Source organism: Pseudomonas sp. NMI542_15 (genome assembly GCF_021283425.1).
Lineage (GTDB): Bacteria > Pseudomonadota > Gammaproteobacteria > Pseudomonadales > Pseudomonadaceae > Aquipseudomonas > Aquipseudomonas fortuita.
The window spans coordinates 57553-115223 of record NZ_JAJSRO010000018.1; the positions used below are offsets into that span (position 1 = coordinate 57553).

Annotated in this window: 50 protein-coding genes and 2 pseudogenes (2 of these 52 only partly in view); 31 read left to right on the plus strand and 21 right to left on the minus strand. The window is 61.7% G+C overall.

From position 1 onward, the window contains the following. From LU684_RS22295 to LU684_RS22310, 4 genes are all read right to left on the minus strand, one after another. A protein-coding gene (locus LU684_RS22295) for a sigma-54-dependent transcriptional regulator (protein ID WP_023049198.1) crosses the window boundary here: on the minus strand, window positions 1–1330 show its 5' portion. The gene continues 98 nt to the left of window position 1, outside the view; only the first 1330 of its 1428 coding nucleotides appear in the window; its start codon is at window positions 1328–1330; the stop codon falls past the left edge of the window. Beyond that, the gene (locus tag LU684_RS22300) at window positions 1299–2792 is read right to left on the minus strand and encodes a sensor histidine kinase (RefSeq protein WP_016486716.1); all 1494 of its coding nucleotides are present in this window, start codon (window positions 2790–2792) and stop codon (window positions 1299–1301) included. Before LU684_RS22300 ends, LU684_RS22295 begins: the two co-directional genes overlap by 32 nt. A gap of 301 nt (window positions 2793–3093) precedes the next feature. Then, window positions 3094–4551 (minus strand): sensor histidine kinase, encoded by a 1458-nt coding sequence (locus tag LU684_RS22305; RefSeq protein WP_232895041.1) that lies wholly within the window; start codon window positions 4549–4551, stop codon window positions 3094–3096. Window positions 4552–4641: 90 nt separating this feature from the next. Beyond that, a complete protein-coding gene (locus LU684_RS22310; RefSeq protein WP_232895044.1) occupies window positions 4642–5220 on the minus strand; it encodes a lytic transglycosylase domain-containing protein in 579 nt (192 codons plus the stop codon). A 184-nt stretch (window positions 5221–5404) separates the two neighbouring features. On the opposite strand from LU684_RS22310, the gene gspG reads away from it, so the two are divergent. Both gspG and LU684_RS22320 read left to right on the plus strand, forming a co-directional pair. Next, window positions 5405–5830, plus strand: a complete 426-nt coding sequence (gene gspG, locus LU684_RS22315; protein ID WP_024717645.1) for a type II secretion system major pseudopilin GspG — start codon at window positions 5405–5407, stop codon at window positions 5828–5830. 11 nt (window positions 5831–5841) lie between these two features. After that, window positions 5842–7032 (plus strand): type II secretion system F family protein, encoded by a 1191-nt coding sequence (locus LU684_RS22320; RefSeq protein ID WP_102689079.1) that lies wholly within the window; start codon window positions 5842–5844, stop codon window positions 7030–7032. On the opposite strand, the gene LU684_RS22325 is transcribed toward LU684_RS22320, so the two are convergent. Both LU684_RS22325 and LU684_RS22330 read right to left on the minus strand, forming a co-directional pair. Next, window positions 7026–8333, minus strand: coding sequence for an LLM class flavin-dependent oxidoreductase (locus LU684_RS22325; RefSeq protein ID WP_016486711.1), 1308 nt, complete (start codon window positions 8331–8333; stop codon window positions 7026–7028). The two genes, LU684_RS22320 and LU684_RS22325, sit on opposite strands and share 7 nt — an antisense overlap. Before the next feature lie 139 nt (window positions 8334–8472). Then, window positions 8473–9408, minus strand: coding sequence for an ABC transporter substrate-binding protein (locus tag LU684_RS22330; protein WP_232895045.1), 936 nt, complete (start codon window positions 9406–9408; stop codon window positions 8473–8475). A 303-nt stretch (window positions 9409–9711) separates the two neighbouring features. Between LU684_RS22330 and LU684_RS22335 the strand changes: the two genes are divergently transcribed. From LU684_RS22335 to LU684_RS22380, 10 genes are all read left to right on the plus strand, one after another. Then, window positions 9712–10320 carry a cysteine dioxygenase gene (locus tag LU684_RS22335; protein WP_016486709.1) on the plus strand — a complete coding sequence of 203 codons (609 nt, stop codon included), beginning with the start codon at window positions 9712–9714 and terminating at the stop codon, window positions 10318–10320. Further along, window positions 10317–11903, plus strand: coding sequence for a rhodanese-related sulfurtransferase (locus LU684_RS22340; RefSeq protein ID WP_232895047.1), 1587 nt, complete (start codon window positions 10317–10319; stop codon window positions 11901–11903). Before LU684_RS22335 ends, LU684_RS22340 begins: the two co-directional genes overlap by 4 nt. A 158-nt stretch (window positions 11904–12061) precedes the next feature. Then, window positions 12062–12592, plus strand: coding sequence for a sigma-70 family RNA polymerase sigma factor (locus LU684_RS22345; protein WP_023048544.1), 531 nt, complete (start codon window positions 12062–12064; stop codon window positions 12590–12592). Further along, the gene (locus LU684_RS22350; RefSeq protein ID WP_232895048.1) at window positions 12589–13551 is read left to right on the plus strand and encodes a FecR domain-containing protein; all 963 of its coding nucleotides are present in this window, start codon (window positions 12589–12591) and stop codon (window positions 13549–13551) included. The genes LU684_RS22345 and LU684_RS22350 overlap by 4 nt, the downstream gene beginning before the upstream one ends. A gap of 86 nt (window positions 13552–13637) precedes the next feature. Further along, window positions 13638–16064 carry a TonB-dependent siderophore receptor gene (locus LU684_RS22355; RefSeq protein ID WP_191087679.1) on the plus strand — a complete coding sequence of 809 codons (2427 nt, stop codon included), beginning with the start codon at window positions 13638–13640 and terminating at the stop codon, window positions 16062–16064. Between the two features lie 167 nt (window positions 16065–16231). Continuing rightward, complete coding sequence (gene mexE / locus LU684_RS22360) at window positions 16232–17473, plus strand: multidrug efflux RND transporter periplasmic adaptor subunit MexE (protein WP_016486704.1); 1242 nt, start codon at window positions 16232–16234, stop codon at window positions 17471–17473. Between the two features lie 12 nt (window positions 17474–17485). Beyond that, window positions 17486–20665, plus strand: coding sequence for an efflux RND transporter permease subunit (locus LU684_RS22365; protein WP_232895049.1), 3180 nt, complete (start codon window positions 17486–17488; stop codon window positions 20663–20665). Beyond that, on the plus strand, window positions 20662–22077 hold the full coding sequence (locus tag LU684_RS22370) for an efflux transporter outer membrane subunit (protein ID WP_016486702.1): 1416 nt from the start codon (window positions 20662–20664) through the stop codon (window positions 22075–22077). The genes LU684_RS22365 and LU684_RS22370 overlap by 4 nt, the downstream gene beginning before the upstream one ends. A gap of 275 nt (window positions 22078–22352) precedes the next feature. After that, entirely contained in the window at window positions 22353–23408 is a 1056-nt protein-coding gene (locus tag LU684_RS22375) for a HEAT repeat domain-containing protein (protein ID WP_016486701.1), read from the plus strand. A gap of 80 nt (window positions 23409–23488) precedes the next feature. Continuing rightward, a complete protein-coding gene (locus LU684_RS22380) occupies window positions 23489–25102 on the plus strand; it encodes a response regulator (protein WP_232895050.1) in 1614 nt (537 codons plus the stop codon). Between the two features lie 6 nt (window positions 25103–25108). Here the strand turns inward: LU684_RS22380 and LU684_RS22385 are convergent, their stop codons facing one another. Beyond that, a complete protein-coding gene (locus tag LU684_RS22385) occupies window positions 25109–27172 on the minus strand; it encodes an ATP-binding protein (RefSeq protein WP_191087676.1) in 2064 nt (687 codons plus the stop codon). Between the two features lie 182 nt (window positions 27173–27354). Between LU684_RS22385 and LU684_RS22390 the strand changes: the two genes are divergently transcribed. Together LU684_RS22390 and LU684_RS22395 are read left to right on the plus strand one after the other, a co-directional pair. Continuing rightward, window positions 27355–28041 (plus strand): type 1 glutamine amidotransferase domain-containing protein, encoded by a 687-nt coding sequence (locus tag LU684_RS22390; protein WP_016486698.1) that lies wholly within the window; start codon window positions 27355–27357, stop codon window positions 28039–28041. 132 nt (window positions 28042–28173) lie between these two features. Beyond that, window positions 28174–28980, plus strand: coding sequence for a CSS-motif domain-containing protein (locus LU684_RS22395; protein WP_016486697.1), 807 nt, complete (start codon window positions 28174–28176; stop codon window positions 28978–28980). 22 nt (window positions 28981–29002) lie between these two features. Here the strand turns inward: LU684_RS22395 and hppD are convergent, their stop codons facing one another. Continuing rightward, entirely contained in the window at window positions 29003–30079 is a 1077-nt protein-coding gene (gene hppD, locus LU684_RS22400; RefSeq protein WP_016486696.1) for a 4-hydroxyphenylpyruvate dioxygenase, read from the minus strand. Window positions 30080–30378: 299 nt separating this feature from the next. Here hppD and LU684_RS22405 point away from each other — a divergent pair, with 299 nt between their 5' ends. Then, the gene (locus LU684_RS22405) at window positions 30379–31965 is read left to right on the plus strand and encodes an EAL domain-containing protein (RefSeq protein ID WP_016486695.1); all 1587 of its coding nucleotides are present in this window, start codon (window positions 30379–30381) and stop codon (window positions 31963–31965) included. 33 nt (window positions 31966–31998) lie between these two features. After that, the gene (rarD, locus tag LU684_RS22410) at window positions 31999–32886 is read left to right on the plus strand and encodes an EamA family transporter RarD (protein WP_024717647.1); all 888 of its coding nucleotides are present in this window, start codon (window positions 31999–32001) and stop codon (window positions 32884–32886) included. Here rarD and LU684_RS22415 read toward each other — a convergent pair. Then, the gene (locus tag LU684_RS22415; protein WP_023048161.1) at window positions 32849–34420 is read right to left on the minus strand and encodes a TerC family protein; all 1572 of its coding nucleotides are present in this window, start codon (window positions 34418–34420) and stop codon (window positions 32849–32851) included. The two genes, rarD and LU684_RS22415, sit on opposite strands and share 38 nt — an antisense overlap. A gap of 271 nt (window positions 34421–34691) precedes the next feature. On the opposite strand from LU684_RS22415, the gene LU684_RS22420 reads away from it, so the two are divergent. Continuing rightward, the gene (locus LU684_RS22420) at window positions 34692–35273 is read left to right on the plus strand and encodes a LysE family translocator (RefSeq protein WP_016486692.1); all 582 of its coding nucleotides are present in this window, start codon (window positions 34692–34694) and stop codon (window positions 35271–35273) included. Here LU684_RS22420 and LU684_RS22425 read toward each other — a convergent pair. The 3 genes from LU684_RS22425 to LU684_RS22435 form a co-directional block, all read right to left on the minus strand. Further along, window positions 35266–36054: an AraC family transcriptional regulator gene (locus LU684_RS22425; protein ID WP_095117148.1), complete on the minus strand. Its 789-nt coding sequence runs from the start codon at window positions 36052–36054 to the stop codon at window positions 35266–35268. The genes LU684_RS22420 and LU684_RS22425 overlap by 8 nt on opposite strands. Before the next feature lie 42 nt (window positions 36055–36096). After that, complete coding sequence (locus LU684_RS22430) at window positions 36097–37215, minus strand: glycosyltransferase 61 family protein (protein ID WP_016486690.1); 1119 nt, start codon at window positions 37213–37215, stop codon at window positions 36097–36099. A 73-nt stretch (window positions 37216–37288) separates the two neighbouring features. Then, entirely contained in the window at window positions 37289–38443 is a 1155-nt protein-coding gene (locus tag LU684_RS22435; protein WP_016486689.1) for a hypothetical protein, read from the minus strand. A gap of 479 nt (window positions 38444–38922) precedes the next feature. Here LU684_RS22435 and LU684_RS22440 point away from each other — a divergent pair, with 479 nt between their 5' ends. From LU684_RS22440 to LU684_RS22450, 3 genes are all read left to right on the plus strand, one after another. Further along, window positions 38923–40542: an NADP-dependent glyceraldehyde-3-phosphate dehydrogenase gene (locus LU684_RS22440; protein WP_095117152.1), complete on the plus strand. Its 1620-nt coding sequence runs from the start codon at window positions 38923–38925 to the stop codon at window positions 40540–40542. A gap of 110 nt (window positions 40543–40652) precedes the next feature. After that, complete coding sequence (locus LU684_RS22445) at window positions 40653–41132, plus strand: VOC family protein (protein WP_016486687.1); 480 nt, start codon at window positions 40653–40655, stop codon at window positions 41130–41132. A 51-nt stretch (window positions 41133–41183) separates the two neighbouring features. Next, window positions 41184–42365, plus strand: a complete 1182-nt coding sequence (locus LU684_RS22450; protein WP_095117154.1) for a hypothetical protein — start codon at window positions 41184–41186, stop codon at window positions 42363–42365. Window positions 42366–42450: 85 nt separating this feature from the next. On the opposite strand, the gene LU684_RS22455 is transcribed toward LU684_RS22450, so the two are convergent. Beyond that, window positions 42451–42810: a hypothetical protein gene (locus LU684_RS22455; RefSeq protein ID WP_016486685.1), complete on the minus strand. Its 360-nt coding sequence runs from the start codon at window positions 42808–42810 to the stop codon at window positions 42451–42453. A gap of 231 nt (window positions 42811–43041) precedes the next feature. Between LU684_RS22455 and LU684_RS22460 the strand changes: the two genes are divergently transcribed. The 3 genes from LU684_RS22460 to LU684_RS22470 all read left to right on the plus strand — a co-directional run bounded on the left by LU684_RS22460 (window position 43042) and on the right by LU684_RS22470 (window position 44059). Then, complete coding sequence (locus tag LU684_RS22460) at window positions 43042–43356, plus strand: hypothetical protein (protein WP_016486684.1); 315 nt, start codon at window positions 43042–43044, stop codon at window positions 43354–43356. Between the two features lie 114 nt (window positions 43357–43470). Then, entirely contained in the window at window positions 43471–43671 is a 201-nt protein-coding gene (locus LU684_RS22465) for a hypothetical protein (protein WP_095117156.1), read from the plus strand. A gap of 157 nt (window positions 43672–43828) precedes the next feature. Continuing rightward, window positions 43829–44059, plus strand: coding sequence for a hypothetical protein (locus tag LU684_RS22470; RefSeq protein ID WP_232895065.1), 231 nt, complete (start codon window positions 43829–43831; stop codon window positions 44057–44059). On the opposite strand, the gene LU684_RS22475 is transcribed toward LU684_RS22470, so the two are convergent. The 3 genes from LU684_RS22475 to LU684_RS22485 all read right to left on the minus strand — a co-directional run bounded on the left by LU684_RS22475 (window position 44046) and on the right by LU684_RS22485 (window position 45727). Beyond that, window positions 44046–44354, minus strand: a complete 309-nt coding sequence (locus LU684_RS22475; protein WP_096426013.1) for a hypothetical protein — start codon at window positions 44352–44354, stop codon at window positions 44046–44048. The two genes, LU684_RS22470 and LU684_RS22475, sit on opposite strands and share 14 nt — an antisense overlap. Window positions 44355–44548: 194 nt before the next feature. Then, window positions 44549–44917 (minus strand): hypothetical protein, encoded by a 369-nt coding sequence (locus tag LU684_RS22480; protein ID WP_024717649.1) that lies wholly within the window; start codon window positions 44915–44917, stop codon window positions 44549–44551. Between the two features lie 519 nt (window positions 44918–45436). Beyond that, the gene (locus tag LU684_RS22485; RefSeq protein WP_016486678.1) at window positions 45437–45727 is read right to left on the minus strand and encodes a hypothetical protein; all 291 of its coding nucleotides are present in this window, start codon (window positions 45725–45727) and stop codon (window positions 45437–45439) included. A 122-nt stretch (window positions 45728–45849) separates the two neighbouring features. Here LU684_RS22485 and LU684_RS22490 point away from each other — a divergent pair, with 122 nt between their 5' ends. Continuing rightward, window positions 45850–46416 (plus strand): DUF1003 domain-containing protein, encoded by a 567-nt coding sequence (locus LU684_RS22490; protein ID WP_232895052.1) that lies wholly within the window; start codon window positions 45850–45852, stop codon window positions 46414–46416. 40 nt (window positions 46417–46456) lie between these two features. Here the strand turns inward: LU684_RS22490 and LU684_RS30800 are convergent, their stop codons facing one another. The 4 genes and pseudogenes from LU684_RS30800 to trbK form a co-directional block, all read right to left on the minus strand. Beyond that, window positions 46457–47011, minus strand: a complete 555-nt coding sequence (locus LU684_RS30800) for a methyl-accepting chemotaxis protein (RefSeq protein ID WP_371262263.1) — start codon at window positions 47009–47011, stop codon at window positions 46457–46459. Beyond that, window positions 46994–47770, minus strand: a pseudogene (locus tag LU684_RS30805) (PAS domain-containing protein); the annotation flags it as partial. The gene LU684_RS30800 and the pseudogene LU684_RS30805, both read right to left, overlap by 18 nt. A gap of 612 nt (window positions 47771–48382) precedes the next feature. Further along, window positions 48383–48580: a hypothetical protein gene (locus LU684_RS22500; protein WP_232895055.1), complete on the minus strand. Its 198-nt coding sequence runs from the start codon at window positions 48578–48580 to the stop codon at window positions 48383–48385. A 131-nt stretch (window positions 48581–48711) separates the two neighbouring features. After that, window positions 48712–48936, minus strand: a complete 225-nt coding sequence (trbK, locus tag LU684_RS22505; RefSeq protein WP_016486673.1) for an entry exclusion lipoprotein TrbK — start codon at window positions 48934–48936, stop codon at window positions 48712–48714. Window positions 48937–49037: 101 nt separating this feature from the next. Here trbK and LU684_RS22510 point away from each other — a divergent pair. The 3 genes and pseudogenes from LU684_RS22510 (at window position 49038) to LU684_RS22520 (ending at window position 52473) form a co-directional block, all read left to right on the plus strand. Next, window positions 49038–49387: pseudogene (locus tag LU684_RS22510) on the plus strand (integrase). A gap of 32 nt (window positions 49388–49419) precedes the next feature. Then, window positions 49420–51006, plus strand: a complete 1587-nt coding sequence (locus LU684_RS22515; protein WP_016486587.1) for an ABC-F family ATPase — start codon at window positions 49420–49422, stop codon at window positions 51004–51006. 273 nt (window positions 51007–51279) lie between these two features. Further along, the gene (locus tag LU684_RS22520) at window positions 51280–52473 is read left to right on the plus strand and encodes an MFS transporter (protein ID WP_191087667.1); all 1194 of its coding nucleotides are present in this window, start codon (window positions 51280–51282) and stop codon (window positions 52471–52473) included. Here LU684_RS22520 and LU684_RS22525 read toward each other — a convergent pair. Further along, the gene (locus LU684_RS22525) at window positions 52447–53481 is read right to left on the minus strand and encodes an alpha/beta hydrolase family protein (RefSeq protein ID WP_232895056.1); all 1035 of its coding nucleotides are present in this window, start codon (window positions 53479–53481) and stop codon (window positions 52447–52449) included. The genes LU684_RS22520 and LU684_RS22525 overlap by 27 nt on opposite strands. Before the next feature lie 200 nt (window positions 53482–53681). Here LU684_RS22525 and yghU point away from each other — a divergent pair, with 200 nt between their 5' ends. From yghU to LU684_RS22545, 4 genes are all read left to right on the plus strand, one after another. Continuing rightward, window positions 53682–54521, plus strand: coding sequence for a glutathione-dependent disulfide-bond oxidoreductase (gene yghU, locus LU684_RS22530; RefSeq protein WP_023048169.1), 840 nt, complete (start codon window positions 53682–53684; stop codon window positions 54519–54521). A 140-nt stretch (window positions 54522–54661) separates the two neighbouring features. After that, complete coding sequence (locus LU684_RS22535; protein WP_016486583.1) at window positions 54662–56365, plus strand: amidase; 1704 nt, start codon at window positions 54662–54664, stop codon at window positions 56363–56365. Between the two features lie 186 nt (window positions 56366–56551). After that, window positions 56552–57226 (plus strand): helix-turn-helix transcriptional regulator, encoded by a 675-nt coding sequence (locus tag LU684_RS22540; protein WP_232895058.1) that lies wholly within the window; start codon window positions 56552–56554, stop codon window positions 57224–57226. Further along, window positions 57223–57671, plus strand: partial view of a pyridoxal-phosphate dependent enzyme gene (locus LU684_RS22545; RefSeq protein ID WP_060516581.1) — the 5' portion only. It continues 469 nt past the right edge of the window; only the first 449 of its 918 coding nucleotides appear in the window; the start codon lies at window positions 57223–57225; its stop codon lies off the right edge, out of view. The genes LU684_RS22540 and LU684_RS22545 overlap by 4 nt, the downstream gene beginning before the upstream one ends.

Here is a 57671-nt window from a genome sequence, read left to right on the forward strand (position 1 = left end):
CGTTCCAGTCCGTACGGTCCAGCGTCTTGCACACGAGGTCGCGCTCCATGTCCGGCAGGCTGGTGCCTGGCTCCGGCTCGTGCCGCGGCATTTCGAACATCGCAGGTGCCGGCTGCGGCACCAATGGCTCGTCAATCAAGGTCATGCACAGGTTCAACTGGTGCGCCTGTATCACCTCATTCGGCGCCAGCAACACGGTCTGCTCAAGCATATTGCGCAGCTCGCGGACGTTGCCGGGCCAGCTATAGCCCAGCATCAGGCTCTCGGCTTCGGCGGAAAAGCGCAGGTTCGGCTTGCCATAACGCCGGCCATGGTGGGCCAGGAAATGCCTTGCCAGCAACAGGATGTCCTGACCACGGGCATACAGGCGCGGCACCTTAAGGGCGATGATGCGCAGGCGGAAAAACAGGTCGCGGCGGAACTTGCCCTGCTGCACCATCTGCTCCAGGTTGCAGTTGGTGGCGCTGATGACCCGCAGGTCAACCTTGCGCTCCTTCACCGCACCAATCCGGCGGATACTGCGATCTTCCAGCAGCTTGAGCAACTTGGCCTGCAACACCAGGTCCATCTCGCCAATCTCGTCGAGGAACAACGTGCCACCGTCTGCAGCCTCCACCAGGCCCAGCCGCCGCTCCTTGGCATCAGTGAACGCGCCCTTCTCGTGACCGAACAGCTCGGCCTCCAGCAAGTTGGCAGGGATCGAGGCGCAGTTGAATTCGATGAACGGCCCCTTGCTGCGAGAGCCGTCAAAATGCAGGGCCCGCGCCACCAGCTCCTTGCCGGTCCCGGTCTCGCCTTCGACCAGCACCGGTGGCAGGTCGTCGCAGGCCATGCGCCGCTCGGCATCCAGCACCTGTTGCAACGTGTGCTTGAGGGTGAGCATTACCGGCGAATCGCCGATCAACGCCTGCAACCCGGATTTCTGCGCCTCGCGTTCCTGGTAAAACGACAGCGTGCGCTCCATGCGTTCGGCCGCCAATGCCTTGTCCAGGGTCAATTTGAGCTCGGCGAGCACCACGGGCTTGGTCAGGTAATGGAAGGCCCCCTCCTTCATCGCCTGCACGGCGTCTTCGACATTGCCGTAGCCGGTCATCATGATCACTTTCAGGCCAGGTACCTGCGCCACCAAACTGCGCAGCAAGTCGTGGCCGCTCATGCCCGGCAGCGAGTTGTCAGTTAGCACCGCGTCGGGCTGAGCCCGCTTGATCTGCTCCAGCGCAAGCTCGGCGCTGTGGCACACGGTGACTTCAAAGCCCTTGAGGCTGAGGTAGGTGCGAATGTTGTCAGCGAGGATTTCATCATCCTCGACGACCAGGATGCTGTGCTCCATGTTCCCCTCCCGCTGCGATATTGAATGTAAGGCTGACGCGGGTTCCTTCCTCTTGGCGGCTGCTCAGGCTGACCGAACCGCCAAACCGTTCCATGATGCGCTTGACCAGGGCCAGCCCTACACCGAGGCCACCCTGCTTGGTCGTGAAGAACGGCTTGAACACCATCCGCTCCTGCTGTTGGCTCATGCCCTTGCCAGTGTCGGTAAGCACGAACTCGGCACGCTGGCCATCCTGTACATTGACCTGGGCAGTCAGCATGCCGCCCGCCGGCATGGCCTCCAGGGCATTGGAGAACAGGCTGTTGAGAATCTGCGTGAGCTGCAGCGGCTGGCTGGCCACCCACTGCTGATCAGGCCCTTCGAAATGGAAGCGCACACCATTGCGCTCGATCTGCTGGACGAACGCCAGGTGGGTGTCCTCGATGGCGGCCACCAGGTCCACAGCCTCTGCCTCGTCACTGACCGGGCGCAACGACACCAGCAAGTCGCGCACCCAGCGCGACATGCGGTCGACCTGGCTGATGATATCGGTGATGTTTTTCTGCGCCGCTGGGTTGGCGATTTCCTGCGCCAGTTCGGCGCTGGAGCGGATGTTGGCCAACGGGTTGCGCAGGCTGTGCGCCACAGCAGACGACATTTCGCCCAGCGCCACGTAGGTTTCGCTGGCCACCAGCCGGTCCTGTTGCAGATGCAGCATCTGCGCCGCCCGGCGTACGATCCAGAACAGCCCGAAGTAGATCAGCGCTCCACCCACCAGGGTCGAAGCCCAGATCAGTACATAGCCGCGCTGGATGCGCCGTATCAGGTCCTGTGGCTCCTTGTAGATCTCCACCATGGCCAGCACCTGTTCACCTTGGCTGTCGAACAGGGGGATGTAGTTCTCGATGAACAGGTAGCGCGGTTCACGCAGGAACTTCTGCTCCTCGCGGTCATCTTCAGCCTTGTGATAGCTGGCCGACACCGCCCTGCGCGAATGGAAAGCACGGTCCAGATCGCCATCAGCCTCTATCCGCTTGCCGATAAGCTCGACGTTGGTGGACCAGACGATGGTGCGGTCGCGGGCATAGACATTGGCCAGCAAAATATCAGGCAGGTGCTCGACATGGTCAAGAAATTCGACCCGGGTCGATTCGGCCAGCGCCGGGGCAAACTGCAGGTGCTGCTGGTCCAGGCGCGGGTCGAGCAGTTCGCCCATGGTGGTGCCCGGCGGCAACTGCGAATGGCGGACCTCGGCCTGGGCCATGGCCTGGATGAACTGCGCGGTCAGCATCGCATCACGCTGCACGCTATCGCGGACCACGAAGCGCGTGGACACATAACCCAGCCCGCCCGCCACCGCAGTGATGATCAACAGGCTGATGACTGAAAACCAGCGCAGCAGGTTGAACTCACGCAAGGGTACGGCCAGACCGCTGGCACTCGCACTGGCCTTGTCGCGAACATCGTTTTCCAGCATCTGCATGGCGTGGTTCCCGCACAGTGCGTCCGTTCAGAAATGCATCAAGGCCAACAGCAGCAGCCAGTTGATAGCACCCCACCTGGGCAGCCCTGGCTGCCATTTGTCGTGTGTAGCGCTCCGCACATCACCAAGCAAGAAGTTGGCCAGCCCAATCCAGAGGACCGTAAAGCTATAATTTTCAATGCTTTAAGATGCATAGTTAAATGCGACTTCAAGAAAAGACCCCACAGTTGGGTAATAAGTACCCAGGAACCACTGATTTCATGTATATCAACGTGTTAGAAACTATTCTTAGCGCAAAACATTAATTTCTGACCAATCGGAAATTCAACGACACCCGGGTGCCATGGCCCTCACTGCTGCTGAGCCTGACGGTGCCGCCGAAGCGCTCCATGATACGTTTCACCAGCACCAGGCCCACCCCCAGCCCACCTTGCTTGGTGGTAAAAAATGGCCGGAAGGCCATGCGCTGCTGCACTTCGCTCATGCCCCTGCCATTGTCAGACAGGCGCAAGGTCAGGCCACGCCGGTCATGGCGTACCACCTCGATACGCAACCGTCCGCCCTGATCCATCGATTCGAGGGCATTGGCGATCAAACTGCTGAATATCTGCCGCAGTAAAGCCGGATGCCCCAATACCTGTACCGCCGGTAACGGCTGCAGGTCCAGGCTTACCCCGCCACGCGCCAGCGGCACGGCGTAGGTTTGAAGGCTGTCCTGCAAGGCCAGCGCCAAGTCCACCGCAACCGCCTCATCGTTCAGCGGACGCAGCGACTGCAGCATCTGGCGGATCCACTGCGACATCCGGTCAACCTGGCTGATGATGTCGTTGATATTGCGCTGCGCCGGGCCTTCGTCGAACGCTTGGGCCAACTCGGCACTGGAGCGGATACTGGCCAGCGGGTTGCGCAGGCTGTGGGCCACCGCCGAGGACACCTCCCCCAACGCGACATAGGTTTCGTTGTTGATCAGCCGCTTCTGCTGCACCGCCAGCAGCCGTGCAGCGCGGTGCATGATGCCGTACAGGCCGACGTAGACCAGCGCGGCGCCGACGGTGATCGCCAGCCAGATCAGTATCAGGCCATGCTCGATGCGCACAATCAGGTCATGGGGCTCTTTGTAGATTTCGACCATTGCCGTGACGTGCTCGCCATCGGCAGCGAACAGCGGAATGTAGTTTTCGATGAACAGCTGCTCGGGCGGGGTGACGAATTTCTGCTCGGCACGGGCCTGTTCGAAGTTGTGGTAGCTGGCCGAGACCCGCATCTTGTACTCGAACGCCCTCGCCAGGTCGTCGTCAGTATCAATCAGCTTGCCAATCAGCGCCGGGTTGGTGGACCAGATCACCGTAAGGTCCGGGGCATAGACGTTGGCCAGCAGCATGTCCGGCAGGTGGGCGATGTGGTCGAGGAACTCGCCGCGAGCCTTGCGCCGGGCATCCGGGTCGACGTCCGGCAGGTTGCCAGGGTCGGTGCGCGGGTCCAGCAACTCGCCCATGGTGCGCACGTTGGGGATCGACACATGGCGCACTTCGGCGTCGGCGATAGAGGTAATGAACTGTGCCGTGAGCAAGGCATCGCGCTCAACGCTTTCATCAATGATGAAACGGCTGGATATCAACCCAAGTCCGGCAGCCACCGAAACGATGATGGCCAGGCTGACCCAGGCATACCAGCGCAGCAGGTTGAATGGCTTGCGTGGGGCTGCCAGTTCGTTACCGGCAGGCACTTCTATGGCGTCGGAACGAGGGGCGATGTCCATGGTGGGCTCCACAGCTGAGCACCTTCAGAAGGTTATAGCCCAGACCTGGGGAAGCCGTAGTGCTAAATTGATGGCATCCGCCGAAGGGTATTACTCCAACCCCTGTAACTTGCGATATTCGCGCAGCACGGTGGGTACATAACGCCGGGTCTCGGCAAACGGCGGCACGGCGCCGCGCCGCATTACGGCATCCGGGCCGGCGTTGTAAGCCGCCACAGCCAGGGTGATGTCGTTGTCAAACAAGGTAAGCATCTGCTTGAGGTAGCGTGCCCCGCCCTGCACGTTGTCTTCGGGGTCCAGGCGGTCTTCCACACCCATTTCACGTGCTGTATCCGGCATCAACTGCATCAGCCCTACCGCGCCCGCAGACGACCGGGCCTTGGGGTTGTAGCCAGATTCGGTCTTGATCAGCGCATGCAACAGCGCTGGAGGGACGTTGTGGGCCCGCGCGGCGGCAGCGACCAGTTCAGCGTAGGGTCGGCCGGTGATCATCTGCGCATTGGCCGGGCCGGCCTGTGCCAACGGCTCGTTGATCACCTTTTCATAATGGCGCCCAGGCCGATGGACGTTGGTCAGTACGTAGCCGCCCTTGGCATTGATGGAGATGTACACATCAGCCTGGGCGACACCTGCCGCCAGCCATATCAAACCGAGGATGAGTCCACGCATGACGGTCGCCTCTTCGTCGTGGCCCCCGAAGTGGGGGAAATGCCCCGGAAACCCGAGGTCGATGACCACGACGCAAGCACTGTGCCGCTTCCGGCACCGCATGGCGCAAGGCCCCGAGGCAGACGTGCACGGCTGTTGCATGGTGCCTGTCAACCTGTGTCCCCATGCAGTGGAGGGCTTCACCATGCAGCGCAGAACCAAACCGCAACGTGGCTTCACCCTGCTCGAACTCCTGGTGGTGCTGGTGGTGCTCGGCCTGCTGGCCGGCATCGTCGCGCCCAAGTACTTCAGCCAGCTCGGTCGCTCCGAAGCCAAAGTGGCGCGGGCGCAGATTGAAGGGCTGAGCAAGGCGCTGGATTTGTATCGCCTGGAAGTCGGCCACTACCCCAACAGTGAGCAAGGCCTGCAGGCCCTGGTCATCGCCCCCAATGGTGAAGCGCGCTGGACCGGCCCGTACCTGCAGAAGGCCGTGCCGCAGGACCCCTGGGGCCGCCCATACATCTACCGGCAACCTGGCGAAAACGGCGGTGAATACGACCTGTTGTCGATGGGCAAGGACGGCCAGCCCGGGGGTGACGGGGAAAACGCCGAAATCACCAGCTGGCAGTAAGGAGAGTGGCCATGCGCTATAGCCTCAAGGCCTTGGGCAGACAGGGCGTGGTGCAGTTGCAGATCGACGCCGAGGACGCCGACCAGGCCCGCCGCCAGGCCGCGGATCAGGGCCTGCGTGTGCTCAGCCTGCGCAGCAACGGCGGTGCCCTGCGCGGCATGGCCTGGCGGCGCCAAGCGGCCTTTGACCTGGTGCTGTTCAGCCAGGAACTGTCAACCCTGCTAAATGCCGGGCTGCCGCTGATCGACGCACTGGAGAGCCTGGCGGAAAAGGCGCCTGCAGCCACCACCCGCAAGGTGCTGGCCGAGCTGGTACGCCAGTTGTACGAAGGCCGATCGCTGTCCCAGGCCCTGGGCCAGCAGCCGCGGATATTTCCGCCGCTGTATGTGGCGCTGGTGCAGTCCAGCGAACGCACCGGGGCGCTGGGCGATGCCCTCACGCGCTACATCAGCTACCGCCAGCGCCTGGACCTGGTTCGGCAAAAGCTGGTGGGGGCCTCGGTCTACCCGTTGCTGCTGTTGCTGGTGGGGGGCGGCGTGGTGCTGTTCCTGCTCGGCTATGTGGTGCCGCGTTTCAGCCAGGTGTTCGAGGGCATGGGCACCGAATTGCCCTGGCTGTCACGGGTATTGATGCAGATCGGGCTGTTCCTGCACGCCCAGCAACTGCCGCTGGCGCTGGGCACGCTCAGTGGGGTCACGGCACTGTGGCTGCTGCGCCGCCACCCACGGGTACGGCGCTGGGCCTCCTGCCAGTTGCGCCGCCTGCCGGCGCTGCATCAACGCTTGATGATGTACGAGCTGGCGCGCTTCTACCGCTCGTTGGGCATCTTGCTGCAAGGCGGCATTCCCATCCTGACCGCCATGGGCATGGCCCGCGGCCTGCTCGGTAGCGCAGCAGCCCAGGGCCTGGGCCAGGCCAGCCAGCGGGTGGGCGAAGGGCTGCCACTGTCCGATGCGCTGGAAGCCGGCCACCTGGTTACCCCGGTGTCGCTGCGCCTGCTGCGGGCCGGGGAGCAGTCCGGCAACCTGGGGGAAATGCTGGAACGCTGCGCCGACTTCCATGACCAGGAAATCGGCCGCTGGGTGGAATGGTTCGTGAAACTGTTCGAACCGCTGCTGATGACGTTCATCGGCCTGCTGATCGGCCTGATCGTGATCCTGATGTACATGCCGATCTTCGAACTGGCCTCGAGCATTCACTGAATGGCCAGGCCCAGGCTCTCGCGCAGTGTGCTGCCCTCGTAAGCCGTGCGGTACACCCCGCGCTCCTGCAGCAGCGGCACCACCTCCTGGGTAAACCGGCGAAACTGCCCGGGGTGGCCGATGTAGATGTTGAAGCCATCCAGCGCCCGCGCCTCGAACCACTCGGTCATTTTTGCCGCGACCGTTTCGGCCGAGCCAACGAAGGCACCTGGGCGCAGCTTACGCCCGAACTCCACCGCCTGGCGCAGGCTGAACCCCTGCTCCCGGGCCTGGTCGGCGATGCGCTTGGCGTTGGTGAAAAAGCTGCTGCGCGCATGCTCCAGGCTTTCCTGCGGGAACGGTGCATCGAGGTCGTACTGGCTGAAGTCGTGCCAGCCGAAGTTGCGCCCGAACTCTTTGAGCGCCAGCTCGAAGCTATGGTCCTGCTGGTGGTAGTGGCGTTCGATCTCGCGGGCGTGTTCGTCGGTGTCGCCCACGTAGATCTCGGCACCGGGCAATACCAGCAGTTGCTCCGGGTCACGCCCCAGCCGCGCAGCGCGGCCTTTCACATCGCGGTAGAACGCCTGGCCCTGCTCGATACTGGCAGCATGGGTGAAGATGACATCTGCCGTGGCGGCCCCAAGCTCGCGCCCTTGCTGCGAATCGCCGGCCTGGAAAATGACCGGCTGGCCCTGGGGGGAACGCTGAATATTCAATGGCCCTACGACCGAGAAGTGTTCGCCCTTGTGGTGAAGGGCATGCATCCGGCCCGGATCGAGGAATTGACCGGTAGCGCGGTTGCGCGGGAACGCCCCGTCTTCATAGGACTGCCATAGGCCCTGAACCACCGCCACGTGCTCCTGGGCACGGGCATAACGGGTGTCATAGTCGTAGTGCTCGTCACGGCCATAGTTGCCGGCGGTACCGGCGTCACCGCTGGTGACCACGTTCCAGCCAGCGCGGCCCTTGCTGATCAGGTCCAGCGAGGCCAGGCGGCGGGCGACGTTGAAGGGTTCGTTGTAGGACGTGGTCAGGGTGCCGACCAGGCCGATGTTACGGGTAGTCACTGCCAGCGCCGAGAGTAGGGTCAACGGCTCCAGGCGGTTGAGATAATGCGACGGTGAGCCGGGGGTGATGTACTGGCTGTCGACGATGAAGATGAGGTCGAACAGCGCCGCTTCAGCCTGGCGGGCGATGTCGATGTACCAGTCGATGTTGACGCTGGCATCGGCGGGCAGCTCCGGGTCCAGCCACAGGTTGTGCCGGCCTGGGCCGCCGCAGCCCATGGTCAGGGCACCAAGCTTGATTTTGCGGGTGGTCATGTACAGCTCCTCATAACAGTTGTTGCCTGTACCGGCCCAATCGCCGGCAAGCCAGCTCCCACAGGTTTTCCACTGAACCCACGGCTGTGGTGATCCTGTGGCCGCTGGCTTGCCGGCGATTGGGCCACGGCAGGAAAACTCAGTGGTCGAACGCAGCCGCGAACGAGGTATCGAACAGGCTCGACGCCGGGTAGTTCTTGATCAGCCCCAGCCCGGCAAAAAAGTCCGCGGTCTTCTGCGCATCCACGATCACCTGAGGGTTCAGCGGTGCCACATCGGTACGTGCGCGGGCAAACCAGGCGCGCGCAATGTCGCGATCGGCACGGGTGCGTTTTGCCCAGGCATCGGCATAAGCCTCGGTATGGGCCGGGTCGCTCAGGGTCCAGTCACGGGCCTTTTTCAGGCGCTGCAGAAAGTCACTGATCTGCGCCCGCTTGGCCTCCACCGCCTTGGCATTGGCCACCACGAAACTCTGCGCCGGTATCAACCCTTCGGCCGTGGCCAGCACGCGCGCCCCTTGGCGCTCCTGCTGGGTGACATAGGGCTCCCAGGTCGCGATCACATCCACTGAACCGCCATCCAGGGCATGGGAGGCGTCCAGGGCGCTGAGGTAGCGCAGCTCCAGGGCATCACGCGGCACGGCGGCCTTGTCCAGCGCGCTGAACAGCAACTGCTGGCTCCAGGAGCCCTTCCAGATCGCCGCACGTTTGCCGCGCAGGTCTTCGAGGCTGTGAATGTTCGAGTCCTTGCGCGCCAGAATCGCCACGCCATCCAGGTTCTGCCGGCTTACCGCAATCACCTTGATCGGCGCGCCCAAGGCGCCCAGGAACAACGGTGGCGCATCGCCCAACAGGCCGATGTCCAGGCTGCCCACGTTCAGCGCCTCGGCTACCGGCGAGCCGGCCGTAAACTGCTTCCACTCCAGGGTATACGGCAGGTCGTCGAGCACGCCGGCCGCTTCCATCACCGCCCGGGCATTGAAGCTCTGGTCACCGACCACCAGGGTTTGCGCGGCAGCGGTCAGGCTGAGGGAGCTGGCCAGCACACAGGCGGCCAATTGTTTTAGATATCGCACGTTCGTCTCCAGGTACCGTCGGGGTACATCAGGCCGATCCGCGCGTGCGGTCTCGTGGGGGCATGGGGCTTTCATATTCACTTTGAATATAAATAACGCAATTCTTATAAGTTATCGATTAAGCGCAGTGCCGTGAAATTCGTTTTGGGCATAACCTAATGCTTTGCCCATTGCGCACATTTCAAAACAGATCAGCCACTCTGTAAATGCGTTTTTTGCATATTAGCTTATTCATATTTTTACTTTTGAGAATATTCAGCGCATTTGCTAGGGTTAGCCCAAACCGTCAGCCGAGCCTGAATCATGAGCCAACCCCTGCGCCTTGAGCGCCTGCGCACTTTCATTGACGCGCTTGCGCAACTGGTGGACCAAGAAACCGACGAAGCCACCCTCCTCGACCACGGCCAAGGCCTGCTGCGCAGCCTGGTCGCCCATGACGACTGGTTGCCCGAGGCACTGGCGCAGCCAGACCCGGCCCGTTACCAGCAATATTTGCTGCACTGCGATTCGCGCCAGCGCTTTTCCATCGTCAGCTTCGTCTGGGGGCCAGGCCAGCAGACACCCATTCACGACCATCGGGTGTGGGGCTTGATCGGCATGCTGCGCGGCGCCGAATACTCGCAAGGCTTTGCCCGCAGCGAACACGGCGCCCTACTACCAGCAGGCGCGCCCGTGCGCCTCGAGCCCGGTCACGTAGAGGCCGTTTCGCCGCGCATCGGCGATGTGCATCAGGTCAGCAATGCGTTCGACGACCGGGTGTCGATCAGCATCCACGTCTATGGCGCCAACATCGGTGCCGTCAGCCGCGCGGTGTACTCGCCCGACGGCAGCGAAAAACCGTTCATTTCCGGCTATTCCAACAGCCTTCTGCCCAACATCTGGGACCTGTCCAAAGAGAACCCTGCCCCATGAGTACCGTTGCCACCCGCTCCTACCAAGACATTCGCCAGGCCTTGCTGGCCCATGAAGAACTGGCGCTGATCGATGTGCGCGAGGAAGACCCGTTCGCCCAGGCACACCCCCTGTTCACTGCCAACATCCCCTTGTCCAAGCTGGAACTGGAGATTTTCGCCCGCGTGCCACGGCGCGACACCCGCATTACGGTGTATGACGACGGTGAAGGCCTGGCACATCAGGCCGCCGAACGCCTGCTGGCGTTAGGGTACAGCGATGTCGCATTGCTCGAAGGCGGCCTGGCCGGCTGGCGCGCCGCCGGTGGCGAGCTGTTCCGTGACGTGAACGTGCCGAGCAAGGCCTTTGGCGAGCTGGTTGAAAGCGTGCGCCATACCCCGTCGCTGGCGGCCGAACAGGTGCAAGCGCTGCTGGACGACAACGCCGATGTGGTGGTGCTCGACGCCCGCCGCTTCGACGAATACCAGACCATGAGCATCCCGGGGGGCATCAGCGTGCCGGGTGCCGAGCTGGTACTGCGGGTTGCCGAACTGGCGCCCAGCCCCGCTACCCAGGTCATCGTCAACTGCGCAGGGCGCACCCGCAGCATCATCGGCACCCAGTCGCTGGTCAACGCCGGCATCCCCAACCCCGTGGCTGCCCTGCGCAACGGCACCATCGGCTGGACCCTGGCCGGGCAAGCGCTGGCGCACGGCCAGGAGCGCCGCTTCGCCGAGGTGAGCGACAACACCCGCGCCAACGCCGCCCAACGCGCACGCAATGTGGCCGACCGTGCCGGTGTGCTGCGCCTGGAGCGCGAAGCCCTGGCCGCCTGGCAGGCCGATACCCAGCGCACCACCTACCTGTTCGATGTGCGCACCCCCGAGGAATATGCCCACGGCCACCTGCCGGCCAGCCGCAGTGTACCGGGCGGGCAACTGGTGCAGGAAACCGACCACGTCGCCAGCGTGCGCGGGGCGCGCATCGTGCTGGTAGATGATGACGGCGTGCGGGCCAACATGAGTGCTTCATGGCTGGCGCAAATGGGCTGGCAGGTCGCCGTGCTCAATGGCCTGTCGGCGCAAGATTTCAGCGAGACCGGCGATTGGCAGCCCCCCCAACCTCCACTGCCTGCAGTCTCCGAAATCGGGGTCGAGCAGCTGGACGACTGGCTGCAAACGCCAGGCACCGTGCTGCTGGACTTCACCACCAGTGCCAACTACGTGAAACGCCACATTCCGGGTGCCCACTGGGCAATTCGCGCGCAGTTGCCGCAGGTGCTGGAACAGCTGCCAGTAGCCGAGCGCTATGTACTGACCTGCGGCAGCAGCCTGCTGGCACGCTTTGCGGCGGTAGACTTGCGGGCGCTTACGCAGACACCGGTGTACGTACTGGAGGGCGGCACGGCGCGGTGGATTGCGGCAGGCAAGCCGCTGGAAAGTGGCGAAACGCACCTGGCGGTGGCGCGTACCGACCGTTATCGCCGGCCCTATGAAGGCACTGATAACCCGCGGGAGGCCATGCAGGGGTACCTGGACTGGGAGTTCGGGCTGATTGCCCAGCTAGAGCGGGATGGCACCCACGGGTTCAACGTATTGAGCTGAGATTGCCGGGGGCGCGTTGCGCCCCTTTTCGCAACACATCACCGCCCCTGCCTGTTCCGGGCAGCGTCTCTTCCCCCTCACCTTTGTAGCTGGGCCATTGCTGAATGTGCGTAATTGAAATAAATTGCGACTAATTCTCATTAGCGCGCAACAGCACCATGCCTGACTCCCTCCCCTCGACCGGACACAGCCTGGCCGGCCTGTACGCCAACCACCATGGCTGGCTGGTGAACTGGCTGCGTGGCCGCCTGCAGTGTTCGCAGCAGGCCGCCGACCTGGCCCAGGACACGTTCGTGCGTGTACTGCTGGCCGACCGCAGCCAGCCTTTGCTCAGTGAACTGCGCGAGCCACGCCACTTTCTGGTCACCATGGCCAGGCGCGTGATGATTGACAGCTTCCGCCGCCGGGCACTGGAGCAGGCCTACCTGCAACTGTTGGCCGAACAGCCCGAACAGTATGCGATTTCCCCCGAGGAACGCTGGATGCTGGTAGAAACCCTGCAAGCACTGGATGCGATGCTTGAAGGCCTGGGCAAGAAGGTCAAGCAGGCGTTTCTGTTATCGCAGTTGCGTGGCCTGGGCTACAAGGACATCGCCGCCCAGATGGGCGTATCAGTCAGTTCGGTCACCAAGTACATTGCCCGCGCCACCGAGCACTGCTTGCTGTTTGCCCTGGAACACGCCCAGTGAGCCCGCTGCCCCAAAGACAGGCACTGAGCGCCGCCGCGCAGTGGTTTGCCCGGCTGGGCGAGGCCCCTGCCGACCCGGACCTGCAGCAACGCTGGCAGGCCTGGCATGCGGCCGACCCGCAGCACCAGTGGGCCTGGCAACGGGTGGCCATGTTGCAGGCTCAACTGAACCAAGCACAAGGCGCACTGGGCCATGACGTGCTGGAGCGTGCTGGCCAGCAGGGCCCGGCGCTGCAGCGGCGCATGCTGCTCAAGGGGCTGTTGCTGGGCGCGGGGCTTGGCGCCCTGGGCTGGCGCGGTTATCGCGATGCGCCGGCGTGGCTGGCCGATGTGCGCACCGCCATCGGCGAACAGCGCAGGTTGACGCTGAGTGACGGCAGCCGCCTGATCCTCAACACCGGCACTGCGGTGGACATTGCCTTCAGCAACGACACCCGCCAGCTACGGCTGCGTGCCGGGGAGATCTTTGTCGAAACTGCCGCCGATCACCGCCCGTTCATGGTCAGCACTGCCGAAGGCCACATCAGGGCGCTGGGCACCCGGTTCAGCGTCAGGCAACAGGACCACCAGACCCGCGTATGCGTTTACCAGCATGCCGTCGTCGTGAACCCGATCAACGCGGGTGGCGAGCAAACCCGCCTGGACAGTGGCCATGGCCTGTTGTTCGACAAAACCCGCATCCTGCAACGCATGCCACTGGCCAGTACCGACGCGGCCTGGACCGAAGGCCAACTGGTGGTGGACGATTGGCGCCTGGATCACCTGCTCGAAGAATTACAGCGGTACCGCAGCGGCTACCTGGGCTGCGACACGGCCGTCGGCCACTTGCGGGTTTCCGGCGCCTATTCGCTCACCGATCTTGACCTGACCCTGGCTACCGTTGCCCGCTCGCTGCCGGTAAAGCTGGTGCGCCATACCCGCTTCTGGACACGCGTGGAGCCATTGAGAGGCAATGCCTGAAAAAAATGCACAGGGCATTGTCGATTTGCCCTCGCCCATTCGCCTCCCTGGCAATACACCGAAAACCCTACGCCCAGGAAGCCCGTATGCGCCGCCTTATCTCACCACCCCGCCAAGCACTCACGTTTGCCTTGCTCGGCGCCTCGCTCGCCCTGCTTCCGCCGCTGCTACCCGGTGCAGCCGTGGCCCAGGCAGCCAACGCGCAGAAGACCTACGCCATCAGCAGCGGCCCGCTGAGCACGGTGCTCGGCCGCTTCGCCAACGCGGCCGGGATTGTGCTGTCGTTCGACAGCCAGCTCACTGCTGGCAAGCAAAGTGCCGGCCTGCAAGGCACCTACAGTGTCGAACAGGGCTTCGCCACTCTTCTGGCTGGCACCGGCCTGGGCGTTGCGCCTGCCGAGCAAGGTGCCTATGTGCTGTACCCAGCCGAAACCGGCAATGCCGTGCAGCTGGGCGCGACCAGTGTGGTGGGCGATGGCCTGGGCGAAACCACCGAGAACACCGGTGCCTACACCACCGGGCGTACCCGTACCGCAACCAAGCTGGGCCTGTCACTGCGCGAAACGCCGCAGTCGGTCAGCGTGGTCACGCGCCAGGTGATGAATGATCACCACCTGGCCTCGATCGACGATGTGGTGAAGTTCACACCGGGGCTTTCCAGCAACCATCGTGACAGCGAACGCTATACCTTCTACGCCCGCGGCTTCCAGATCCAGAACTTCCAGTACGACGGTATCCCTGCGCAAATCGCCAACGAGTCGCAGCAATTCACCAGTACCTTGGCCGACATGGCAATTTATGACCGAGTCGAAGTGGTACGAGGTGCCACCGGCCTGCTCAGTGGCGCAGGCACGCCGTCAGCCACGCTCAACCTGGTGCGCAAGCGGCCTACGGAGGATGCACAGGCGACGGTGGCTGGCGAAGTCGGTTCATGGGACCGCTACCGCACCGAGGCCGATGTCTCCGGGCCGCTCACCGAAGCCGGCAACATCCGTGGCCGCCTGGTCGGGGTGTACGAAACCGCCAACTCGTTCGTTGACTGGTACAAGACCGACAAGCGCGTGATGTACGGCGCCCTGGACATCGACCTGAGCGAAGACACCCTGCTGCGCCTGAGCCTCGACTACCAGAACAACAATGCCGACGGCGTCAGCTTCGGGCACATCCCTTTGTTCAACAGCGATGGCAGCGCAACAAACTTCTCGCGGTCGTTCAACCCGGCCGCACGCTGGAGCTACCTGAACAATACCCAGTACAACTTCACCGGCATGCTGGAGCACAAGCTGGCCAACGACTGGGTCGCCAAGGCCGCATACAGCCACCAGTACGCGTACCGCCGTGGCGTCACCGGCTCCGCCAGCGCCGGTACGCCCGACCCGCTTACCGGCAGCGGCGTATCGATGTATATCAACCGCCTGGACAGCTACCAGACCCAGGACAATTTCGACCTGTACGCCACCGGCCCCTTCCAGCTGGGTGGCCGCGAACATGAGCTGGTGTTGGGCAGCAACCTGGCCTACACCCACCTCAACTACCCCACCTACGAACGCGGCTTCCCTGCGGTCGACAACATCTATGAGTGGGATGGCAACCCCCATGGCAAACCGCACCTGGCCAAGACCGAAGAGAGCCTGTCACGCCTGAGCCAGTCCGGTGTCTACGCCGCCGTGCGCCTCAAGCCGTATGATCCGCTGTCGATCATCCTCGGCAGCCGGGTCAGCTGGTGGAACCAGAAGGACGACAGCAGCGATGATTTGACCGGCGAGGTCACTGGCCGCGACCGGACGAAGAAGTCCGGCGTGGTCACGCCCTACGCCGGTGTGGTGCTGGACCTGAACGACACGTATTCGGTGTACGCCAGCTGGACGCAGATTTTCCTGCCACAGACCTATTACAAGACCGCCAGCAATACCTCGCTGGACCCGCTCGAAGGCGACAACTACGAGCTTGGCATCAAGGGCGAGTTCTACGACGGCGCTTTGAACGCCAGCGCCGCACTGTTCGAAGTCAAACAGAAGAACACGCCGCAATTGGTGGATGACAGTGGCCCCCAGGAAATCTACCGGGCCATTGCCGGCACCACCACCCGCGGCATCGAGACGGAAATTTCCGGCGAGGTACTGCCAGGCTGGAATCTATTTGGCGGCTACACCTACCGCGAGTCCCACGACAAGGAGGGCAACCGCGTCGAGACCAACCAGCCGATGAACCTGTTCAAGCTGGCCACCACCTATCGCCTGCCCGGTGACTGGAACAAGCTGACAGTGGGCGGCAACATGACATGGCAAAGCGATATCTACGCGGTCAATTCAGACCTGGGCACCAAGGCGCACCAGCGTGACTATGGCGTGGTCGGGCTGCTGGCCAACTATGCCTTCGATGAACACCTGAGCTTGGGGCTGAACCTGAACAACCTGTTCGACAAGAAGTACTACGACGGCCTGGGCACGTTCAGCTCCGGCTCTTATGGTGAGCCACGCAACCTGGTGGCGAATGCCGGCTGGCGGTTCTGAGGGAATGCACGCGAACGGGGCTGCCGGGCAGCCCCATCATGCCCGCCATCGATGAATGATCCACACATATCATTCAGCGTGATATTAACCTTCGTCCCGTTCGATTCGTGCCTCACGCGCAAGACACTCACACTCCGCCCACTACTAATACATTGGCGGAGTTCTCCATGGAACAATCTCTCAAACCCTTGCGCTTTCCCCTCGCTGCCTTGGCAGTGGTGGTGATCAGCGCTTGCGGTCGAACCCCAGACGCCGTGCAGGCTCCCGCCGCGCCGAAGGTCACTGTGGCCAAGGTGATCGAGCAACCGATCAACGAATGGGACGAATTCACCGGCCGCCTCGAAGCCCCGGAAACGGTCGAAGTTCGCCCGCGGGTCGCTGGCCAGATCGATCAGGTCGCCTTCACCGAAGGCGCCCAGGTCAAAAAAGGCGACCTGCTGTTCCAGATCGACCCGCGCCCGTTCCAGGCTGAAGTCCGCCGCCTCGAAGCCCAACTGCAACAAGCCAAAGCCACCGCCATTCGCAGCGCCAACGAAGCCCGCCGTGGCGAGCGCCTGCGCGACAGCAACGCCATTTCTGCCGAGCTTGCAGAATCGCGTAGCAGCGCTGCCGCCGAAGCCCGCGCCGGCGTCGACGCGATCCAGGCGCAACTCGACCTGGCGCGCCTGAACCTCAGCTTTACCCGCGTCACCGCGCCTATCAGTGGCCGCGTCAGCCGCGCCCAGTTCACTGCCGGCAACATTGTCACTGCCGATGTCACCCCGCTGACCAGCGTGGTGTCCACCGACAAGGTCTACGCCTACTTCGACGCCGACGAGCGCGTGTACCTCAAGTACACCCAGCTGGCGCGCGAAGGCCAGCGTGGCCAGAGCACCCCCGTGTACCTGGGCCTGACCAACGAAACCGGCAACCCGCACCTGGGCCAGATGAACTTCGTCGACAACCAGGTGAACCCGCGCACCGGCACCATCCGCGGCCGTGCAGTCTTCGACAACCGCGACGGCCAGTTCACCCCGGGGCTGTACGCACGCCTGAAGCTGGTGGGCAGCGCGCAGTACGACGCCGTGCTGATCAATGACGAAGCTGTGGGCACCGACCTTGGCAAGAAGTTCGTGCTGGTCATGGACAAGGACAACAAGGCCGCCTACCGCGCCGTGGAACTGGGGCCAAAGCTGGAAGGCCTGCGCATCGTGCGCAGCGGCCTGGGCAAGGATGACCGCATCGTGGTCAAGGGCCTGCAGCGCGTGCGCCCAGGCTCGCCGGTCACCCCGGAAGAAACCCAGATGGCCAGCGAACAGACCCTCGCTGCCCTCGCCCAGCAGCGCCAGGCACTGGAGGCCAGCAACCCGGCGCCGAAGGTGGCGGGCAACAACGTGAAAGTCGCCAGCGCCCAGGCGCCACGCGGTTAAGGGAACCTACCGATGAACTTCTCGAAATTCTTCATTACCCGGCCGATTTTCGCCGCGGTGCTGTCGCTGGTGCTGCTGATTGCGGGTTCGATCTCGCTGTTCCAGCTGCCGATCAGTGAATACCCCGAGGTGGTGCCGCCCACCGTGGTGGTGCGTGCCAACTTCCCGGGCGCCAACCCCAAAGTCATTGGCGAAACCGTTGCCGCGCCGCTGGAGCAGGCCATTACCGGTGTGGAGAACATGCTGTACATGTCTTCCCAGTCCACCGCGGACGGCAAGCTGACGCTGACCATCACCTTCGCCCTGGGTACCGACCTGGACAACGCCCAGGTGCAGGTGCAGAACCGCGTCACCCGTACCCAGCCCAAGCTGCCTGAAGAAGTGACGCGTATCGGTATCACCGTTGACAAGGCCTCGCCCGACCTGACCATGGTCGTGCACCTGACCTCACCGGACAACCGCTACGACATGCTCTACCTGTCCAACTACGCCATCCTCAACATCAAGGACGAGCTGGCACGCCTGGGCGGCGTTGGCGATGTGCAGCTGTTCGGCATGGGCGACTACTCGCTGCGCGTGTGGCTGGACCCGAACAAGACCGCTTCGCGCAACCTCACCGCCAGCGATGTGGTCGCGGCCATCCGCGAGCAGAACCGCCAGGTGGCCGCCGGCCAGCTGGGCGCCCCGCCCGCCCCCGGTTCCACCAGCTTCCAGCTGTCGATCAACACCCAGGGCCGTCTGGTCAACGAGGAAGAGTTCGAAAACATCATCATCCGTGCCGGTGCCGATGGCGAGATCACGCGCCTGAAAGATATCGCCCGGGTCGAACTCGGCTCCAGCCAGTACGCCTTGCGCTCGCTGCTGAACAACCAGCCAGCGGTGGCGATCCCGATTTTCCAGCGCCCAGGCTCCAACGCCATCGAGATCTCCGATGAAGTGCGGGCGAAAATGGCCGAGCTGAAGAAGGACTTCCCTGAAGGGATGGACTACAGCATCGTCTATGACCCGACCATCTTCGTGCGCGGCTCCATCGAAGCAGTCGTGCACACCCTGTTCGAAGCCCTGGTGCTGGTCGTGCTGGTCGTCATCCTGTTCCTGCAGACCTGGCGTGCCTCGATCATCCCGTTGCTGGCTGTGCCGGTATCGTTGATCGGTACCTTTGCGGTGATGCACCTGTTTGGCTTCTCGCTCAACGCCTTGTCGCTATTTGGGTTGGTGTTGGCCATTGGCATTGTGGTGGACGACGCCATCGTCGTGGTGGAAAACGTCGAGCGCAACATCGGGCTGGGCCTTAAACCGCTGGAAGCCACGCAAAAAGCCATGAGCGAAGTGACCGGGCCGATCATTGCCACCGCCCTGGTGCTGTGCGCCGTGTTCGTCCCTGCGGCCTTCATTTCGGGCCTTACCGGGCAGTTCTACAAGCAGTTCGCCCTGACCATCGCCATTTCCACCGTGATCTCGGCGTTCAACTCGCTGACCCTGTCGCCGGCCCTGGCTGCCGTGCTGCTCAAGGACCACCATGCGCCCAAGGACCGTTTCTCACGGTTCCTCGACAAGCTGCTGGGCAGCTGGCTGTTCTCCCCGTTCAACCGTTTCTTCGACCGCGCCAGCCACCGCTACGTGGGTGGCGTGCGCCGTGTCATCCGCTCCAGCAGCATCGCCCTGTTCGTCTATGCCGGCCTGATGGGCCTGACCTACCTCGGCTTCTCGTCCACGCCGACCGGTTTCGTGCCGGCCCAGGACAAGCAGTACCTGGTGGCCTTTGCCCAGTTGCCTGACGCCGCCAGCCTCGACCGTACCGAGGCGGTGATCAAGCGCATGAGCGAAATTGCCCTGAAGCAACCTGGCGTGGCCGACTCGGTGGCCTTCCCTGGCCTGTCGATCAACGGTTTCACCAACAGCCCGAACAGCGGCATTGTGTTCACCCCGCTCAAGCCGTTTGATGAGCGCAAGGACCCGAGCCAGTCGGCCGCTGCCATCGCGGCTGCACTCAATGCCCAGTTCGCCGATATCCAGGACGCCTACATCGCGATCTTCCCGCCGCCGCCAGTACAGGGCCTGGGCACAATCGGCGGCTTCCGCCTGCAAATCGAAGACCGTGGCAACCTGGGTTACGAAGCGCTGTACAAAGAAACCCAGAACATCATCGCCAAAAGCCACAACGTGCCGGAGCTGGCGGGCCTGTTCACCAGCTACCAGGTCAACGTGCCGCAGGTTGATGCCGCCATCGACCGGGAAAAGGCCAAGACCCACGGCGTGGCGATCACCGACATCTTCGACACCTTGCAGGTTTACCTGGGCTCGCTGTACACCAATGACTTCAACCGCTTTGGCCGCACGTACCAGGTCAACGTCCAGGCTGAGCAGCAGTTCCGCCTCGATGCCGAGCAGATCGGCCAGTTGAAAGTGCGCAACAACCTCGGCGAGATGATTCCGCTGGCGACCTTCCTCAAGGTCAGCGACACCTCCGGGCCAGACCGCGTCATGCATTACAACGGGTTCATCACCGCAGAAATCAACGGTGCAGCAGCCCCGGGGTATAGCTCTGGCCAGGCCGAAGCTGCCATCGAGAAGTTGCTGAAAGAGGAACTGCCCAACGGCATGACCTTCGAGTGGACCGACCTGACCTACCAGCAAATCCTCTCGGGTAACACCGCGCTGCTGGTGTTCCCTCTGTGCGTGCTGCTGGCGTTCCTGGTGCTGGCCGCCCAGTACGAAAGCTGGAGTTTGCCGCTGGCGGTGATCCTGATCGTACCGATGACCCTGCTGTCGGCCATTACCGGTGTGATCGTGTCAGGTGGCGACAACAACATCTTCACCCAGATCGGACTGATCGTGCTGGTGGGCCTGGCGTGCAAGAACGCGATCCTGATCGTCGAGTTCGCCAAGGATGAGCAGGCCAAAGGCCTTGATCCGCTGGCTGCGGTACTGGAAGCCTGCCGCCTGCGCCTGCGGCCGATCCTGATGACGTCGATTGCCTTCATCATGGGTGTGGTTCCGCTGGTGTTCAGCTCCGGTGCCGGCTCGGAAATGCGCCATGCCATGGGTGTGGCAGTGTTCTCGGGGATGATTGGCGTGACCGTGTTCGGCCTGTTCCTGACCCCGGTGTTCTTCTTCCTGATCCGCCGTTTCGTCGAGCGCCGCCAGGCCCGCAAGGCCGAACACGCTCAAGTGCTGGAGAACCATGCATGAACCTGCTCAAACCCCTGACCCCAAGCCTGCTGGCACTGGCCCTGGCGGCCTGTGCGGTAGGCCCGGACTACCAGGCCCCGGCCACCGAACCTGCACAACTGAACAGTGATGTGCAGGCCAAAGCTTATGACCGTAGCCGCTTCGAAAGCCTGTGGTGGAAGCAGTTCGACGACCCGGTGCTCAACCAGCTGGTGCAGGCTTCGCTGGACGGCAACCGTGACTTGCGCGTGGCCTTCGCCCGTCTGAAATCCGCCCGTTCGATCCGCGAAGACGCCGAGAACGACCAGTTCCCGGTCGTGACCAGCCGCGCCAGCAGCGACATCGGCAAGGGCCAGATCCCCGGCCAGACCACACAGCGGGTGAACAGCGAGCGCTACGACCTGGGCCTGGACATGGCCTGGGAGCTTGACCTGTTCGGCCGCATCCAGCGTCAGATCGAAGCCAGCGAGGCCCAGGAAGCGGTAGCTGCCGCCGACCTGCAACAGTTGCAGGTCAGCCTGATCGCCGAATTGGTCGATGCCTATGGGCAGCTGCGCGGTGCGCAACTGCGCGAGAAAATCGCCCTGGCAAACCTCAAGACCCAGCAGGAGTCGCGGACCATTACCGAAACCCTGCGCGATGCCGGTGTGGGCAACGACCTCGATGTCGTGCGTGCCGATGCACGCCTCGCCGGGGTCGAAGCCACCGTGCCGCAACTGCAGGCCGAACAGGCCCGGGCGCGGCACCGCATCGCCACCCTGCTCGGCCAGCGCCCTGACGCGCTCAGCGTAGACCTGTCGCCCAAGGCCCTGCCGGCCATCGCCAAGGCATTGCCGGTGGGCGACCCGGGGGAGCTGCTACGCCGTCGTCCGGACATCCGTAGCGCCGAACGCCAGCTGGCTGCCGCCACCGCCAATGTCGGCGTGGCCACGGCAGACCTGTTCCCTCGCGTCAGCCTCAGTGGCTTCCTTGGCTTTACCGCCGCTCGCGGCTCGCAGATCGGCTCCTCGGCAGCCAATGCCTGGGCGTTGGGCCCCAGCATTACCTGGGCGGCCTTCGACCTGGGCAGCGTGCGGGCCCGCCTGCGCGGTGCCAAAGCCGATGCCGAAGGGGCTCTGGCCAACTACGAACAGCAGGTATTGCTGGCCCTGGAAGAGTCGGCCAACGCCTTCAGCGATTACGACAAGACCCAGCAGCGCCTGCTGTCGCTGATGCGCCAGAGCGACGCCAGCCGCAAGGCAGCGGAGCTGGCCTCGATTCGCTATCGCGAAGGCACGGTGGACTACCTGGTACTGCTCGACGCCGAGCGCGAGCGGCTGAGCGCTGAGGATGCGCAGGCCCAGGGGGAGGTCGATCTATACCGCGGCATCGTCTCCATCTACAAAGCCCTGGGCGGCGGCTGGCAACCGCAGACGGTGGCCAGCGCACGCTGATACACCCGTTCAAACGACTCCTTTGGTTGGCTCCTCCCCCAACCGTTTGCCCCGCAGGCCTTGGTCGGCGGGGCTTTTTTATGTCGTTGAATTTTCAGCGCCTGCGAGATCGAGCGCCGCCCGCGCGGCGCATCGCGAGCTGCGCTCGCTCCTACGTTTGTTTCGGGCCAATCGAAACCTGCGAGATACGCGCGACCGCCTTGGTGCCTGCACTCGGTTGCATTTGCCCCCCGGCTGGCCCAAGCTCTGCCCTTCCCGCCACCACGGACCGTCCGATGCACAGACGCAACCGCTACCTGATCGCCCTGCTGCTGTTGATCCTGGTATCGGCCCTGTTCGGTTACCTGTGGCGCGATGAGCAGCCAGCCCCGCCGACCTTGCCTGCACACAGCTATGCCAAGGCGCTGCGCCAGGCCCATGACGGCCAACCCGGCGCTGCGCGCGTGCTGTACCAGCAATTGCAACGCGACGACCTGCCCCCTATCCGCCGCGCTGCACTGTATGCCGAGTTACCCAACTACCCCTCCCCCCAGGCATTGAAACTCGCCCGCCAGGACCTGGAGCATGCCGACCCGCTGGTGCGCCGTGCGGCCATTTCCGGTATCCGCCGCCTGCTGCCGGCGGCGCAGCGCAGCCTGGTGCTCGGCCCACTGCTGGACGACGACGAACAAAGCGTGCGCTTTGCTGCCGTGGATGCGCTGCTAGGCCTCGACCCCGATGCTATCGGCCTGTACTTCGGCCCGTTGCAGGCAGCCCTTGAACACTACCAGCAGGCGCTCGAGCAACAACCCGAGGATGCCGACGCCCAGGTACACCTGGCCCGCCTGTACCTGCACGAAAACGACTACGCCCAGGCAGCCGCGGCCCTGCAGCGCGCGCTGGACGTTGCACCCGGCAACCTTGACGCCTTGGCCACCCAGGTGCGTTTGCTGGAGCGTCAGGGCCAGCACGATGCCTCGCGCCAGGTACTGGGCAAAGCCTTGGCACTCAGCCCCGACTCAGCCTTCCTGCAGTACGAGCTTGGGCTCTGGCTGATCCGCCACGAGCAACGTGAATACGCCTTGCTTGCCTTGTCCCGCGCCGTCGAACTGGACCCGGACAACGCCGATTACCGCTATACGCTGGCAGTCACTCTCCACGAACTGGAACAACTCGACGCAGCCCAAAAGCAGCTGGAAACCGTGCTCAACCGGGAGCCGGCCAACCGCCGCGCTCGAGTGCTGCTGATCCAGTACTGGAAAGAGACCGGGCAATTGCAGAACGTTCAAGTGCTATTGGCCGAGCTGGAACGGCAGAACCCGGACGACCCCGCACTGCAGCAAGGCCTATAGGCAATATCTGACTATTGTTGAACCCAGGCCGTTTACCAAGGGTCCAGTGGGTATCAGGCCACCCCTGCAGGAGAGTCGTTTTGTCCCATTCATTGGCGCTGGATGAACGTGCCTTGATCCTGGCACCCCCGCCATTAGCGGCGGATACCTCGCGCCTGCTCGCCTCAGCCGGCATCAATAGCCTGTGCACCGTTGACCTGTCCAACCTGCAGACTTGCCTGGCAGAAGGCGCAGGCCTGGCAATCATTGCCGAGCAAGTGTTCGACAACGGCCCCAGTGCGTTGCTGCAAGCATTCATCGACCAGCAACAGAGCTGGTCGGACCTGCCCATCGTGCTGCTCATGCAGGGTGCCTGGTCGGCCGCTTGTGCAGGCAACCACCCAGTGGGCAATCTTTTGCTGCTGGTCGCCCCGTTCGACAACGACCAACTGCTGCACATGACCCGATCCGCCTTGCGCAACCGACGACGGCAATACGCTGCACGCGACCAGTTGCACGACCTGCAGCAGCGCCTGAACACACTGGGAGTGCCGCCAGAGAAGGAACACAAACCCAGCGAGTTCGCCTGCTACGAGACCCGCAAGATGGAAGCCATTGGCCAACTGGCCGGGGGTGTTGCTCACGACTTCAATAACCTGCTTACCAGCATTGGCGGCAGCTTCGAACTGATTGAACGGCGCCTGCATCAAGGCCGCAGCGATGGCCTTGACAGCGTACTGCGGATGGGACGTGAGGCAGTAACACGCGCCGCTCGCGTGACCCACCGCTTGCTGGCCTTCTCCTCCCGTCAATCGCTGAACAGCCAGCGTGTCGACCTGCACGGCCTGCTCGAGGTGAAACGCCTGAAAACCTGCCTCAACCCTGCCATAACGTTACACGTGCATACCGCCAAAGACCTGTGGCCCGTAGAAGCTGATGCCAAACAGTTGCAGGAAGCCCTCGACAACCTGCTGTTCAATGCCTCAGAAGCCATGCCCAGTGGCGGCCAGCTGCGAGTCGAGGCAAGCAACCAGCATATCCCCAGCAAGCAGTTCACCAGTGGAGCTCTGTGTCCTGGTGACTACCTGCGCCTGAGCATCATCGATGACGGCCAGGGCATGGCGCAAAGCACCCTTGAGCGCGCTTTCGAGCCGTTTTTCAGTACCAAGGCGATCGGCCAGGGTATCGGCCTCGGCCTGTCGATGGTCTACGGCTTCAGCAGGCAGTCTCACGGGCATCTCGCACTGCACAGCCAGATTGGCCTGGGCACTCGGGTAGACCTGTACCTGCCGCGCCATATCGGCCAGGCAACGGCACCAAGCAAGCCGATACCTGTGCAGGAGAGCCGGGGCCGTCACGTGCTGGTGGTCGAAGACGACCCCCATGTGCGCCAATTGTTGTGCCAGGCACTGCGTGAGAGCGGCTTCCCCTGCCGCAGCGCGGCCAACGCCACCCAAGGGCTCAAGGTGTTGCGCTCCTCTCAACCCGTGGATTTGCTGGTCAGCGACATCGGCCTGCCCGGTATGAATGGCCGTCAACTGGCCGAAATTGCCCGCAGCCTGCATCCACATTTGCCCGTGCTGTTCATCACCGGCTACGCGGAAACGGCCATGGCCCGCGAGGGTTTTTTGGGCACGGGCATGCACTTGATCTGCAAACCATTCGAACTGAAAGACTTGCAGACGCAGGTCACGCAGATTCTGGGCCGCCCCTGAAACCCGTCATTGTTCGAGCATGCTTAGCGCCTGATCGGCAAGGTCCGCCAGCAAAAACGGCTTGTTCATCAATGCCGTTCCCGGCTGATCAAGCAGCTGCGCTTCAACGGGATGGTCAGCGTAGCCGGTGATGAACAGGATCTTCTGCGAAGGAAGCTGCATGCGCATGGCCTTGGCCACTTGCCGGCCACTGAAGCCGCCGGGTAAACCGATGTCGGTAATCACCAGGTCGAAGGGGCCATCAAGGCGAAAGCGCTCCAGCGCAGCATTGGCGTCACTCGCATCAGTGACCACAAAACCGCGTTCAGTCAGGTACTCGCGCATCACGGCACGCAAGTTCAGCTCGTCATCGACCAGTAACAGGCGCTCACCCTGGGCCATGCGCTGGGAACGTTGCACTGGCTTCGGCGCTTCGGGTGCCGGGTCGTGGCACCTTGGGAAAAGCATGGAAACCCTGGCCCCCTGATTCGGGCTCGACTCGATCCAGGCGTATCCCCCCGATTGACCGACAAAACCATACACCATCGATAGCCCAAGCCCGGAACCACGGCCGATGGGCTTGGTGGTGAAGAACGGCTCAAAAGCCCTGGCAATGTCTCGCGTCGAAAAGCCGTGGCCGTCGTCCTCCACATGCAAGGCAACGTAGTCGCCTGGCGGCAGCCCATTTTCATCAGGGAAGCTGGCCGTCAACCGCTCGTTGACGCTGCGTACAGTGACATTGCCACGTTCCAGGCAGGCCTCCCGGGCATTGGCGCAGAGGTTGACCAAGGCATTTTCAAGTTGGGTAACGTCAAGGCATACGGCCCACGGCGCGACATCCAGTTGCCAGTGCAAGCGCATCTCTGCGCCCAGCGTCTTCAATAGCAACGGCTCGCTTAGCCGCAACTGCCGGTTGAAGTCCAGGGGCTTGGGTGCAAGCGGTTGATGCCGAGAGAATGCCAGCAGGCGATGGGTCAGTTCCATGGCACGTAAGACCGATTCGCGAGCGACCTCCAAATAGGCGTCAACACGCTCCAGGCGGCCATCCTGAAGGCGCCGCTGCAGCAGTTCCAGGCTGCCACCGATGCCAGACAGCAGGTTGTTCATCTCATGGCCCATGCCGCCGGCCAACTGGCCAACCACCTCCATGCGTTCGCTATTGCGCATCAGCGCTTCAGACTTACGCGCGGCCTCTTCGCGGTCTTCGGTGATATCCCGACCGACTGCCGTCAACAGGCTGCCATTGAACCGGGCACTCCAGCGGAACCAGTGATAATGGCCATCGCAGTGACGCAAGCGCGTCTCCAGTTGCTCGGTATTGCGGTATTGCAGGAACCCGGAGACTGCCACTTGTACCTCGGCGCGATCCGCCGGATGCACCAGCTCCAGCACCGGCACATCGTGAACCTGCTCCTCGGACCAGCCCAGAATGCGGTACCAGGCGGGGTTGACGGCATGCAGCTTGAGCTCAGGGGTAACCGTCATCATTGCATCCGGGGACAGTTGCCAGATCTGCTCGCGCTCGGCCACATGGCGCGCTATCTGTCGTTCATAGCCCTGCACCTGCTCACGCCAATGATGGTACGCCTCCACGCTGGCCGTGGTCTCGATCACCTTGTGCAGAAACCCCGCCACGTTTCCAAATTCATCGCGCAGGGGTGCATAACCGAACGCGCACCACAGCGGCTCGCTGCCTTCGACGCAGACGAGCAGGGGCTGGTCCTCGACAAAGTTCGAACGCCCTTCAAGCGCCTTGAATACCCAGGGCCCCATCGCCTCCCAGAGGTCACTCCAGAGCGCATCGAACGCATTGCCCAGCGCATCCGGCCTGGCGGCCCGCAGCGCCCGGTAGCCATCATTGTGCACCACGCAGAGGTCTGCCCCCCAGACCACTGCGCAAGGAAACGGTGACGAGTGCATCATGTCGACGGCAATGCGCAACGAGGCCGACCAACGTGGCAACGGCCCAAGTGATGTGTGCCCCCAGTCGAACTGCGCAATTCGTTGGCTCATCAGATCGAGCGGTGCCGATACGGGCGTTTTCAAGGTGAGCTCCCGCGCAGGCTTGCGCGGCGTACCGTGTGCGGGCAATAGCGTTACTCCAGCAATGCGTAGATTACCTCGGTTCCGAGGCTGCCCCGGAGGGGTTCGTTCACGTTAGCACAGCACAAGCTGCGCACGATGGCGGACTTGCGCCTGGCAGCTATGCTGATTAGGTTTTCCCCTGGGCCAGGGAGCAACGGCCCATTCAGGTTGCCGACAGGAGCATGGTCATGAGCAAGAAAATGCTGGTAGTGCTGACCAATACAGCCAAGTATCCGACCTTGAATCGGGCGACCGGGCTGTGGCTGGGTGAAGCGGTGCACTTTGTCGAAAAAGTCGAAAAGGCCGGCTACACGGTCGATTATGTAAGCCCTGAGGGTGGCTACGTCCCTGTCGACCCACACAGCCTGCAGATGGCCCCCGACCTGGACTGGCAATGGTATGACGACAAGCGTTTCATGACGCGGCTGGGCACAAGCTTGAGCCCTGGCCAGGTAAAAGCCGACGAATACAGCGTCATCTACTACACCGGCGGCCACGGTGTGATGTACGACTTCGCCGATAACCAGCCGCTGCAAGAGGTGGCACGCAGGATCTACGAGAAAGGGGGTATCGTTGCCGCGGTCTGCCACGGCGTAGTCGGCCTGCTCAATATCAAGCTCAGCGACAACAGCCTGCTGCTTAAAGACCGTAAGGTGACCGGGTTTTCAAATATTGAGGAAAAACTGGTCGAACTGGACAACATAGTGCCGTTCCTGACAGAAAACGAGCTAGGTGGCCGTGGTGGGGTATACAGCAAACATGAGGACCCGTGGAAACCCTACGTGATCGGGGATGGTCAGCTGATCACCGGGCAGAACCCTGCCTCCACTGCACTGCTCGCGGACAAAGTACTGGCAAAACTCGACGGTAGATAAAGCCTTACATCAGCCTTTTGGTTTTCCTGCCCCGCAAACTGCACGCGGACTACAGCCGGCCGATCAAATGAACGCTTAGGCTCATGGCTCAGCTGTACACCTCGAACAGCTAGGCCGGAGAGCGATTGCGCTATGTTGAAAATCATGCACGCCGGGCGTCGCCTGCGGGAGCTGCTGCTACTTGCTACGGTGGCCCTGGTGCCTGTGGTTTCAGGTTTGCTGGTGATGATTGTCCAGTTGGAAATGAAGCTTGCGGAAAACGCGACCATCTCAGTCAAGGAGGCGGTATTCAGCGTTGACCAGGCACTGAACCGCATGCATGAAGCTGCCCAGCGTACCCTGCCGCTTGCAGGCCAAGCTTGCGACAGCGTCAAAAAAATGCTGCAGGAACAGGTCATGAGCCGCTCCATGCTCAGGTCGCTTACCCTGGTCGAAAGTAACAAGGCCTATTGCAGCAGTACTTCAGATTCCCTGGAAGACCTATCGTCCTTTGCCTTGTCCGGCAAACAGGTCGAACTGTCCTACGGGCAACCCGACAAACGCCGCAAGCTGGTTGTCAACTATCACTTGCAGGGCATGAACGGTAGCGTGATCGTGACCGCCTATGCCACCCAGCTACGCAGCGAACTGGATGGTTTTCAGGATGGGCTGACACTGCTGCTGGAGTTCGACGACCGCTACATCTGGAGCCAAGGCGACAGCCGTGACGCACAGCGCCCCTCGCAGTCCGAGTTCTTTGCAAGCGCGGTGTCTTCCAGGTATGGATACAGGGTAAAAGGCGGTTACGCCGAGGGCTTCACCGCACAGGAAATCCACCAGTCGATGATGCAGATCGTTCCATCATTGACGCTGGTAGGGATCGCAACCGCCTCGATTGTCTACCTGGGTTTGTTCAGGGCACGGGCCCACAGGCGTGGGGCGGCCACCGAGCATGCATGATGGCGGCGCCCCTCCAGCAGGTTCAGTCGGTGCTCAGCACGCCACGGCGTACCTGGTCGCGCTCGATGGATTCGAACAATGCCTTGAAGTTGCCTTCGCCAAAGCCATCATCCCCTTTGCGCTGGATGAACTCGAAGAACACCGGGCCGAGCAGGGTTTCCGAGAAAATCTGCAACAATAGGCGCTTGTCTTCAGGTTGAGACGCACCATCGAGGAGGATACCGCGAGCTTGCAACTGGTCGACCGGCTCACCATGGCCAGGCAACCGCTCTTCGAGCATTTCGTAGTAAGTTTGCGGCGGCGCCGTCATGAAGCGCATGCCGAAGCCTTTCAGGGCGTCCCAGGTCTTGAGCAGGTCGTCGGTAAGGAAGGCCACGTGCTGGATACCTTCGCCGTTGAACTGCATCAGGAACTCTTCGATCTGCCCGGCGCCCTTGGACGATTCTTCGTTGAGCGGGATACGGATCATGCCATCGGGAGCCGTCATGGCCTTGGACGTCAGGCCGGTATATTCACCCTTGATATCGAAGTAGCGGATCTCGCGGAAATTGAACAGCTTCTCGTAGAAGCCAGCCCAGTAGGCCATGCGCCCGCGGTACACGTTGTGGGTGAGGTGGTCGATGATCTTCAGGCCGGCACCCACCGGGTTGCGGTCCACACCTTCGATGAAGTTGAAGTCGATGTCGTAGATCGAGCTGCCTTCGTCGAAGCGGTCGATCAGGTACAGCGGCGCGCCACCGATGCCTTTGATCGCCGGCAAGCGCAGTTCCATCGGGCCGGTTTCGATTTCCACCGGCTGGGCGCCCAGTTCCAGAGCTCGGGCATAGGCCTCATGGGCATTGCGCACGCGGAACGCCATGCCGCACACCGACGGGCCGTGTTCGGCGGCAAAGTACGAGGCGATGCTCTTGGGTTCGTTGTTCAGGATCAGGTTGATGCCACCTTGGCGGTACAGGTGCACATCCTTGGAACGGTGGCTAGCCACCTTGGTGAAGCCCAGTATCTGGAACACCGGTTCGAGTACGCCAGGGGTAGGCGAAGCCAGTTCGATGAATTCGAAACCCATCAGGCCCATTGGATTTTCAAAGATATCAGCCATGTTCGTGTCCTCATCTGCAGCGAAAAATTATAGATTGCGCGGGATGTAGAACAGAAATGGCGGGGAGCAAGGGATACCACGCACGCTGCGGGCGAGGTAGTCACCTATGATCAGCTTGAACCCATGGTATGTCATATGGACCCATTCTCGGCGGGCTTGATCCTTCGGAATTGAAGGACCTTATTGTTGTATTCGTAAATGGATTCTACATTGCGTAAAATCGTTTGTCGCGTTTTAGTTGCCCCCCCGTTCCGACAAGCGGCTATTCTCTCGTTACCCTCAACACAGATTATTCCAGCATGCCCCTTACCGCTAAACGCCGCGCCCGCCTGGGCTGGCGCAACCTGCTGCCCTGGGTCGTCGGCGTGCTGCCGGTATTGTGCGGCCTTGCCGTGATGAACTGGCAGGTCGAGCGCGAGATGCAGACCAACAGCCAGGCCACCACACGCCAAGCGGTGGAGCATCTCGAACGCATCCTCGACAACCTGTCCGGCGCTGCCAATGCGCTCCTGCCCCTGACTACCCTCCCTTGCGACCAGGCCAAGCTTATGCTGCGTGCCCAGGTAACTCGCAATGCCTTCGTACGCTCGACCAACCTGTTCAGGCACAACAACCTTTATTGCACCTCGCTGTTCGGCGAATTCGACGAGCCGGTCAACGCTAGCGACTACACAGACGGCAAACTGTGGCTGATGGACGGCAACTCAGTCACCCCGGGGCATCCGCTATTGGTGTACCGCGCCAGCGACGGCGACCACGGCGCAATCACCACGGTCGATGGCGACCACCTGCTGACAGCACTGCGCCTGATCGGCCCCGATGAAGACCTGCAAATACGCGTGGGCGATGCCTGGATGGGCAAGGATGGCGTGGTACACAAAGGCGTGCCCCCTGCGGCCGCAAGCGCCAATGTGCTGTTGGGCTCGACGCGTTACCCGTTCAGCGTGCAAGGCGGCTACAGCGCCGACAAGCAAGGACAGCTGCTGCGCAGCCACTACCCTGCCCTGCTCAGCCTGCTGCTGGTGCTGGGTGCCGTGGCCGCACTGGCTTGCCGCTGGCAGATTCGCCGCGCCACCTCACCCCGCGCCGAACTGGATCGGGCCCTGCAGGCAGACGAATTCCTGCCGTACTTCCAGCCGGTGGTGCGCAAGGGCGATTACCGCTGGGCCGGTGCCGAAGTGCTGATGCGCTGGAACCACCCACGAGAAGGCCTGGTCCGCCCTGACCTGTTCATTCCCTATGCCGAGCACAGCGGGCAGATAGTCGCGATGACCCGATCGCTGATGATGCACACTGCCCAGAGCCTCGCGCCCTATGCCGGGCTGCTGGGGGACGGTTTCCACATCGGGGTCAACATTACCGCCGACCACTGCCGTGACTTGCGCCTGCTGGACGACTGCCGCACCTTCCTGCAGCACTTTCCGCCCGGCCGGGTGGTGCTGACCCTGGAGCTGACCGAGCGCAAGCTGATCGAACCCACCCCCGTGACCCTGGAACTGTTCGAGAAGCTGCATGCCATGGGGGTGATGATTGCACTTGATGATTTTGGCACCGGGCAGTCAAGCCTCAATTACCTGCGCCAGTTCAAGGTCGACTACCTGAAAATCGACCAAAGCTTCGTCGCCATGATCGGCGGCGACGCGCTGTCGCTGCACATTCTCGAAACCATCATCGAGCTGTCAGCCAAACTTGGCCTTGGCATCGTTGCCGAAGGTGTCGAAACCGACACCCAGCGCGACTACCTGGCCCGCCATGACGTGGACTTCCAGCAAGGCTACCTGTTCGCCAGGCCCATGCCGGCGGCGCAGTTCCTTGAGGCACTGACCGCACATCCGGGCGCGTCACGGTTGCCGCAAGACGCGCCCCCTGAGATCATGCGCGGCTGATCCAGCCGCTCAACTCCCCTATTCGAGGCACTCGTGTCAAAAGGCATTGTTTCATCGGTCATGGCGTCCTGTTTGTTCGCTGTGATGTACTTCTATACCTCGCTGCTCACGCCACTCGATGGCGAAGAGATCTTTGGCTGGCGCACCCTGCTGACACTGCCCTGCCTCACCTTGTTCATGCTTGTCTCGAAAGACTGGAAACGGGTAGGCGAGCTGCTGGCCCGGGTAAAACGTACGCCAGTGCTGTTGCTGGGCATGGTCGGTACGTCGTGGTTAATGGGCGTGCAGTTGTGGCTCTTCCTCTGGGCCCCCCTGCACGGGCGCAGCCTGGAAGTGTCGATGGGCTACTTTCTGCTGCCGCTGGCCATGGTCCTGACCGGGCGGCTGGTGTATGGCGAGCGCCTGTCGCGGCTGCAAAAGGTCGCCGTGGCCTGCGCCGCGCTGGGCGTAGGCCACGAGCTCTACCAAAATGGCAGTTTTGCCTGGGAGACCCTGCTGGTGACGATCGGCTACCCGATCTATTTCGTACTGCGCCGGCGTTGCCGCACTGACCACCTGGGTGGCCTGTGGTGCGACATGTGCCTGCTGCTGCCATGGGCGCTCTACTTCGTGATCCAGGGCCCGCTGTCGTCTGGCGACCTGCAGGCCCACCCAGGCCTTTATGCCTTGATCCCCGTCCTTGGGGCGATCAGCGCCTCAGCCCTGATCGCCTACGTGCTGGCCAGCCGCTTGCTGCCATTCAGCCTGTTCGGCCTGCTCAGCTACGTCGAGCCGGTGTTACTGGTGGGGGTCGCGCTGCTGCTGGGTGAAACCATCGGCCCGGATCAGTGGCTGACTTACCTGCCGATCTGGGCCGCGGTGCTGGTACTGGTGCTCGAAGGCTTCAAGCACCTGCTGCGCCAGCGTCGCCGCTCGGTATAAGCCGAACCTGGCGCACCCGCCGCTCTTCAACCGCTTCCACGGTGAGCGTCCAGCCATTCCACGCCAGGCGGTCACCCACCATCGGCAGGCGATCGAGCAGGCTCATGACCAGGCCCGCGAGGGTCTGGTAATCGTCGGTGGCACGTGCACTGAAGCCGGTACGTGCCTGTACCTGGCTCAGGTTCAGTGCACCGCTCACCACAAAGCCTTCACCCTCCTGGACAATGCCAGGGCCTTCAACTTCGCTGGCATCTGGCAGCTCACCGGCAATCGATTCAAGAATGTCGGTCATGGTCAACAGGCCGGTGAAGTCACCGAACTCGTTGATCACGAAGGCGATGTGGGTCGACTGACCACGCATCTGCTCCAGGGCGTTGAGGATGCTGAAGCTCTCCAGCAGGTTCAACGGCGCCCGTGCCATGCCTTCCAGGTCCGGCTGGCTGCCCGACAACAACTCCTTGAGCAGCTCCTTTTTGTGCACGAAGCCCAGCGGTTCGTCGACACGGCCATCACGAATCAACGGCAGGCGCGAGTATGGCGAATTGGCCAATGCCTGCGTGATGGCTTCGGCCGGCTGCGCCAGGTCGATCACATCGACTTCGGCACGTGCGGTCATCACCGTTCGGATAGGCCGCTCGGCCAGGTTAAGTACGCCACTGATCATTATCCGTTCACGGCGGTCGAACAGCACCTGTTCCTCGCCACCCTCAACCATGTCGGCGATTTCCTCGCCCACCTCGTCAGCCTCGACCCGGCGGCCGCCCAGCATGCGCAGCACGGCATGTGCGGTGCGTTCACGCAGCGGCCTGTGCTGCTGCAAGCTGCGCTTGCGACGGGCACGCGCCAACTGGTTGAACAGCTCGATCAGGATCGAGAAGCCGATCGCTGCGTACAGGTAGCCTTTCGGGATATGGAAGCCCAGGCCCTCGGCGGTAAGGCTGAAACCAATCATCATCAGGAAGCCCAGGCACAGCATGATCACCGTGGGGTGGGCGTTGACGAAGCGGGTCAGCGGCTTGCTGGCAACGATCATGATACCGATCGAGAAAATCACCGCGATCATCATCACCGACAGCTCTTCGACCATGCCCACCGCCGTGATCACCGCATCCAGCGAGAACACAGCATCCAGTACCACGATCTGAGCGACGATAGGCCAAAATGCGGCATGGCGCAGCGTGCCACTTGCCTGGGTGACATGGCCCTCCAGGCGCTCGTGCAGCTCCATGGTGGCCTTGAACAGCAGGAACACACCGCCGAACAGCATGATCAGGTCACGGCCCGAGAAGCTCTTGTCGAACACCTCGAACAGCGGCGCAGTCAGGGTGACCATCCACGAAATGCTGGCCAGCAGGCCAAGGCGCATGATCAACGCCAGGCTCAGGCCGATCACCCGCGCGCGGTCTCGCTGATGGGGCGGCAGCTTGTCGGCCAGAATGGCGATAAACACCAGGTTGTCGATACCCAGCACCAGCTCGAGGACGATAAGCGTCAACAGGCCTAGCCAGGCCGTGGGGTCGGCTAGCCATTCCATTAGCGGGTACTCACGAGCGAAGCGTCACGAGGACGGAGGGGGGACGGCCTGAAAGGCCAGAAACTGGGGGGCTCCGCGAAGGTGCTCATATAGACCTTGATAGCAAATTGGGACAAGAATCGTACAAGCACAGCAGGTTTATCTGATAGCGCAAAACTATTTCAAAACCTTAAAGGAATTTGAGTCTGTATTTTTGTAGGTACTTTTCTTCAATACCGTCGACCGCCAACAGCTGAAAATCATGGCTCCTTCCCTCCACCGGATCTTTCTCATGAGCCTGTCCATGTCCATGGCCGCCTTCGCACTGGCGGCGTCAATTTCCCCCGGCCCGGTCAACATCATTGCCCTGAGCAGCGGCGCCAACCATGGCCTACGCGCCAGCCTGGCACATGTGGCTGGCGCCACGCTGGGTTTCTGCCTGTTGCTGGTGCTGGTCGGGCTGGGCTTGCACCAGCTGCTGGTGCGTTGGCCGCTGATGGGCCAGCTGCTGCACTGGGGCGGGGTAACGTTTCTGCTGTACATGGCGTGGAAACTTGCGCGCGATGATGGCCAGCTGACCGGCATGCACTCGACACCCGCCCCCTCGGCCTGGCAAGGCGCGGCGATGCAATGGCTGAACCCCAAGGCCTGGCTGGCAGCAGTGGCCGGGGTCGGCGCTTATACCGGTGGTGAGCAGCACTTGCTGTGGTTGTTCACCTGGATCTACGGGCCGATCTGTTTCATTTCGGTGGCCAGCTGGGCATGGGCTGGCAGCGTGGTTCGCCAGTACCTGGGCAACCCACGGCACCTGCGCCTGCTCAATCGAGGGTTGGCGGTGTTGCTGGTGGGCAGTGCTGTCTACCTGGTTATCTGACGCCAGCCGCATTCCGATAATGACCCGGCGTCGCCGCCAGATGCTTTTTGAAAGCCCGCTGCAAGTGCGCTTGGTCTGCAAACCCGGCCTCCTGCGCAACCTCGGCAATCGCCCGCCCCTGACGCAACTGCGCCCTGGCCAGCTGAACACGCTGGTCGAGCAGGTAGCCATGCGGTGTCAGCCCATAATGTTGGCGGAAGGCTCGAATCAGATAGGCGCGCGACAGGCCGCACGCTGTGCAGATATCTTCAAGGCTCAGTGGATCGGTGCGATGAGCACGTATGAACGCTGCTGCCGCGCTCAGCCGCGGGTTGCCTTCGGCCCTCGCCTGGGCGTTGGCGCCGAGAAAGTCCGGCAATGCGCCAAACAGTTCTGCCAAGCGGCCTTCCCGATCAGGCACGCCCGCATCGAACAGGTCAGCGAACCCCTGCAACAACCGCTGGTACAACGCAGGCGAGCTGCTCCAGGTCTGCGTAGGCAATTTAAAGCCTTGCGCCTGTAGCCAGGACATATCGACGAACAGCATCAGGTAAGACCAGGGCTCAGCGTCGATGGGGTTGCAGGCATGCACAACACCCGGGTTCATCAGCACGGTGGTACCGGCCCCTACCTGGATGCGCAGGTCGCCGTTGAGGTAGGTACTTCGCCCACCCGTGATCACGCCGATTGAAAAGCTCTCATGGGAGTGCGCGGCGTAGCACACCTGGCGCCCGTCCCCTACCCGCCGGGCTTCGACAAAGGGCAATGCATGATCACGCCAGAACCGCGAAACCTCGATCATCCCCTTGCCCACTTGATGCTGACATTCACCGATACTACACGTTTACCGTGGAAGCAGGTCCAGCGTGCGCTCCACCTCTTCGATATCGATCCGGAAACCATCGCCATCCGGAATCCCGACCACAAAAGCGAAATGCTGATGGTCGCGATCGGTCAGGTATTTGTAGTAGCTCACAAACCGGTCAGGCGGCTGCAAGGTGAGCAGGCTACCACCGGGCTGCAGCACATTTACCCCATGCACCAATTGGCTGCCCTCCACGCCAATGACCACTTTTGCCCCGGCGCAGGCTGCAACAATACTCGGCACATCGGACTTGAGCGGGTTCACAACACGGAAACCGCGGGTGACACGCAGGTGCTCGGCAAGCTCCAGCTCATTACGCAACAAGCGCAGGTCGCCGTCGCCGCCACGCAGCAGGAACACGCCAGGATGTGGGGCATGCGGCACGTGCGACAGCAATTTATCCCCCATGGCCCGGTAGCGGGCATGCCGGCTGCGGTTGTTGCCCTGATCATCGAACAGCACCAGCTCACGGAAAAACGCACTGCGCAGGCGCAGGGGCTTCATGCCCAGCCAGTCTTCATAGGCCGGGGCCTGGGTAAACAGCGGGTATCTGGCCGAGGGTGCGGTGGTCACCGGTATGCCCTCATTGCAGGCCAGCGCATAGGTTGGGCAATCTTCCATCAGCCAGGTGCCGAACCACGAATTGCCGTTTTGCGTGCAGTAGATGGCCGCGCGGTCTATTTCGTTGTCAACGATGATGGTCGGGAAGGTACTTGGCTTGAGCGACAGCCAGTGGCTGGCCTTGCCTTTGTACAACGCACCATCGACCAGCCACACATCCTTGATCAGGTAGCCGCGGGTTGGCCCTTGCAATGTGCTGATGCCACCCTCCATGGTGCGAGCGGGGTGCACGTAGGGGTAAAAACGCTTGCCCTCCCAGCCCGTTACCCGTTCCAGCTGGCCAGGCAGGAAAATGGCCGCCGGGGACACAGTGGTTTCGCCTGGAGCAATGTCCCAACTCCTGGTGGCGATGCTCTTGAGGTCGATGGCGGTATTCTTGCCCAGCCGCTTGCGCGCCATGTAACGATAGGCGGCCAAGGTCCAGGTGTGCTGCTTGGCCGCGGACGATGCACTGAACTGCGAGATGTCGCTCCCCATGAAGCGTCCTCCCCTGATGACGAAGTTTAAACCCTGGCGTAGAGCGCCAGATCAATGCATCCCTGGCAGTCACTCAGTTGCACGTGACTCTTTCCATGGTCGGCGGTGACTGCACGCTGGCATAACGGCTGCGCAGGGTTTCCACGAAGGGCTCACCCGCACCATTGCCACCGTAGAGATAAATCTTGTGCAGCCCCCCAAACACCATCTCGTGGTATCGGCTGGCAACCTCCTCATCGCTCGGGCCATCCGGCAACCCCAAGTGCAGCGTGAGTTTGTTGCCCTCCACTGCGAACATCGGCGTATCCCACAAGAACTTGGCTGTGCCGGTCTTTGGCAAGCGGACAAACAGATAGGCATGGTTGCCCAACGAGTCGATGTCTCCCCCGCGACGGCGCTTCCATTTCAGCAGGCCGTCGTCCGGGCGCGCGAGGCACAGCCCGATGTCGTAGTAATCGAAGCCCTGCTGCAGTGCCCACTCAAGCGCCATGAAGGTGGTGATCGAATTCACCTCACGCAACCTCTTGGCATCACTGAACACTGCCTCGCAGTAGCCGAAACGCAACGTGCTCCAGTACCGCTTGCCCCCGCGTACCACTTCACAACCCAAGTGGCAGCCGATCACTTCATCACCCAAGGTAATCAGGTCGAGCCGGCCGACGCTTTTGGCAATGCGGAACACTTCTTCCGTGGGGAACTGCGCAGCATGGATACCTTGCCTGGCGGTGGCATAGGGGCGCAGCAGCTCGCGGTCTGCCATGGCGATCTCGTCGTCCGACAGGGCTTGTCGCATCTGGTAGAGCGGGCGGTTCTTGCGGATGCTGCGCCGCAGTTCGCTGTCGTAGCGCGCCGTGATGTCCTCCAGCGAGCGGCCCAACGGTACTACAGCGCTCAGGTAATGCGGCACTGACAGCGCCCCAGACGAGGGTATTTCGCTGATGACCACTACATGGTTTGCAGCCGCCGTGGCACTTGCACTTTCTACGATCGAAGCACTGCCCTGGCCCTTGCCGCCGATCAGCAGCTTGGCCATTTCCCGCTGTTGTTTGCGGCCGATGTAAAGAATTTCGTAGGGGCTCTCCTGCTGTAGCCGAAACCTCGCTACTTCCCAGCGCCAGAAACAGGCGCGCGCCGCCATTTCTCGCACTTTGCTTGCCAACAGCCTCATTTCGTAGCGCTGGGAGGGTGACAGGAGCTTTCGCGCCACAGCCGTCAAGGTCTCTTTCATTTTTTCTTCGACGTCCTTTGAAGGGCTTTATGGTCTATCTGACAAAGAGAAAAAATCAGCAAAAACACTTAACGCTTTGATTTTTATAGTTTGCCCTGAAACTTGCTTATCACATTCAGTAACAATTTAAGATGCCTGCAAACGCTTTGGCAAGCGGCTTCTAGCTGACTTTAGATCAAGTTTGATGGCGTCAAATTTCCTGCGTGAAAACCCACGCCAATTGCAAGTTTGCTATAAGCGTGCCGACGCACACGGCCTTTCATTACCACTTGGCTATTGATAATTAGCATTTGATATCTTCTTTGCATAAAAGAAACGTCGACATGCCTGAACGCTTTTGCGGTGGCTGCCGGGCCATTTGGCAAGCACCCACGGCCCGATTGAGCCAGACTGGTGTTTTGCCGGCAGCCGGTGCATGCTCCATGCTGAAGCGATTCACCCTGCTTTGAACCAGCCCCGCAATGTGAGGTGCAGTACCTATGGACCGTCTGCTCGATTCACTCTTCCCCAGCGCCGAGAACATTCCGGAAACCTGGCGCCTGGGAGCCCCAATGGAACAACGCGACTACCTGGTGAACGGCGAACTCAGGCAGTGGGACGGCCCCTTGGCCACGGTGCGCAGCCCGGTATGGCTGAAGGAGGGCGCAGAGGAACGCCAGGTGGTACTGGGTAGCGCCCCGCTGCTCGACGCGGACACCGCCCTTACGGCCCTCGACGCCGCCGTGCAGGCCTACGACAAGGGCCGCGGTGCCTGGCCGAACATGCGTGTGGCCGAACGCATCCAGCATGTCGAAAACTTCCTGGCCCGTATGCGCGAGCAGCGCCAGGCCGTGGTCAAGCTGCTGATGTGGGAGATTGGCAAGAACCTCAAGGATTCAGAAAAAGAATTCGACCGCACCTGCGACTACATCGTCGACACCATCAATGCCCTCAAGGACCTCGACCGCCGCTCCAGCCGCTTCGAGCTGGAACAAGGCACCCTCGGCCAGATCCGCCGCGCGCCGCTGGGTGTGGCGTTGTGCATGGGGCCCTACAATTACCCGCTGAACGAAACCTTCACCACCCTGATCCCGGCGCTGATCATGGGCAACACCGTGGTGTTCAAGCCGGCCAAGTTCGGTGTGCTACTGATCCGCCCGTTGCTCGAAGCCTTCCGCGACAGTTTCCCGCCGGGGGTGATCAACGTGATCTATGGCCGCGGCCGGGAAACGGTGAGCGCGCTGATGGCCAGCGGCAAGGTCGATGTATTCGCCTTCATTGGCACACACAAGGCAGCCAGCGACCTGAAAAAGCTGCACCCACGCCCGCATCGCCTGCGCGCCGCGCTGGGCCTGGATGCCAAGAACCCAGGCATCGTGTTGCCGCAGGTCGACCTCGACAACGCTGTCGAAGAGGCGGTTACCGGCGCGCTGTCGTTCAACGGCCAGCGCTGCACAGCGCTGAAGATCCTGTTCGTCCACGAGCACGTGGTCGACGCCTTCCTCGACAAGTTCCAGCGCAAGCTGGCCGCGCTCAAGCCCGGCATGCCCTGGGAACCGGGCGTCGCGCTGACGCCATTGCCGGAGCCCGGCAAGGTCGACTACCTTGACGGCCTGGTCGCCGATGCCACGGCCAAGGGCGCACGCGTGCTCAACGCAGGTGGCGGGCAAAGCCGCGGCTCGTTCTTCTATCCGGCCTTGCTGTACCCGGTTAACAACGACATGCGCGTGTACCACGAAGAGCAGTTCGGCCCCCTGGTACCCGTGGTGCCCTACCGCGACCTGCAAACCGTCATCGACTACGTGCTGGACTCCGATTACGGCCAGCAGTTGAGCCTGTTCGGCAACGATCCGGCGACCATCGGTAGCCTGGTCGACATCTTCGCCAACCAGGTCGGGCGCATCAACATCAACGCGCAGTGCCAGCGCGGCCCCGACACCTACCCGTTCAACGGCCGCAAGAACAGCGCCGAAGGCACTCTGTCTGTGCATGACGCCTTGCGCGTGTTCTCCATCCGCACCCTGGTCGCCACCCGCTTCCAGGAGGCCAACAAAGAACTGATCAGCGAAATCATCCGTAATCGCCAGTCGAGCTTCCTGACCACCGACTACATCTTCTGACGGCCGCGCTTATAGAAAATCGATCTAGCGGCATTGTCGATTGTCCATCGGCGCAAACGACTCTAAGCAACAGGGCGCCATCCGGCGCCCACTGCAACGGAGAGTCGAACATGGCAGTCAAACCCATCCCCGAAGGCCAGCACAGCATCACCCCCTATCTGGCCATCAACGACGCCGCCAAGGCCATCGAGTTCTACAAGAAGGCCTTCGGTGCGGTCGAAATGTTCCGCCTTGATGCTCCTGGTGGCCGTGTGGGCCATGCCGAACTCAAGATCGGTGATTCGTCGCTGATGCTGGGCGACCCCTGCGACATGGAAGGCGGCCTTACCGCCAGCCAGAAGCTCAGCGGCGCAGGCGTGGGCCTGCACCTGTATGTCGAGGACTGCGACAAGGTCTACGCCCAAGCCCTGGCGGCTGGCGGCACGCAGTTGCACCCCTTGACCGACCAGTTCTATGGCGACCGCAGTGGCACCCTGAAAGACCCGTTCGGCAATATCTGGTTCGTCTCGACCCACAAGGAGGACCTGAGCCCTGACGAAATTCGCGCCCGCGCAGCGAAGATGTTCGGCGGTAACCCAGCGGCAAGTTGAAAGCGGCGCCACTTTGCTTGAAGCTTGAGGCTCGTAGCCTGGAGCTGCTTCATGCGAATCATCGACAAAACCGCTGCGCAGGTGCGCAGCCTGACCCCCGCTGAAGAGGATCTGCTGGTCGGTTTTGCCACCGGCAGCCTCGTCGGCCCGCGCCTGCTGCAGGCGAACCAGCTACTGATGAAGGTTCGCAACGCCAACCAATGGCTGGCCTGCGACTGCCGCAACGACGCCCTGCCGGTGCTCAATGTCACCCTTAACGGCAATACCGGCACATTGTTCCTCAAGAACAACCCGGGCACTGCCGAGCATGCCCCTGGTTGCCCGTTTACCAAAGACGAGCGGGAAGCCGCCGAACGCGAAGACGATCCCGCACCACCTGCCGCCTGGCTGCCGCCCGACACGCCGCTGCGCCTGATGGGTGACTTTCGCGCCGGTACCGCCAGTGCCGCAAGCGATGGCAACGACCGGCGCGAGCAACAGCGCCTGCTGTCGCTGCTGCTTACCTGGATCGAGACCAGCGGCCTCAACCTTTACGCCACTCACCTGAAGAAGGACCTGACCACGCAGTTTGCCGAATTGCGCAGCGTGGCCAGTCGCTACCCGCTGCTGGAGCGGATACCTGCCAGCAACTACCTGGAAACCCGGCTGGACATGAAGCACATGATGATGCTCAAGTCCCGGCTGCGTGAATCCACACTGTTCGGCAACCATCGCCGCCACGGGCTGATGCTGGACTGCGTCGACCAGATCAAAGGGCGCAAGCTGTTCAACAATCGCAGTGAAGACGGCTTCGACTTCCAGGGGCACCACCTGTACTGGGGCGGTAGCCGTACCAGCGGGCCGTTGCTGGCACTGATGATCTACTCGCCGACCAGCGCCGGTAGCCATTTCTATGAGCTGATCCATGTGGCCAGCGTGCCGGTGCTATCGCGCGCGCATCTGTTCCCGGTGTACCGCGATGAAGAACGCGAGCCACTCAAGGCCCTGGTGTCGCTGATCGACTGGATGGCCAGCAAGGGCGTCAAGGTGCAAATGCGCCGGCCGGTGATCGGCGGCCAGGTGATGGATGAGCTGGTGATGACCTCGGACCAGGACCGGGTATTGTCAGTGTCGCTCCTCGAACAGCCGATTGGGCCCGAGCCGGACACCGAAAACTTCAAGCGCTACGCCGACTTCAAGAGCCTGGAAACCTTCCGCAAGTTTGTTGCCGGTTTCTTCATGCGCGAACGCTGAATTGCGGCCGGTACATGCCCCGGGCAGGCACAGTCATGTGTCGTGACAGGGACGCAAGGCGGCCCCAGGATCCCGGGCTATTGACTCAGTCCAGGCAGTCCTTGGCAGCCTGGCGCAATTTGTCGCCAGACAGGAAGCTGCCCTTGTAGAAGGTCGCGCGGCTGCCTTCACGAGAGTCAACCACGTCCAGTACATCGTCACTTGCCACCGCACTGGATGCCGTCAGCCGATACCCGTGGGCAATCGACTTCTGCGTGGCCTGGGGTGCCAGAACCTGCCACTTGGGCAGGACACAGGCGGCGTACACCTGCGGCGTTTTTTTGGTCAGCTTGCTGGCAGTGGGTTTGCCGGGCGTCGCGCAGCCAGCAAGGCTGGCAACCAACGCAGAAGCGATGAAGATACGAAAAGTAGGCATTTGCAATTGGCCGTCAGGGATACGCTGCATTCTAACGAGGGTTGTCCAAAGTTTCTAACCAACCAAGGTCTTGCTGGTGAATTTTCGCGCCATTGACACAGCAACGACGCGCCAGTGACAACACCATCACATCGCGGGTTGTTTACTGGCGCCCGGTCACTGCAATTAATTGTTTGAATCCAGGGAACGAAGTCATTCTGCCCTGCTTCTCATCAACATCAGGCAACGGCAATACCGGCCGGCTTTGTTCAGGAGAACCCCATGCTCTGGTGGCTGGAAATACTCGCCCAATATGCAACCTCCACCGGCTTGGCCGTGCTCTGTATTTTCGTGTTCTGGGCCTATGGCTTGGCATTCGGCAGCGTCTACATGAGGCTCCTCTCTGGCCTGCTGGCTGCCATGCTGCTAACGATCGCCGCATGCCCGCACGGTGTGGACTTTGCCTTGGGCAAGCACCTGGCGCTTGGTGGTCCAGGTGCTCTGCTGCTGTTTATTGCAGATGCAGCAGGCGTGATCACAGCGGTGGTGGTGGCCTCGTTTTTCTTCAGCCCCGGGCGGTTGCAGGACGAAGCCTGAGCGGGCTCACTGGTGGGGACCTGATATTTCTGCCAGTAGCATGGGTAGCCGAACGTTGAGAAAGTGAACTGCCAATGGGGCACCTCACCGCGACTCGGCCAGGAAATACACACCATGCAAAAGAACGCCAACATCACGCGCTTCTTCTACCAGAACGGCAAACTCGTCACCCTTAAAACCGGTGAACAGAGCCGTAGCATCTTTCGGTCCTCGGATGTGCCACTTGCCGAGCAACACTTAGACGGCACCCGCACCAGTGGATTGCTGGTGACCGACGACAAGGGTTCGGTGCTACAGGTGCAGGAAAACAGCTGAGCCCCCTCAAGCCGCACCGGCCCCACCATAAGGGTCGCACAAGCGCTCCAGCGTTCGGGCAAGGCTGCGCTTTCCACAAATCTGTTGCGTTTCACCCTGCCCTGAGGCGATGCTCATGGAACGGTTGAAGCAACAGACACGGAAGGCCTTTAGCACCATGGAAACGCTTCTCAGCATCAAGTCCGATCTGGTCAGTACAGCCGATCATCTGGAAAAGCTCAGTCAGGCCATGAGTGGCCACGCCAGGTTCATGGAGGCGCGTGCCAGTTCGCAGAGCGAGATTGATGTCACGGCGCACATCAGGTCCATCAATGTGGTAGCAGACGAGTTGCGCGCTGTCGCTGCAAAAATCGACGACATTGGAGGTGCTAGCTTCAGCTCAACCTGAGCTTCACCACTTTGCTCAGCGCCCAGCCACTGAAGACGTAGAACGCATCCAGGTAGAAACGCCCCGCGTAGTTGGGCAATGGCGCGTGATTCAACAGCACATCCGGGTCGGGCGTGGGTGGGAACAAGGCATAAAAGCCGTTGGGCAGCACCGCCAAGGCCAACAATAGCAGGTAAGTCGATGTTTGCAGCAGGGTGCTACGATTGCTGAACCTGGCGGCACCCTTCAGCCCGTAGTACGCAACCAGGCCGGCAACGGGCAACACCCAGAAATGCGTCGGGATCCCAATGAACATTTCGGCGACTGCGCTTCTTGCTTCCACCCAGTGTTCTCCATCCAAATGCGTGGATTATCGCGGGCACGGCAGGCAAATGCAAAACCAGCACTGCCCAGTTCAGGACTGCCACGTTCGAATAAGAACGGCGGCAGGGCCCACCAGCAAAAAGCCCGCTCTCGACGGCGGGCATTTTGTCTCTGGCGGTTAGATGATCATGCTTTTGAACACATCAACGCGGCATCCAGCAACCTCCCATGGTCGTACCAGGCATCACGTTGATAGGCTGTGAACTGATGCTGGCCTGCTGTGCTGCGCAACTCCACAAGGCCATCTGCCTTGCTGGGGTCGGTGCTTTCGATGAACAGTCTCACCGAGTTATCGCCATCAACCTCGTAGGTTTTCACATTCCCGGGCAGTTCACCCTTCACGCACCCCAGATACGCGGGTGGGCTCTTAGCGGTGCTGCCAGAGGTAGAGTCATGACCATCACGCACGTCGGGGTTTTGTGCGCACCCGGCCGTGAACAATGTGGCGAACGTGGAAACGAGTAATGCACCTGCTACCGATATTGAGCTCTTCACGCGACACGCCCCTGCTGCCCCCTCGAGAACTTAGGAAAGTGTTGCCAAGTAGCACGCCATTTTTTAGTTGTCGTGAGCCATATTACTGCTCAATGACAGCCATGCCATAGGTTCATTTGCTATATGGGTTCAGGCTGCATTGGCGGCGCAATAAATGTCCTCTTCTACAGCTTGTCCTGCGTCCGCCAGGTCTGCAAGTTTGGGCGCCGCGCTCCCCGCCCGCAGTTTTATCTGAGGTTCAGGACGGCTGGCGTCGCATAGGCATAAGCAACTACAAATGCCCCCAACCCCGAGTATTACCGTACCCACTCTCGGGGTCAGGCAATGGCCTTGAGAAAGACCAAGGTTGCCACCAGGTCCAGGACCAGTACAGTTGCCACAACGAAAACCATGTAATAGCGGTCATCCTGAGTCATGTCGGCGCTCTCCGCGTGATCAATGTCTCAGGAGCAAAGCAATTACCGTTCCAGCACCGATGCCCAGCCAACGGCTGCCACTGCGCTCAAACGTGGCGATCTTCTACGATGCCTTTACCTGACATACGCCGTTGGCTTTGTTCTTGCCGGTATACGATACGTCGGGCGAACCGTCGGGGTTGATCGACAATGAAACAGTCACCCCGCTGCCTTTGGCTTCGAAGTAGTTATCGTTGAACTTCTTCAGCTTCCCTTCCTTGCCATTGATATAGATCGGCCCACCTTTGTCCGCATGGACCTCAATGTTGCCGGGGCACGTTGCGTTCAGCAGTGGAATCCCGGCCTGGGCCGCGCCCGATGCCAGCATCAAGGCAGCCAGCAATAAACGTGTCATCTCACGCTCCTTAAGTGAATTGATCGTGACAAAAGCAATAGAGGGCCATCATAGCAACCCTCTGCAGTATGCGCTCGCGGGCTAGTCTAGACTGAAATGGCCATCCACCACGGAGCCAGCAGATGCAACCGTCAATCTCTGCGCAGCCTGTCCCTCATGAAGCTCTTGAAGATGTTGACCATCTCAGGTTTCACCGCGCCCATGAACATATGCACCACCCGTTTGGTAACGATGTTTTTGCCCGCAGGGCGGAAGCTTTCGCGCGCTTCTTTGGCACGCCGTTGTTTCTAGGGTCTCAGTCACTGGTGGTTCTGATATGGATGGGGATCAGCCTATCGGGGCTGTCAGCGTTCGATCCCTATCCCTTCATTCTATTGAATCTGGCGTTTAGTCTGCAGGCGGCCTACGCGGCCCCTCTGATTCTTCTGGCTCAAACCCGCCAAGCCGACCGTGACAAAGCAACAGCCGAAGCAGATGCGCGACATCGAGAAGCGATTGCCATGGCCAATCAACGACGTCAACGGGACGCGGAGATGCAAAGCAAGCAGCTTCTGCAGTTGCTGGAGCAAAACACACACCTCACAGAAGTCACAAAGCAAATGAGTGAACGGATTGAGCTCCTTACATCGCAGATGCACGCGCATTTGCTTGCGGCCTCAGTGCATGCGCCTTTGGGTAATAACGATTAATCCCTTACCCCTGCAGTTGCCTGCGCAGCGCTGTTTCGTCCTACCTCACCTCATTCGCAAAGCGGCCAACTGCCCCGACCACTTGTTTAGCGCCGCTTTGAATTTCCAGGATGACGGTGCCGGCTTCATTAGCCAATGCCAAGCCTTCCTCAGCTTTTGCCCGGCTGCTGAATATTTCGCTAACGGCTTGATCCGCAAGCGCCTGGTTTTGTTGGACCACGCTAACGATTTCCTCGGTGGCCGAACTGGTGTGACCAGCGAGTTTGCGCACCTCATCAGCAACCACAGCGAAGCCTCGACCTTGCTCACCCGCACGCGCGGCTTCGATAGCTGCATTCAGTGCTAGCAGATTCGTCTGCGAAGCAATTCCGCCAATGGTTTTAACGATAGAACTGATCAACGCAGACTGTTTGCCAAGCGCTTCGATGCTCTCGGTTGCCGCGTTCATTTGTTCAGCGATACTGCGCATGGTCTCCACCGTTCGCGTCACGACCACAGCGCCACGCTCCGCGCTCGAATCCGTTTGCCGGGATATGGCGTACGCGACACCCGCTGCATCCTTTACCTCTTGCTCGCGTGCGACCTGGTCCGTCACGACACTCGCAAACTTCACAACTTTAGACAGCTTGCCCTCAGTGTCATGTACAGGGTTATAAGTGGCCTCGAGCCAGATAACACTTCCACGGCCATCGACGCGTTTGAATCGGTCTGCAACGTACTCGCCACGGTTGAGCGTCTTCCAGAAACTTTCATACTGGGGCGATGCCGCTTCTTCGGCAGGGCAGAGCAAACGATGATGTTTTCCTGCAATTTGGCCTAATGAGTAGCTCATGGCATCGAGAAACTGCTTGTTGGCTGTGATGACGGTGCCATCCAGGTTAAATTCAATGACGGCAGTGGACCGAACCAGCGCCTGGATCAGCGCTTCATTTTCCTTCGCCTGCTCCACGGTACGGGTGATTTCACTGCCGTAACCCTGGACATAGCCAAGGCTCGCGTCGTGGTCTCGAATAGGGAGCCAATAGATTTTCAACCAAGCAAGCGTGCCGTCCGCGCGGAGGTAGCGATATTCGTCATTGACGGGTTCAAAACGCGCTACAGCTTGATTGAACGCGTGAAAACAAGGCAGGTCTTTAACGTACGGCGGCACGATCTCCGCGAGCGGGCGCCCCAGCAGGCGCTCCTCAGAATACCCCAAGGTTTCCGAGAACTGTCGGTTAAATGCGCAGATACGAAACTGTGCATCCAGCCTTATGGTGAGCATGCCTCTGTCCATCTGCTCGACCTGCTGACGTAACTGATGCAGCTCCGCGCTCTGCTCTTGCAGCATTTTTTTGAGATTGCGGTTGAACATGACAGGCTCCAAGTGTGCTGGGTAAGCAATTATCGAGATGGGCCCATTGTTCTAGAGCATCCAGTCAATTTTTAATTGCAGCATGATGGGTATACGGGCGGGGTGATGAAAAATTCCAGGCCGGCAGATAAATTGCTACAGGCTTGGACGCGCGGCTGAACGCACAACATTGCAGGTGTTTAGGGACACTGCTGAAAATCACAGATTCCTCTGCGATTCTGGATCACGCGGGTAGCGAAGGCTGAGATCTCTGGCTCAAGAACTGAAGCCAGGCATCATGCGATTTCATCTGGCAGACCACGGCATCATCCCAGATAGCGCCGTGGATCTCACCCGCAGCAACCAGGTACATGAGCCTTGATGTACAGGCTTCCAGATCAAGGAGCTGCCGATGAGCCGTGAAGCGAAAATCAACGTTGCTTGGCATCTGGAGGTAAGGCCTGAAGGACTGGCTCGTGGACACGGGCCGATGTTCCTGTGTAATCAATATGACATCAAACCCCAGCGGCCGCATGCCTTATCGCAGATTCGCCCCCGTGATTGGACGACTCAAAGGACCGATGTTGGAAAACGCAGTAGCCGCCTCACCCTCTGGCGCTGCCCGCCAGCGCCTCAACGCTTGCCGCCGAGGACGGGCGGCAAGGCGGTGAAGAACCAGTAGATCCCAGTTCCTAGCACCATGGTCCACCGGCTTGCCGGGTTGAGAAACATTCCGACCACCCCAAGCGCGATCAGCGTCACGCCAGCCCACCGCCTGCGCCTCGGGTTGAACCATCGCTGGAACGCCCGAAGCCTCTTACCCAAATGCATCACCACTCTCCTTTTGGTAGGCGACGAAGCATATCAGCTGCCTGCCGCATGTACCCACACCTCGCTGCCCGCCAGCACTTCCTCAAACCAAAACGCCGCCTGATGAGGCGGCGTTGACTGAAGCACGGACGTTACCAGGTCTTCGGCTCTGACTTCTTGTAAGCGCCACTGGTCATGCACTTTTCGACCAGGTCTTCGCGCGCCTTGTTGTCTGGAAGCGTTTTCAGATAGTCGGGCTGACAGTGTTCGCCAGTCGGCTCGTAGGCTGCTGTGTCGACGGCATCTTCTTTGCAGCCCGCCAGAACCACTGCAGAGAACGCGGCGGCAGAGAAGAAAACCAATGCTTTGCGTGACATGAGCTCATTCCTTTGAAGTGGTCGGGCGTTATAGCAAACCTCGACCAGCATCGCAAAGAACGCCCCTCACCCAGGTCCAGCGAACGGGCACACTCCGGTGCATGGCGTCCAAATCACTGCACCCGGTCAGCCCCTTTGTGTTCCAGCCGAGCAAAGTTGGGCTGTGGATCAACGAACCAAGTGTTACAATCCGCCACTTCAAATCGGCGCTCAACGCGCTGAACATCCGTGAGCGCCGCCAGTACGACACCCGCCACACCTATGCGACCCTGTGCCTGATGCCTGGTATGAACCCCGCGTTCATTGCGAACCAGCTCGCCACAGCGTCGAGATGTTGCTCTCTACTTACGCGAAATGGATCAGCTCCTCCTCGGACTGGAGGGAGCTGGAGAAGCTGCCGCCCCGAGTCGAATTGGCCCAAAATTGGCCCAAACCTGACGCGAGGGCCTAAATACACCTCTGGAACCCCCGCAGGACAAGCACTTGATTTCTACCGCTAACATCACCATGCAGTTCGGCTCCAAGCCGCTGTTTGAAAACGTTTCCGTAAAATTCAACAACGGCAACCGCTACGGTCTGATCGGCGCCAACGGTTGCGGCAAGTCGACCTTCATGAAGATCCTCGGCGGTGACCTGGAGCCTTCCGGTGGCCAGGTGATGCTGGAACCGAACACCCGCCTGGGCAAGCTGCGCCAGGACCAGTTCGCCTATGAAGAATTCACCGTGATCGACACCGTGATCATGGGCCACAGCCAGCTGTGGAAGGTCAAGGCCGAGCGCGACCGTATCTACTCGCTGCCGGAAATGACCGAAGAAGACGGCATGGCCGTCGCCGAGCTGGAAACCGAATTCGCCGAAATGGACGGCTACACTGCCGAATCGCGCGCCGGTGAACTGCTGCTGGGCCTGGGTATCCCCCTGGAACAGCACTTCGGCCCGATGAGCGAAGTGGCGCCAGGCTGGAAGCTGCGTGTCCTGCTGGCCCAGGCATTGTTCTCGGACCCGGACGTGCTGTTGCTCGACGAACCAACCAACCACCTGGATATCAACACCATCCGCTGGCTGGAAACGATCCTCACGGCGCGTAACAGCACCATGATCATCATTTCCCACGACCGCCACTTCCTCAACAGCGTCTGCACCCACATGGCCGACCTGGATTACGGCGAGCTGCGCCTGTTCCCAGGCAACTATGACGAGTACATGACGGCGGCCACCCAGTCGCGTGAGCAGTTGCTGTCGGACAACGCCAAGAAAAAGGCGCAGATCGCCGAACTGCAGACGTTCGTCAGCCGCTTCTCGGCCAACGCCTCCAAGGCCAAGCAGGCGACTTCGCGTGCCAAGCAGATCGACAAGATCCAGCTGGCCGAAGTCAAACCTTCCAGCCGTGTCAGCCCGTTCATTCGCTTTGAGCAGACCAAAAAACTGCACCGCCAGGCGGTGGTGGTCGAGAAGATGGCGAAAGCCTTCGACGACAAGGTGCTGTTCAAGAACTTCGACATTACCGTCGAGGCGGGTGAGCGCGTTGCGATCATCGGCCCCAACGGTATTGGCAAGACTACCCTGCTGCGCACTCTGGTCGGCGAAATGACCCCGGATGCAGGTTCGGTGAAATGGACCGACAGCGCAGAAGTGGGCTACTACGCCCAGGACCACGCTCACGACTTTGAAGACGATCTGAGCCTGTTCGACTGGATGGGCCAGTGGACCTCCGGCGAACAGGTGATTCGCGGCACCCTGGGGCGCATGCTGTTCTCCAACGACGAGATCCTCAAGTCGGTGAAGGTGATTTCCGGTGGTGAGCAAGGCCGCATGCTGTTCGGCAAGCTGATCCTGCAAAAGCCGAACGTGCTGGTGATGGATGAGCCAACCAACCACCTGGACATGGAGTCGATCGAGGCGCTGAACCTGGCGCTGGAAAACTACCCGGGCACCTTGCTGTTCGTCAGCCACGACCGCGAGTTCGTGTCGTCGTTGGCCACGCGCATCATCGAGCTGTCGCCCGATGGCGTGGTGGACTTCAGCGGTACCTACGACGATTACCTGCGCAGCCAAGGCGTACTGGTCTGATCGAAGTGTAAGGCCTGGCCATGTTGCATGGCTGGGCCGGCCTTTTCGCGGGCACGCCCGCTCCCAAGAGCCCAGTCAAGCAGGGGACGTGTGGGAGCGGGCTTGCCCCGCGAACACCGGCGAAGCCGGTGCCAGGCACCGCGTACTCCCATTCAGGGGACAAGTCCGCTGCCACAGCCACACCCTGGCGAATAATTCGTTAGCCTGCTTTCTTTTCCTTCGCACAACGGCCATGATGGGACCACGCCCAACCGCCCGCCCGCGAAAGAGCCCATGACCGCGCAACAACCTGCCCCCGCCAGCCATACGCTGCACATCACCCTGCAGATCCTGTCGATCGTTTTCTACACCTTCATTGCCTTCCTCTGCATCGGCCTGCCCATTGCGGTGTTACCCGGCTACGTGCACGACCAGCTGGGCTTTGGTGCGGTGATCGCCGGGGTGACCATCGGCTTGCAATATCTGGCCACCCTGCTGAGCCGCCCGTTTGCCGGGCGCGTTGCAGACACCCTCGGGGGCAAGCGAGCCATCCGCTTCGGCCTGCTGGGGATTGCCGGCTGCGGGGTATTGACGCTGTTATCGGCCTGGACCCTGACGCTGCCACTGCTGAGCCTCGCGTTGTTGCTTGGCGGCCGTTTGCTGCTCGGCATCGCCCAGGGGCTGATCGGCGTGGCTACCTTGAGTTGGGGCATCAGCCAGGTCGGCCCCGAACACACCGCCAGGGTGATCTCATGGAACGGTATCGCCTCCTACGGCGCCATCGCTATTGGCGCGCCACTGGGCGTATTGGCCGTGGATGGGCTGGACTTCAGCGTGCTGGGGCCTGCTTTGCTGATGCTGGCAACCCTTGCCCTGCTGGTGTTGCGAAAGCGCCCCGATGTGGTGGTGGCGCGCGGCGAGCGCCTGCCATTCTGGTCGGCGTTTGCCCGGGTCGCACCGTGCGGTCTTGGCCTGACCCTGGCTTCGATCGGCTATGGCACCCTGACCACCTTCGTCACCTTGTACTACCTGGAGCGAGGTTGGCTGGGCGCAGCCTGGTGCCTCAGTGCGTTTGGGGTGTGCTTCATCATTTCGCGGCTTTTATTCGTCAATGCCGTCAACCGGTTTGGTGGCTACAACGTGGCGGTCGCCTGCATGGCCACCGAAGTGCTGGGCCTGAGCCTGCTGTGGCTGGCGCCTGCGCCGGCCTGGGCACTGGTCGGCGCGGGGCTTACCGGTTTCGGGCTGTCGCTGGTGTACCCGGCGCTGGGCGTCGAGGCAATCAGGCAGGTCCCCAGCAACAGCCGCGGCGCGGGGCTGGGGGCCTATGCGGTGTTCTTCGATATGGCCTTGGCTATCGCCGGCCCGCTGATGGGCGCAGTAGCCGTACACCTGGGCTATGCCTCGATCTTCTGCGTGGCTGCCCTGCTCGCCCTGGCCGGGGTGGGCCTAACGCTGTTGCTATCGCGGCGCGCTCGCCGCGGCTGATCGCTCGGCCAGTTGCGGCGCGCCAAGCGCCTGGCTGAAGAACGCCGCCGTTTCACGCGCCAGCGAATGATGGATATGGCGGCGATCCACACCCTCGGCATCCTTGCACAGCGCCGGCATCCGCGCGTACTGCTCGGCGTCGCAGTGGGCCATGAACACAAAGTGGCCGGCGCCGGCCAACAGGCGATAATCGGGAGTGACCGGCAGCTTGCGGGCCAGAGCTTCGGCGTTGCGGTCCACCGCCACCAGCTGGTCGCTATCACCGCTGTAGATCAGCGCTGGCACCTGAACCCCCGCCAAGGCATGGCGCCCGAACAGCAGGCTCAACGGCGCCATCAGCATCACCGCCCCTACCCGCTGGTCGGCCTGCGGCGCCAGTTCGCTGCGGTCGGCAATCAAGATGCCGTGGGTCTTGCAGGCGTCGGCGTCGGTCGGACGCTCCAGGCAGTACTGGCGCAGGCGGTCCAGGTCCGGGCGCGCACCGGAAAGGATCAACGCGGTTTCGCCACCGGCTGAATAACCGATCACGCCCACCTTGCCTTCATCCAGGTAAGCCCCGACCAAAGCATCATCGCGGGCTGCGGTGATGGCGGCGCTGACTTGCAGCGGCCGGCCATACAGATTGCTCAGAGTACCCAGACGACTGTGGTCGTGGGCATTGTCCCCAGGGTGCACGACTGCCACCACCACAAAGCCTCGCCGCGCCAACGAAGTTGCCAGGTAATGCAGCGCCAATGGGCTGCCGGTATTGCCGTGGGACAATACCAGTAACGGGAACCGGCCCGTGGCGACGGGTGCCTCTTCAGCCACCTCGACTGGATAGCCGTCTATACGGCTGCTACGGGGTTTACCGATAGCGGGGTAGAACGCCAGTGCTTGCATCGGCCGGCTATCGACCGGGTCGGCCAAGGTCATGTGGTGCAGGCCGACAACCCGGGGCCCAGCCTCGGCATGGGCCAGCAGGCCGCCGAGCAGGACCAGCGCCAACACGCAGCGGGGAATAGTCATCGGCCGGCGGTTCCTTGCAGGGCGAAGCGATAGCCCAGCATAAAGCCGGCCTGGCGTGCGCCGGATGAAAACTGGATGAAACCCTCGTCATGCACGTTGCGCGCGCACCCTATGCATTTGCGCATGGCGTCGAACCCGTGGCATAGATACAGGTCCACGTCTTTACGTGACCGTTTCGCGCCAATGAAGGAGATTCATGCATGAGCAAGCCCGCCTACGTGCCACCCAAGGTCTGGCGCAATGAAGCAGCGTCCGGCGGCCAGTTCGCCAGCATCAACCGCCCTGTTGCCGGCCCGACACACGACAGGGACCTGCCGCTAGGCAACCACCCTCTGCAGCTTTACTCCCTGGCCACCCCCAATGGCGTCAAGGTCACCATTGCCCTTGAAGAGCTGCTTGCCTTGGGCCATACCGCAGCCGAGTACGATGCCTGGTTGATCCGCATTGGTGAGGGCGACCAGTTTTCCAGCGGCTTCGTCCAGGTCAACCCCAATTCCAAAATCCCTGCCCTGCTCGACCGCAGCGTCGAACCGCCTGTGCGGGTATTCGAATCGGGTTCGATCCTGCTGTACCTGGCAGACAAGTTCGGCGCACTGCTGCCAAAATCGCCCGCTACACGCGCCGAGAGCCTGAACTGGCTGTTCTGGCAGATGGGCGCGGCGCCTTACCTGGGCGGTGGCTTCGGTCACTTCTACGTGTATGCCCCGGAAAAAATCGAATACGCGATCAACCGCTTTACCATGGAGGCCAAGCGTCAACTGGACGTGCTCGACCGCCGCCTGGCCGAGAGCCGCTACCTGGGCGGTGATGAGTACAGCATTGCCGATATTGCCGTGTGGCCGTGGTATGGCCAGCTGGTGCGCGGCAACCTGTATGACGCGGCAGAATTCCTGGCGGTGGATGAGTATCCCAACGTGCAGCGCTGGGCCGAGGAAATTGCCCTGCGCCCGGCGGTGCAGCGCGGAACGCGGGTAAACCGCACGTGGGGTGATGAGGCCAGCCAGGTGCCCGAGCGGCATGCGGCGCAGGACCTGGATTGAGGGTTAGCCGGGGTCGCTGTGCGACCCCGACAATGCCCGCTTGCATAAAACCATTTGCCCCCGCGCAAACCTGCGTCCGCCAAGCCCTTCTTGTACACTCCTCGCATTAGCCCCCACCTGCACATTTTTTTGGTGAACGCATGATCGAGGTAACCGAGGTTTCCATTGCCGAGCTGCGCGACGCGCTCGAGTCGGGCCGCACGACGGCGGTCGAGCTGGTCAAGGCCTACCTGGCGCGCATCGACGCCTACGATGGCGCCGACACCGCCACCGCCCTGAACGCTGTCGTGGTACGCAACCCCGAGGCGCTGAAAGAAGCCGAGGCCTCCGACGCCCGCCGCGCTCAAGGCCAGGTCCTGAGCCCGCTGGATGGCATTCCCTACACCGCCAAGGACAGCTACCTGGTCAAAGGCCTGACCGCCGCTTCCGGCAGCCCTGCCTTCAAGGATCTGGTCGCCCAGCGCGACGCTTTCACCATCGAGCGCCTGCGCGCCGCGGGTGCTGTGTGCCTGGGCAAAACCAACATGCCGCCCATGGCCAACGGTGGCATGCAGCGCGGCGTGTATGGCCGCGCCGAAAGCCCGTACAACGCCAACTTCCTGACTGCGCCCTTCGCCTCGGGCTCATCCAACGGTGCCGGCACCGCCACCGCCGCCAGCTTCAGTGCCTTCGGCCTGGCTGAGGAAACCTGGTCCAGTGGCCGTGGCCCGGCGTCCAACAATGGCTTGTGCGCCTACACCCCCTCGCGCGGCGTGATTTCGGTGCGTGGCAACTGGCCGCTGACCCCGACCATGGACGTGGTGGTTCCTTACGCCCGCACCATGGCCGACCTGCTGGAAATCCTCGACGTGGTGGTCGCCGATGACGCTGACAAGCGCGGCGACCTGTGGCGTCTGCAACCTTGGGTGCCAATACCGGCGGCATCCACCGTGCGCCCAGCTTCTTATCTGGACCTGGCAGTGGATGCCAGCGCACTCAAGGGCAAACGCTTTGGCGTACCGCGCATGTATATAAATGCCGATGCCGAAGCAGGCACCTGCGAAAAACCAGGCATCGGTGGCCCGACTGGCCAACGCATCAACACCCGTGCCACTGTGATTGATTTGTGGCAACAGGCACGCCAGGCTCTGGAGGCGGCCGGCGCCGAAGTGCTGGAAGTGGACTTTCCGCTGGTGTCGAACTGCGAGGGCGACCGCCCGGGCGCACCGACCGTTTACAACCGTGGCATCGTCAGCAAGGAGTTCCTGCATGACGAGCTGTGGGAGCTGTCGGGGTGGGCCTTTGACGACTTCCTGCGCGCCAACGGCGACCCGAAGCTCAACCGCCTGGCCGATGTCGATGGCCCACAGATTTTCCCCCACGACCCGGGCACCCTGCCCAACCGCGAAGACGACCTGGCCGCCGGCATGGACGAGTACGTCAACATGGCCAAGCGCGGGCTGAAGACCTGGGACCAGATCGAGACCTTGCCCGACGGCCTGCGTGGCCTGGAGCACACGCGCAAACTGGACCTGGAAGACTGGATGGACAATCTGGGCCTGGACGCTGTGCTGTTCCCGACAGTGGCCGATGTGGGCCCGGCTGATGCCGATGTCAACCCGGCATCAGCGGACATCGCCTGGAGCAACGGTATCTGGGTGGCCAACGGTAACCTGGCGATCCGTCACCTGGGTGTGCCGACCGTCACCGTGCCAATGGGGGTGATGGCCGACATCGGCATGCCGGTGGGGCTGACCTTTGCCGGGCGGGCTTACAGTGACAATGCGTTGTTGAGCTTTGGTGCAGCCTTCGAGGCGACTGGCTCGCGCCGTATGATTCCGCCGCGCACCCCGGCGCTGGGCTGACTTTTACAAGGGCCGCTTTGCGGCTCATCGCCGGCAAGCCAGCGCCCACAGGAAACTGCAAACCTCAAGGGTCGTGCAGTACCTGTGGGCGCTGCCTTGCCCGCGATGGGCCGGTACAACCACCACAGATCGCACAATTCAACTTTATGTGTAAAAATACACAAAACGTTGATATTGCGATGTGCCATGCCTATCCCCCCCAGCGAAGAACGCCACCTCACCCTCACGGTGCTCAAGGCCGCCATCCAGGCCTTGGGCAGCGTCGCCTCACGCAACATGGAAATCCTGCTGCACGACCTGGACCACCCGGAGCATTCCGTGGTGGCGATCGTCAACGGTCACCTCTCCGGCCGCAGCGTCGGCAGCCCGATCCTCGCCGCCCCAGAGCAGGATCAAGGCTTCAAGGCACTGATGCAGGCCTCGGCCGACCAGCACGGCAGCGAGCCGGTGGTACTACCCGACTACCCCACCACGCTCAAGGGCCGCACCCTGCGCAGCGCCACTGCGATCTTTCGCGACAGCACCGGCCACCCCTTCGCCAGCCTATGCGTCAACACCGACGTCACCGGCCTGGACGCCGCCATGAGCTTTCTCCAGCAGTTCCAACCGCTGGGGGCCACGCCTGCCGTCAGCGAACCCGCCGACATGGAGCTGCTGATGAGCGAGATCATCCAGGCTTCCCTGCAACGCAGCGGCCAAGGCCGGATGAACAAACAGGCCAAGGTCGAGGCGGTGCGGGTCATGCAGGAGCGTGGCCTGTTCATCGTCAAAGGCGGCGTGGAAAAGGCGGCCAGTGCGCTCGGCGTGACCCGCTACACCATTTACAACTACCTTGAACAATTACGCGGAACCAGCCAATGACCTTGCATATCCACACCCCCCTGATCGAATCCCGCTCCCTGTCGTTGGCCGCGGGCCGAAACATCTGGCTCAAGCTCGATGCCCTGCAACCTTGCGGCTCGTTCAAGCTGCGCGGGGTGGGCCATGCCTGCGAAGTGCATCAGGCCCGTGGCGCCCGGCAGTTCATCTCGTCTTCGGGCGGCAACGCCGGCCTGGCGGTGGCCTATGCAGGGCGCAAACTGGGTGTGCCGGTGACCGTGGTAGTCCCCGAGACCACCACCGAGCGGGCCAAGGAGTTGCTGCGCCTGGAAGACGCCAACGTGGTGGTGCATGGCAGCTCCTGGCAAGAGGCCAACGCCCTGGCGCAGACCTTGGTGGGGCCGGATGATGCGTTCATCCACCCGTTTGACGATCCGCTGCTGTGGGCCGGGCATGCCAGCCTGATCGATGAAGTCGCCGAAGCAGG

Coding starts and splice junctions, on each gene's coding strand:
- trbK (WP_016486673.1), bottom strand. CDS start 48,936: ATGTCACGCAAAGCATTGGTTTTCTTCTCTGCCGCCGCGTTCTCTGCA.
- LU684_RS22375 (WP_016486701.1), top strand. CDS start 22,353: ATGCACAGACGCAACCGCTACCTGATCGCCCTGCTGCTGTTGATCCTG.
- LU684_RS22425 (WP_095117148.1), bottom strand. CDS start 36,054: ATGATCGAGGTTTCGCGGTTCTGGCGTGATCATGCATTGCCCTTTGTC.
- LU684_RS22310 (WP_232895044.1), bottom strand. CDS start 5,220: ATGCGTGGACTCATCCTCGGTTTGATATGGCTGGCGGCAGGTGTCGCC.
- LU684_RS22325 (WP_016486711.1), bottom strand. CDS start 8,333: ATGACCACCCGCAAAATCAAGCTTGGTGCCCTGACCATGGGCTGCGGC.
- LU684_RS22405 (WP_016486695.1), top strand. CDS start 30,379: ATGCCCCTTACCGCTAAACGCCGCGCCCGCCTGGGCTGGCGCAACCTG.
- LU684_RS22395 (WP_016486697.1), top strand. CDS start 28,174: ATGTTGAAAATCATGCACGCCGGGCGTCGCCTGCGGGAGCTGCTGCTA.
- LU684_RS22535 (WP_016486583.1), top strand. CDS start 54,662: ATGATCGAGGTAACCGAGGTTTCCATTGCCGAGCTGCGCGACGCGCTC.
- LU684_RS22450 (WP_095117154.1), top strand. CDS start 41,184: ATGCGAATCATCGACAAAACCGCTGCGCAGGTGCGCAGCCTGACCCCC.
- LU684_RS22355 (WP_191087679.1), top strand. CDS start 13,638: ATGCGCCGCCTTATCTCACCACCCCGCCAAGCACTCACGTTTGCCTTG.
- LU684_RS22300 (WP_016486716.1), bottom strand. CDS start 2,792: ATGCAGATGCTGGAAAACGATGTTCGCGACAAGGCCAGTGCGAGTGCC.
- LU684_RS22525 (WP_232895056.1), bottom strand. CDS start 53,481: ATGACTATTCCCCGCTGCGTGTTGGCGCTGGTCCTGCTCGGCGGCCTG.
- LU684_RS22490 (WP_232895052.1), top strand. CDS start 45,850: ATGCAACCGTCAATCTCTGCGCAGCCTGTCCCTCATGAAGCTCTTGAA.
- LU684_RS22430 (WP_016486690.1), bottom strand. CDS start 37,215: ATGGGGAGCGACATCTCGCAGTTCAGTGCATCGTCCGCGGCCAAGCAG.
- LU684_RS22415 (WP_023048161.1), bottom strand. CDS start 34,420: ATGGAATGGCTAGCCGACCCCACGGCCTGGCTAGGCCTGTTGACGCTT.
- LU684_RS22420 (WP_016486692.1), top strand. CDS start 34,692: ATGAGCCTGTCCATGTCCATGGCCGCCTTCGCACTGGCGGCGTCAATT.
- LU684_RS22440 (WP_095117152.1), top strand. CDS start 38,923: ATGGACCGTCTGCTCGATTCACTCTTCCCCAGCGCCGAGAACATTCCG.
- LU684_RS22475 (WP_096426013.1), bottom strand. CDS start 44,354: ATGTTCATTGGGATCCCGACGCATTTCTGGGTGTTGCCCGTTGCCGGC.
- LU684_RS22455 (WP_016486685.1), bottom strand. CDS start 42,810: ATGCAGCGTATCCCTGACGGCCAATTGCAAATGCCTACTTTTCGTATC.
- LU684_RS22340 (WP_232895047.1), top strand. CDS start 10,317: ATGAGTACCGTTGCCACCCGCTCCTACCAAGACATTCGCCAGGCCTTG.
- yghU (WP_023048169.1), top strand. CDS start 53,682: ATGAGCAAGCCCGCCTACGTGCCACCCAAGGTCTGGCGCAATGAAGCA.
- mexE (WP_016486704.1), top strand. CDS start 16,232: ATGGAACAATCTCTCAAACCCTTGCGCTTTCCCCTCGCTGCCTTGGCA.
- hppD (WP_016486696.1), bottom strand. CDS start 30,079: ATGGCTGATATCTTTGAAAATCCAATGGGCCTGATGGGTTTCGAATTC.
- LU684_RS22390 (WP_016486698.1), top strand. CDS start 27,355: ATGAGCAAGAAAATGCTGGTAGTGCTGACCAATACAGCCAAGTATCCG.
- LU684_RS22370 (WP_016486702.1), top strand. CDS start 20,662: ATGAACCTGCTCAAACCCCTGACCCCAAGCCTGCTGGCACTGGCCCTG.
- LU684_RS22485 (WP_016486678.1), bottom strand. CDS start 45,727: ATGACACGTTTATTGCTGGCTGCCTTGATGCTGGCATCGGGCGCGGCC.
- LU684_RS22465 (WP_095117156.1), top strand. CDS start 43,471: ATGCAAAAGAACGCCAACATCACGCGCTTCTTCTACCAGAACGGCAAA.
- LU684_RS22500 (WP_232895055.1), bottom strand. CDS start 48,580: ATGCATTTGGGTAAGAGGCTTCGGGCGTTCCAGCGATGGTTCAACCCG.
- LU684_RS22345 (WP_023048544.1), top strand. CDS start 12,062: ATGCCTGACTCCCTCCCCTCGACCGGACACAGCCTGGCCGGCCTGTAC.
- LU684_RS22305 (WP_232895041.1), bottom strand. CDS start 4,551: ATGGACATCGCCCCTCGTTCCGACGCCATAGAAGTGCCTGCCGGTAAC.
- LU684_RS22540 (WP_232895058.1), top strand. CDS start 56,552: ATGCCTATCCCCCCCAGCGAAGAACGCCACCTCACCCTCACGGTGCTC.
- LU684_RS22470 (WP_232895065.1), top strand. CDS start 43,829: ATGGAAACGCTTCTCAGCATCAAGTCCGATCTGGTCAGTACAGCCGAT.
- LU684_RS22435 (WP_016486689.1), bottom strand. CDS start 38,443: ATGAAAGAGACCTTGACGGCTGTGGCGCGAAAGCTCCTGTCACCCTCC.
- LU684_RS22335 (WP_016486709.1), top strand. CDS start 9,712: ATGAGCCAACCCCTGCGCCTTGAGCGCCTGCGCACTTTCATTGACGCG.
- LU684_RS22365 (WP_232895049.1), top strand. CDS start 17,486: ATGAACTTCTCGAAATTCTTCATTACCCGGCCGATTTTCGCCGCGGTG.
- LU684_RS22520 (WP_191087667.1), top strand. CDS start 51,280: ATGACCGCGCAACAACCTGCCCCCGCCAGCCATACGCTGCACATCACC.
- gspG (WP_024717645.1), top strand. CDS start 5,405: ATGCAGCGCAGAACCAAACCGCAACGTGGCTTCACCCTGCTCGAACTC.
- LU684_RS22320 (WP_102689079.1), top strand. CDS start 5,842: ATGCGCTATAGCCTCAAGGCCTTGGGCAGACAGGGCGTGGTGCAGTTG.
- LU684_RS22460 (WP_016486684.1), top strand. CDS start 43,042: ATGCTCTGGTGGCTGGAAATACTCGCCCAATATGCAACCTCCACCGGC.
- LU684_RS22445 (WP_016486687.1), top strand. CDS start 40,653: ATGGCAGTCAAACCCATCCCCGAAGGCCAGCACAGCATCACCCCCTAT.